Source organism: Streptomyces sp. NPDC104761 (assembly GCF_055583445.1).
In genome coordinates this window covers 60,287-110,154 of the sequence record NZ_JBVJNZ010000023.1, presented here as the reverse complement: position 1 = coordinate 110,154, position 49,868 = coordinate 60,287, and the positions used below count along the sequence as shown (strand labels likewise).

At 72.8% G+C, this 49,868-nt stretch carries 38 protein-coding genes; 20 read left to right on the top strand and 18 right to left on the bottom strand.

Annotated elements, in window-relative coordinates:
* Positions 1 to 403 precede the first annotated feature (403 nt).
* Together ACZ63F_RS39715 and ptsP are read left to right on the top strand one after the other, a co-directional pair.
* Positions 404 to 853 (top strand): PTS sugar transporter subunit IIA, encoded by a 450-nt coding sequence (locus ACZ63F_RS39715; protein WP_469718618.1) that lies wholly within the window; start codon positions 404 to 406, stop codon positions 851 to 853.
* A 116-nt stretch (positions 854 to 969) separates the two neighbouring features.
* Complete coding sequence (gene ptsP, locus ACZ63F_RS39710) at positions 970 to 2,640, top strand: phosphoenolpyruvate--protein phosphotransferase (protein ID WP_469718616.1); 1,671 nt, start codon at positions 970 to 972, stop codon at positions 2,638 to 2,640.
* Between the two features lie 116 nt (positions 2,641 to 2,756).
* On the opposite strand, the gene ACZ63F_RS39705 is transcribed toward ptsP, so the two are convergent.
* Both ACZ63F_RS39705 and ACZ63F_RS39700 read right to left on the bottom strand, forming a co-directional pair.
* Positions 2,757 to 3,650: a hypothetical protein gene (locus tag ACZ63F_RS39705; protein ID WP_469718615.1), complete on the bottom strand. Its 894-nt coding sequence runs from the start codon at positions 3,648 to 3,650 to the stop codon at positions 2,757 to 2,759.
* A gap of 88 nt (positions 3,651 to 3,738) precedes the next feature.
* Entirely contained in the window at positions 3,739 to 5,715 is a 1,977-nt protein-coding gene (locus tag ACZ63F_RS39700; RefSeq protein WP_469718614.1) for an acetoacetate--CoA ligase, read from the bottom strand.
* 214 nt (positions 5,716 to 5,929) lie between these two features.
* Between ACZ63F_RS39700 and ACZ63F_RS39695 the strand changes: the two genes are divergently transcribed.
* Entirely contained in the window at positions 5,930 to 8,290 is a 2,361-nt protein-coding gene (locus tag ACZ63F_RS39695; protein ID WP_469718612.1) for a glycoside hydrolase family 31 protein, read from the top strand.
* A 10-nt stretch (positions 8,291 to 8,300) separates the two neighbouring features.
* Here the strand turns inward: ACZ63F_RS39695 and ACZ63F_RS39690 are convergent, their stop codons facing one another.
* Positions 8,301 to 8,834, bottom strand: a complete 534-nt coding sequence (locus ACZ63F_RS39690) for an NUDIX domain-containing protein (protein ID WP_362585090.1) — start codon at positions 8,832 to 8,834, stop codon at positions 8,301 to 8,303.
* 206 nt (positions 8,835 to 9,040) lie between these two features.
* Here ACZ63F_RS39690 and ACZ63F_RS39685 point away from each other — a divergent pair, with 206 nt between their 5' ends.
* From ACZ63F_RS39685 to glpK, 5 genes are all read left to right on the top strand, one after another.
* The gene (locus ACZ63F_RS39685; protein ID WP_469718611.1) at positions 9,041 to 9,487 is read left to right on the top strand and encodes a Zn-ribbon domain-containing OB-fold protein; all 447 of its coding nucleotides are present in this window, start codon (positions 9,041 to 9,043) and stop codon (positions 9,485 to 9,487) included.
* Positions 9,484 to 10,674 carry a lipid-transfer protein gene (locus ACZ63F_RS39680; RefSeq protein WP_469718609.1) on the top strand — a complete coding sequence of 397 codons (1,191 nt, stop codon included), beginning with the start codon at positions 9,484 to 9,486 and terminating at the stop codon, positions 10,672 to 10,674. The genes ACZ63F_RS39685 and ACZ63F_RS39680 overlap by 4 nt, the downstream gene beginning before the upstream one ends.
* A 111-nt stretch (positions 10,675 to 10,785) precedes the next feature.
* Positions 10,786 to 12,426 (top strand): EAL domain-containing protein, encoded by a 1,641-nt coding sequence (locus tag ACZ63F_RS39675; RefSeq protein ID WP_469718607.1) that lies wholly within the window; start codon positions 10,786 to 10,788, stop codon positions 12,424 to 12,426.
* A gap of 306 nt (positions 12,427 to 12,732) precedes the next feature.
* Entirely contained in the window at positions 12,733 to 13,470 is a 738-nt protein-coding gene (locus ACZ63F_RS39670; RefSeq protein WP_469718606.1) for an MIP/aquaporin family protein, read from the top strand.
* 109 nt (positions 13,471 to 13,579) lie between these two features.
* Positions 13,580 to 15,097: a glycerol kinase GlpK gene (gene glpK, locus ACZ63F_RS39665; protein ID WP_351960416.1), complete on the top strand. Its 1,518-nt coding sequence runs from the start codon at positions 13,580 to 13,582 to the stop codon at positions 15,095 to 15,097.
* 60 nt (positions 15,098 to 15,157) lie between these two features.
* Here the strand turns inward: glpK and ACZ63F_RS39660 are convergent, their stop codons facing one another.
* From ACZ63F_RS39660 to ACZ63F_RS39640, 5 genes are read right to left on the bottom strand one after another with little or no spacing between them, the layout of a single operon-like run.
* The gene (locus ACZ63F_RS39660; RefSeq protein WP_469718604.1) at positions 15,158 to 15,763 is read right to left on the bottom strand and encodes a GTP-binding protein; all 606 of its coding nucleotides are present in this window, start codon (positions 15,761 to 15,763) and stop codon (positions 15,158 to 15,160) included.
* A 37-nt stretch (positions 15,764 to 15,800) separates the two neighbouring features.
* Positions 15,801 to 19,391, bottom strand: coding sequence for a hydantoinase B/oxoprolinase family protein (locus tag ACZ63F_RS39655; RefSeq protein WP_469718602.1), 3,591 nt, complete (start codon positions 19,389 to 19,391; stop codon positions 15,801 to 15,803).
* A gap of 24 nt (positions 19,392 to 19,415) precedes the next feature.
* A complete protein-coding gene (locus ACZ63F_RS39650; RefSeq protein ID WP_351960419.1) occupies positions 19,416 to 19,811 on the bottom strand; it encodes a DUF742 domain-containing protein in 396 nt (131 codons plus the stop codon).
* Between the two features lie 9 nt (positions 19,812 to 19,820).
* On the bottom strand, positions 19,821 to 20,255 hold the full coding sequence (locus ACZ63F_RS39645; protein WP_351960420.1) for a roadblock/LC7 domain-containing protein: 435 nt from the start codon (positions 20,253 to 20,255) through the stop codon (positions 19,821 to 19,823).
* Positions 20,252 to 23,086 carry a sensor histidine kinase gene (locus ACZ63F_RS39640; protein ID WP_469718600.1) on the bottom strand — a complete coding sequence of 945 codons (2,835 nt, stop codon included), beginning with the start codon at positions 23,084 to 23,086 and terminating at the stop codon, positions 20,252 to 20,254. The genes ACZ63F_RS39645 and ACZ63F_RS39640 overlap by 4 nt, the downstream gene beginning before the upstream one ends.
* Before the next feature lie 434 nt (positions 23,087 to 23,520).
* Here ACZ63F_RS39640 and ACZ63F_RS39635 point away from each other — a divergent pair, with 434 nt between their 5' ends.
* Complete coding sequence (locus ACZ63F_RS39635; protein ID WP_469718599.1) at positions 23,521 to 23,991, top strand: hypothetical protein; 471 nt, start codon at positions 23,521 to 23,523, stop codon at positions 23,989 to 23,991.
* A 34-nt stretch (positions 23,992 to 24,025) separates the two neighbouring features.
* Here the strand turns inward: ACZ63F_RS39635 and ACZ63F_RS39630 are convergent, their stop codons facing one another.
* From ACZ63F_RS39630 to ACZ63F_RS39615, 4 genes are all read right to left on the bottom strand, one after another.
* Positions 24,026 to 28,636, bottom strand: a complete 4,611-nt coding sequence (locus tag ACZ63F_RS39630; protein ID WP_469718597.1) for a hypothetical protein — start codon at positions 28,634 to 28,636, stop codon at positions 24,026 to 24,028.
* A 62-nt stretch (positions 28,637 to 28,698) separates the two neighbouring features.
* The gene (locus tag ACZ63F_RS39625; protein ID WP_469718595.1) at positions 28,699 to 29,568 is read right to left on the bottom strand and encodes a hypothetical protein; all 870 of its coding nucleotides are present in this window, start codon (positions 29,566 to 29,568) and stop codon (positions 28,699 to 28,701) included.
* A 106-nt stretch (positions 29,569 to 29,674) separates the two neighbouring features.
* Positions 29,675 to 31,204: a hypothetical protein gene (locus tag ACZ63F_RS39620; protein WP_469718594.1), complete on the bottom strand. Its 1,530-nt coding sequence runs from the start codon at positions 31,202 to 31,204 to the stop codon at positions 29,675 to 29,677.
* A 121-nt stretch (positions 31,205 to 31,325) separates the two neighbouring features.
* Positions 31,326 to 32,021, bottom strand: coding sequence for a GntR family transcriptional regulator (locus ACZ63F_RS39615; RefSeq protein WP_469718592.1), 696 nt, complete (start codon positions 32,019 to 32,021; stop codon positions 31,326 to 31,328).
* A 174-nt stretch (positions 32,022 to 32,195) separates the two neighbouring features.
* On the opposite strand from ACZ63F_RS39615, the gene ACZ63F_RS39610 reads away from it, so the two are divergent.
* From ACZ63F_RS39610 to ACZ63F_RS39590, 5 genes are read left to right on the top strand one after another with little or no spacing between them, the layout of a single operon-like run.
* Positions 32,196 to 33,515, top strand: coding sequence for an MFS transporter (locus tag ACZ63F_RS39610; protein ID WP_469718591.1), 1,320 nt, complete (start codon positions 32,196 to 32,198; stop codon positions 33,513 to 33,515).
* Positions 33,512 to 34,360, top strand: coding sequence for a putative hydro-lyase (locus tag ACZ63F_RS39605; protein ID WP_469718590.1), 849 nt, complete (start codon positions 33,512 to 33,514; stop codon positions 34,358 to 34,360). The genes ACZ63F_RS39610 and ACZ63F_RS39605 overlap by 4 nt, the downstream gene beginning before the upstream one ends.
* A 19-nt stretch (positions 34,361 to 34,379) precedes the next feature.
* Positions 34,380 to 35,138: a LamB/YcsF family protein gene (locus ACZ63F_RS39600; protein WP_469718588.1), complete on the top strand. Its 759-nt coding sequence runs from the start codon at positions 34,380 to 34,382 to the stop codon at positions 35,136 to 35,138.
* Positions 35,135 to 35,881 (top strand): 5-oxoprolinase subunit B family protein, encoded by a 747-nt coding sequence (locus ACZ63F_RS39595; protein WP_469718587.1) that lies wholly within the window; start codon positions 35,135 to 35,137, stop codon positions 35,879 to 35,881. Before ACZ63F_RS39600 ends, ACZ63F_RS39595 begins: the two co-directional genes overlap by 4 nt.
* A complete protein-coding gene (locus tag ACZ63F_RS39590) occupies positions 35,878 to 36,747 on the top strand; it encodes a 5-oxoprolinase subunit C family protein (protein WP_469718586.1) in 870 nt (289 codons plus the stop codon). Before ACZ63F_RS39595 ends, ACZ63F_RS39590 begins: the two co-directional genes overlap by 4 nt.
* Positions 36,748 to 36,877: 130 nt before the next feature.
* On the opposite strand, the gene ACZ63F_RS39585 is transcribed toward ACZ63F_RS39590, so the two are convergent.
* The 5 genes from ACZ63F_RS39585 to ACZ63F_RS39565 form a co-directional block, all read right to left on the bottom strand.
* Positions 36,878 to 37,729: an SGNH/GDSL hydrolase family protein gene (locus ACZ63F_RS39585; protein ID WP_469718585.1), complete on the bottom strand. Its 852-nt coding sequence runs from the start codon at positions 37,727 to 37,729 to the stop codon at positions 36,878 to 36,880.
* Positions 37,726 to 38,955 (bottom strand): glycosyltransferase, encoded by a 1,230-nt coding sequence (locus ACZ63F_RS39580; RefSeq protein ID WP_469718583.1) that lies wholly within the window; start codon positions 38,953 to 38,955, stop codon positions 37,726 to 37,728. The genes ACZ63F_RS39585 and ACZ63F_RS39580 overlap by 4 nt, the downstream gene beginning before the upstream one ends.
* Positions 38,952 to 40,082 carry a glycosyltransferase family 4 protein gene (locus ACZ63F_RS39575; protein WP_469718582.1) on the bottom strand — a complete coding sequence of 377 codons (1,131 nt, stop codon included), beginning with the start codon at positions 40,080 to 40,082 and terminating at the stop codon, positions 38,952 to 38,954. Before ACZ63F_RS39575 ends, ACZ63F_RS39580 begins: the two co-directional genes overlap by 4 nt.
* Positions 40,083 to 40,328: 246 nt before the next feature.
* Positions 40,329 to 41,747 (bottom strand): HEAT repeat domain-containing protein, encoded by a 1,419-nt coding sequence (locus tag ACZ63F_RS39570; RefSeq protein WP_469718580.1) that lies wholly within the window; start codon positions 41,745 to 41,747, stop codon positions 40,329 to 40,331.
* 301 nt (positions 41,748 to 42,048) lie between these two features.
* Positions 42,049 to 42,441 carry an ankyrin repeat domain-containing protein gene (locus tag ACZ63F_RS39565; protein WP_093505523.1) on the bottom strand — a complete coding sequence of 131 codons (393 nt, stop codon included), beginning with the start codon at positions 42,439 to 42,441 and terminating at the stop codon, positions 42,049 to 42,051.
* Between the two features lie 341 nt (positions 42,442 to 42,782).
* On the opposite strand from ACZ63F_RS39565, the gene ACZ63F_RS39560 reads away from it, so the two are divergent.
* Positions 42,783 to 42,977, top strand: coding sequence for a hypothetical protein (locus ACZ63F_RS39560; RefSeq protein WP_093505521.1), 195 nt, complete (start codon positions 42,783 to 42,785; stop codon positions 42,975 to 42,977).
* A 37-nt stretch (positions 42,978 to 43,014) separates the two neighbouring features.
* Positions 43,015 to 44,574, top strand: a complete 1,560-nt coding sequence (locus ACZ63F_RS39555) for a hypothetical protein (RefSeq protein WP_469718578.1) — start codon at positions 43,015 to 43,017, stop codon at positions 44,572 to 44,574.
* A gap of 109 nt (positions 44,575 to 44,683) precedes the next feature.
* Here ACZ63F_RS39555 and ACZ63F_RS39550 read toward each other — a convergent pair whose 3' ends face one another.
* Positions 44,684 to 46,186, bottom strand: coding sequence for an SCO1417 family PLP biosynthesis transcription factor (locus tag ACZ63F_RS39550; RefSeq protein WP_469718577.1), 1,503 nt, complete (start codon positions 46,184 to 46,186; stop codon positions 44,684 to 44,686).
* Between the two features lie 116 nt (positions 46,187 to 46,302).
* Here ACZ63F_RS39550 and yczE point away from each other — a divergent pair, with 116 nt between their 5' ends.
* The 4 genes from yczE (at position 46,303) to ACZ63F_RS39530 (ending at position 49,738) form a co-directional block, all read left to right on the top strand.
* A complete protein-coding gene (yczE, locus tag ACZ63F_RS39545; protein ID WP_469718576.1) occupies positions 46,303 to 46,956 on the top strand; it encodes a membrane protein YczE in 654 nt (217 codons plus the stop codon).
* Entirely contained in the window at positions 46,953 to 47,720 is a 768-nt protein-coding gene (locus tag ACZ63F_RS39540) for a glycerophosphodiester phosphodiesterase (protein ID WP_469718574.1), read from the top strand. The genes yczE and ACZ63F_RS39540 overlap by 4 nt, the downstream gene beginning before the upstream one ends.
* Positions 47,721 to 47,761: 41 nt before the next feature.
* Positions 47,762 to 49,108, top strand: a complete 1,347-nt coding sequence (locus ACZ63F_RS39535) for an MFS transporter (RefSeq protein ID WP_469718572.1) — start codon at positions 47,762 to 47,764, stop codon at positions 49,106 to 49,108.
* A 255-nt stretch (positions 49,109 to 49,363) separates the two neighbouring features.
* Positions 49,364 to 49,738 carry an RNA polymerase-binding protein RbpA gene (locus ACZ63F_RS39530; RefSeq protein WP_010046329.1) on the top strand — a complete coding sequence of 125 codons (375 nt, stop codon included), beginning with the start codon at positions 49,364 to 49,366 and terminating at the stop codon, positions 49,736 to 49,738.
* The last annotated feature ends 130 nt before the right edge of the window (positions 49,739 to 49,868 follow it).

Below are 49,868 nucleotides of genomic sequence, written 5' to 3'. Positions count from 1 at the left end.
GACTTTTGGCACGCTGTTGAGTTCTCAAGGAACGGTCGCTTCCTTTGTACTCACCCTCTCGGGCTTTCCTCCGGGCTTCCCTTCGGTGTTTCCAAACTCTATCAGTGTTTTTCCGGCCCTCTGACCACCCTCCCGCAGGCATGCGGAAGAGGATCCCGAGTTAGGATCTGACAAGTTTGGGTGCTGCCGGGTGGCAGTGCTTTACCGCACCGCTTGGCCCCAGGCAGGAGTACGACTGTACACGGAGCCTCGAAGGCCGCGCAAATCGAATAGGCTGGTGGTCTAGACCACTACCTGGTAGCTTCCATGCGGAACCGCCACTTCATATGACATACGCTGCTGCTCAGCCGTCCGGAACAGGTTGTGACGGCCCGTAAGCAGCTCCACTCCTGGGAGGCTTCCCATGACCACCGTGACGTCCCCGCTCGCCGGACGCGCCATCGGACTGGCCGCAGTGCCGGATCCGGTCTTCGCCGGGGCCATGGTCGGCCCGGGTACTGCCATCGACCCCGCGCGTGAGCCTTCCGAGGTCGTGGCGCCCGTGGACGGAGTCGTCGTCTCCCTCCACCCGCACGCGTTCGTCGTGGTGGACGAGAGCGGCCACGGCGTGCTCACCCATCTCGGTATCGACACCGTGCAGCTCAACGGGCAGGGCTTCGAACTGCTCGTCAACAAGGGCGACACCGTGACCCGCGGCCAGGCCGTGATCCGCTGGAACCCGGCCGAGGTCGAGGCCGCCGGCAAGGCCCCGGTCTGCCCCGTCGTGGCTCTGGAGGCCACCGCCGACTCTCTCTCCGACGTCCGTGAGGACGGTGACGTGAAGTCCGGCGACGCTCTCTTCGCCTGGAACTGACTCGTCCCGGACCGACGACCGGCCCCGCCGCCGTCCCGTCGTAGGACACGGAGCAGGCGGCGATCACGACAACCACCGCGGCGGCGGGACCCGCCGCACTATCGGAGACGGGTGAGATGGAGACAACGCTGCGAGGCGTCGGCGTGAGCCACGGTGTGGCGATCGGCGAGGTTCGGCACATGGGAACGGCGGTTCTGGAGCCGCCTGCCAAGCAGATCCCCGCGGATGAGGCGGAGCGGGAGCAGGGGCGTGCCCGTCAGGCCGTGGATGCGGTGGCGGCCGACCTGGTGGCGCGCGGCAACCTGGCCGGTGGCGAGGCCCAGGCAGTGCTTGAGGCGCAGGCCATGATGGCGCAGGATCCCGAGCTGATGTCCGACGTGGACCGCAGGATCGCTGTCGGCAGCACCGCCGAGCGTGCCGTGTACGACGCGTTCGCCGCGTACCGCGAGCTGCTGGCCGGAGCGGGCGAGTACCTCGCCGGCCGGGTGGCCGACCTGGACGATGTGCGGAATCGTATCGTCGCCCGGCTGCTGGGGGTTCCGATGCCGGGTGTCCCGGACAGCGACGAGCCGTACGTGCTGGTCGCGCGGGATCTGGCGCCGGCGGACACGGCGCTGCTGGACCCGGCTCTGGTGCTGGGTTTCGTGACCGAGGAGGGCGGGCCGACGAGCCACAGCGCGATTCTGGCGCGGGCCCTCGGGGTGCCTGCCGTGGTGGCGCTGCCGGGTGCCGGGGAACTGGCCGAGGGCATCGTGGTCGCCGTCGACGGCAGTAGCGGCGACATCTTCGTGAACCCGAGTGCGGAGCGGAAGGCCGCGCTGACGGCGGCGGCCGCCGAGCGGAAGGCGGCGCTGTCCGCCGCGACCGGCCCTGGCGCGACCGCCGACGGACACAAGGTGCCCTTGCTGGCCAACGTGGGTGGCCCGGCGGACGTGCCGGCCGCGGTGGAGGCCGGTGCCGAGGGTGTCGGTCTGTTCCGTACCGAGTTCCTGTTCCTCGACGACAGCAAGAGCGCTCCTTCCGAGGAGAAGCAGGTCGAGGCCTACCGGCAGGTGCTGGAGGCGTTCCCCGAGGGCCGGGTCGTCGTGCGGGTGCTGGACGCGGGCGCGGACAAGCCGCTGGAGTTCCTGACGCCCGCGGACGAGCCGAACCCGGCGCTGGGCGTACGTGGTCTGCGGACGCTGCTCGACCACCCCGAGGTGCTGCGCACCCAGCTGACGGCGTTGGCGAAGGCGGCCGAAGGGCTGCCCGTCCACCTCGAGGTCATGGCCCCGATGGTGGCGGACCGTGCCGACGCGAAGGCGTTCGCGGACGCCTGCCGGGAGGCGGGACTGCGGGCCAAGTTCGGCGCGATGGTGGAGATTCCGTCGGCCGCGCTGCGGGCGCGCTCGGTCCTCCAGGAGGTCGAGTTCCTGTCGCTGGGAACCAACGACCTGGCCCAGTACACGTTCGCCGCCGACCGTCAGGTCGGTGCGGTGTCGCGACTGCAGGATCCGTGGCAGCCCGCGCTGCTCGATCTGGTCGCGCTCTCGGCGGAGGCGGCGCGGGCCGAGGGCAAGAGCTGTGGCGTGTGCGGTGAGGCAGCGTCGGATCCGTTGCTGGCGTGTGTGCTGACGGGTCTGGGTGTCACCTCCCTCTCCATGGGCGCGGCGTCGATTCCCTATGTCCGGGCGATGCTGGCCAAGTACACGCTGGCCCAGTGCGAGCGGGCCGCGGCGGCCGCGCGCGCCACCGACAGCGCGGACGAGGCCCGTGTGGCGGCTCAGGCGGTGCTGTCCGGCGAGTAGTCGGCCACGGCCGTGATCGGCCGTGTTTCCGGTGTCTTGCCGGATGTTTTTCCGGATGTCTGTCCGGGTGTCTTTCCGGGGGCGCTCCACCTGTGGGTGGGGCGCCCCCGCTGTTTTCAGTGGTGGTGACCGGGGGGCGTCTCCTGGTCGCCGAGGTCGGGCGGCGCGCAGTAGTCGACGTCCGATTCCGGTGAGATGAGGTCTCCGGATTCGACGTCGGTGCAGTAGGCGTCGAAGACCTCGCCGGCGGTGAGGGGCCCGAGCCCGTTGCCGCGCAGCCGCCAGCCGTAGACACGGTCGGGGGCGCCGGCGGCGCTGGTGCGCATGACGAGTCCGCCGGGGCTGTTGGTGGCGAGGCCGAGGGCGAGAACGCTGGTGAATTCGAGGGCTTCGGCCTCGTCGAGGTGGGTGGTGCCGTCGCTGTTCCGGTCGGCGTGAAGGACGGTGACGAGGGTTTCCGGTGGTCCGGAGACGCTGCACACGAGGTGCCGGTTGCCTGGCGGGGCGGTGTCGAGGATGCGGGACAGGAGGTGCGAGGCGCGGGTGAAGGCGGCGCGTCCGACGTCCTCGCCGCAGGTGGGGCAGGGGCCGAGGCGGGCGAGAAGGGTGCTGGCGTACTCCCAGGTGGCCTGCCGTACCGCCTCGTCGACGAGGGCGGGGACAAGGTCGGTGAGGGGACGGCCGTCGTAGGGGACGGTGGGGCCGGTGGCCGCGAGCTGGGCGGTGAAACGGGTGCGGCTGGCCGGGGCGTCGGGGTCGAGGCCGGTGGCGGTGCAGAACTCGGCGTATTCCTCGGGGTCGAACAGGGCGAGTGTGGTGTGGGTGCCCTCTGCGGCGCGGGACCTGAGGAGGGCCTCGATGTGGCGGAGGTAGGTGAGGTGGTCGTCGAAGGTGAAGGTGCGGTAGCGCCGCATGGCGCGGAAGTCGTGCTCGTCGGTCAGCAGGCCGATGGTGCCGGCGATCTCGCGGCGCAGGACGCGTCGCATGGTCCGGTGGTCGGTGCGCGCCATGGTTCCCCCTGGATGTGAATCGATCAATGCTCACTCACAGTAACGGGCACCACTGACAACGGTGGCTGAGCGTGTACGGCGCCGGGCTTCAGGCGCGCTTGCGGGCGAGGTCCTCGAAGTAGGTCAGCAGGTCGAGGTTGTCGATGGAGCCGGGGTTGACGGCCTTTTCCAGGGGTGCGCCCTGGAGCAGGCGCTTGACGGGGACCTCGATGCGCTTTCCGGTGAGGGTGTGCGGGACGCCGGGCACCTCGATGACCTCGTCCGGGACGTGGCGGGGCGAGAGCTGTTCGCGGATGGCCTGCTTGATGCGGCTCAGCAGGGCCTCGTCGAGCACCGCGCCGGGGGCGAGGTGGACGAAGAGGGGCATCCAGTAGCCGCCGTCGGGCTGTTCGACGCCGATGACGAGGGATTCCTTGATCTCGGGGAGGCGCTCGACGACCTCGTAGATGTCGGCGGAGCCCATCCGTACGCCCTGGCGGTTGAGCGTGGAGTCGGAGCGGCCGTGGATGATCACCGTGCCGCGTGAGGTGACGGTGATCCAGTCGCCGTGGCGCCAGACGCGGGGGTAGGTGTCGAAGTAGCTCTCGTGGTAGCGACTGCCGTCGGGGTCGTTCCAGAAGCGGATCGGCATGGAGGGCATGGGGTTGGTGACGACCAGTTCGCCCACTTCGTCGATGACGGGGTGGCCTGCGGGGTCCCAGGCCTGGAGGTCGGTGCCGAGGCCGGGGGCCTGCAGTTCGCCGGTGTGGACGGGGAGGGTGGGCACGGCGCCGGCGAAGCAGGAGCAGACGTCGGTGCCGCCGCTGACCGAGGCGATCCAGAGGTCGGCGCCGCTCGCCGCGAACTCGTCGTGCAGCCAGCGGAAGCCGTCGGGGGGCAGCGGCGAGCCGGTGGTGGCGACGCACTTCACCCGGGAGAGGTCGTGGTCGCGGGCGGGGTGCACGCCGGCCTTGCGGCAGGCCATCACGTAGGCGGCGGAGGTGCCGTAGAGGGTGGCTCCGGTGCGTTCGGCGACGCGCCACTGGGCGCCGGTGTCGGGGTAGCCGGGGCTGCCGTCGTACAGGACGATCGTGGTGCCGGTGAGGAGCCCGGAGACGAGGAAGTTCCACATCATCCAGCCGGTCGAGGTGTACCAGAAGAAACGGTCCTCGGGGCCCAGGTCGCAGTGCAGGCCGAGCTGTTTGAGGTGTTCGACGAGGATGCCGCCCTGGGACTGGACGATGGCCTTGGGCAGGCCGGTGGTGCCGGAGGAGTAGAGCACCCACAGGGGGTGGTCGAACGGGACCTGTTCGAACTCCGGCTCGGTGTCGGCGGCGGTCAGGGCCGACCATTCCAGGGTGCCTTCGGGTGCGGGGGTGCCGAGCAGCGGGATGTGGACGACGGCGCGCAGGGTGGGCAGTTCGCGGCGGAGTTCGGCGACGATCTCGCGTCGGTCGTGTTCCTTGCCGCCGTAGCGGTAGCCGTCGACGGTGAACAGGACGACGGGCTCGACCTGCTGGAAGCGGTCCAGGACGCTGCGGGCGCCGAAGTCGGGGGCGCAGGAGGTCCACACGGCGCCCACGGCGGCGCTGGCGAGGAGGGCGACCACGGCCTGCGGGACGTTCGGGAGGTAGCCGCTGACCCGGTCGCCGGGGCGGACGCCGAGGGCGCGGAGTTCGGCGGCCAGGGAGCCCACCTGGCGGCGCAGCTCCGCCCAGGTGACGGGGCGGGGTTCGTGGGTCTCGTCGACGTACAGGAGGGCGGGTTCGTCCGCGCGGGTGGCGGCGGCGCGCAGGGCGTGCTCGGCGTAGTTCAGCCTCGCGCCGGGGAACCACTCGGCGCCGGGCATGGCGCGGTCGCCGAGCACGCGCGCGTAGGGCGTCGAGAACCGCACGTCGAAGTATTCCGCGACGGCTTTCCAGAAGGTGTCCAGGTGGTCGACGGACCAGCGGTGCAGGGCCGGGTACCCGCCGTCGGCGGGGGCTTGGTGGTGTTCCGCCGCCCAGGACTGGAACCTGGTGATGCGTGCCTGGGCGATCCGCTGCGGATCGGGCTGCCAGAGCGGCTGGGGGTTCGCGGACGACATGGGGCGGCTCCCGGACTTCTGCGCTTTGTGTGCGTGGGACGCGCACGGGCTGGGGTGTGCGCGTGACGCGGCTGACAGGGACGATGCCATGTGATCGACTTCTACACCAGGGTGCGCTCCACATAGTCCGTGTCGTGAAGATGTGGCCCCGGCACGGGTGAACGGCAGTTGAACGGCACCCGCGTGTGGAGTGCTGAGTGGCAGGGTGAGCAGCATGGACGGTCGTGACCTGGTGCGTTCGGTAAGAGTGGTCGGTTCGAGCAAGGCGGCTCAGGGGTTGCGTACCGTACGGGCCGCGTGGCGCAGGAGGCGGATCGATGCCGCCGGGCTGCCCGTGCGGGGGGCGGAGCGGGCCCGGGTGCCGGGCCCGGTGCAGGGCGCGGAGCCGGGGCCGGGCGGCGGTGTGATCCGGTTCAGCCGGTCCGAGCTGCGGATCACGGTCGCGGTGAACGGGGCCGTCTTCTGGGGCTGGGACGGGGCCGGTCCCGAGCCGTCGTACGCGCTCGCGGGGCGCTGTCCGGAGCCGGATCCGCGGGCGGTTCTCGAACCGGACACCGACGGTGGCTGGCGGGTCGTGGCGGAGCGGGTGACGGTCAGTGTCTCGCGGCACGGCGCGGTGGAGGTGTGCACGCCGGGTGGTGTGATGCTGCGGCGGGATCTGCCGCCGCGCTGGTGGGAGCCGGTGGGCGGGGGTGCGGCGCGCTGGGTGCAGCGGTCGGAGGTGGCCGCGGACGCGCGGTTCTTCGGGCTGGGCGGGCGTGCTTCCGGGCCGCGGCTGCGGGACGGCACGTACCGGTTGTGGAACACCGATCCCGGCCGTGCCTTCGGGCCCGGTGACGATCCGCTGTACGTCACGATGCCGGTGCAGCTGGTGGTGGCGGACGCGGGGGCGCATCTGGTGTTCCACGACAGTTCCTGGGACGGCACGGTGACGCTCCGGGAGGGCGAGGAGGGCGCCGGTTCCGGGCACGACCGGACCGGGCGCTGCGAGCTGCGGATGGACGGCGGTCCGCTGCGCTGCTGGGTGATGGCGGGCACCCCCGCGCGCGTGCTGCACACCTGGGCCTCGCTCACGGGAGCGCCCGCGCTGCCGCCGGCGTGGGCGCTGGGCCACCACCACGCGCGCTGGGGTTTCGGCAGTGAGCAGGAGGTGCGGCGGATCGTCGCCGGTTACCAGGAGCGCGGTCTGCCGCTGGACGCCGTCCATCTGGACATCGACCACTACGACGCCCACCAGGTGTTCACGGTCGATCACGAGCGTTTCCCGAAGCTGCCGACGCTGGCGGAGGAGTTGCGTCGGGACGGGATCCGGCTGGTGTCGATCGTCGACCCGGCGGTGAAGGCCGAGCCCGGCAACACGGTCTACGACAGCGGGACTTCGCTCGACGCCTTCGTCCGTGATCCGTCGGGGCGGACGGTGGAGGGTGTGGTGTGGCCCGGGGAGGCGGTCTTCCCCGACTTCACGGACGCGCGCGTGCGCGCGTGGTGGGGCGGGCTGTACGAGGAGCGGCTCGCGCTGGGGTTCGCCGGGTTCTGGCACGACATGAACGAGCCGACGTCCTTCAGCGCGTTCGGCGAGTCGACACTGCCGCGCTCGGCGCGGCACGCCCTGGAGGGGCGCGGCGGCGACCACCGGGAGGCGCACAACGTCTACGCGCTCTGCATGGCGCGGGCGGCCTACGAGGGTCTGCGCGGGCTCGCGCCCGGGGAGCGGCCGTTCCTGTTCTCCCGCTCGGGCTGGGCCGGTGTGCAGCGCTATGGCGGCACGTGGTCCGGTGACGTCGCCACCGGCTGGCCGGGGCTGCGCGCGTCCCTGTCGCTGGTGCTGGGGCTCGGGTTGTGCGGGGTGCCGTACTCGGGTCCTGACGTGGGCGGTTACGACGGGAGTCCGTCGCCCGAGCTGTTTCTGCGCTGGTTCCAGCTGGGCGCGTATCTGCCGTTGTTCCGCACGCATGCGGGCATCCGGGCGGGGCGCCGGGAGCCGTGGGAGTTCGGGGCCGAGGTGCTGGAGCACGCGCGCGTGGCGCTGCTCGAACGGCGACGTCTGCTGCCGTACTTCATGACGCTGGCGCAGTTGGCCCGGCGGACCGGTGCGCCCTACGTGCGGCCGGTGTGGTGGGGGGCGCCGGAGGACCGGGCGCTGCGTGACTGCGAGGACGCGTTCCTGCTGGGCGACGCCCTGCTGGTGGCTCCGGTGCTGGATCCGGGTGCCGACCGGCGTGCGGTGCAGCTGCCCCGTGGGCGTTGGTACGACACGGTGACGGAGCAGGCGTACGAGGGTCCCGGGCAGGTGCTCGTCGATGCCCCGCTGTCGCGGATCCCGGTGCTGGCGCGCGCGGGTGCCGTCCTGCCCGTGCGGGACGAGGACGGCGGGACGCGGCTTGAGGTGTGGGCGCCTGCCCGGGGGCGGACAGGAGGCGGGCTGTTCGTGCCGGACGCGGGCGACGGCTGGGAGGAGCCGGAGGTGGAGCGTTACGTCGCCCGCTGGGAGGGCCGGCACGTGGTGGTCCGGCGCGACGACGAGAGCGGCGTGAGCAAGCCGTCCTGGCCCGTCCGGGTCAGAGGGCTGGGCTGAGCCGGCGGGCTCAGTAGCGGCCCTCGAACCACGCGCGTACGGCCACGCTGTGCAGCGGGAAGGCGAGTTCTTCGGGGCGGCGCAGCAGGTGCCAGCCCTCGGTCTCGTCGGTCGCACCCGACGGCGGGAGGCCTTCGGCCGGGCGCTCCGGGAGCAGGCCGAACAGCAGCAGGTGCCCGTCGGGTGAGCTCATGGCGTCGACGAGCCGTACGTCGCGGGCGGCCGCGTCGATGCCCGTCTCCTCCTTGAGTTCGCGGACGACGGCGTGCCGCCAGTCCTCGCGGTCGTCGACGTAGCCCCCGGGCAGCGCGGTGCCGCCGCGCGCGGGGGCCACGGTGCGGGTGATGACGACCAGGGCGGTGCCCTTCGTGTCGTAGACGGGCTGGAGGGCGATCGCCACCGGCAGCGGGTTGCGGTAGGCGACGTGGCCGCAGGCCGGGCAAGTGCGGGGCCAGCCGGAGATTCCCTCTCCGTAGGCCGCTCCGCAGCTCGAACAGTGCGAGCCGGGAGCGGAGTTGGCGATTGGGTGCTGATTTTCGGACACGCGCGGACTTTATCCGATCGGGAGTACGACGTCTTACGGTCACTGGAACACCCTCTTCCGGAAGTGAACCGACACGTGGCGGCGCCGGAACCGTAGAAGCACCGGCGGCCGAGGGACGCCCACGCGGCCTGCCCAATCCGGGCCGCCGGTGGCACACTTCTGAGGTCACTTCTGACGTTGCGTCAGATCCATGCCCTGGAGGAGCTTTGTCGCGTACACGCACACCGGCGGTCGACGGCTGGTTCACGGGCGAGGGCGACGGATTCCGGCTGCTGGGAACCCGCTGCGCGGCCTGTGCCTCGGTCTTCTTCCCGCGCGAGGACGCCCACTGCCGCAACCCCGGCTGCGCGGGCGGCGACCTGGAGGAGGTCCGGCTCTCCCGGCGCGGACGGATCTGGTCGTACACCGACAGCAGGTACCGCCCCCCGTCACCCTATGTGAGCGATCCGGAACTTCCGTGGGAGCCGTACGCGTTGATCGCTGTGGAGCTGGAGCCCGAGCGGATCGTGGTGCTGGGGCAGGCGGTTCCCGGGATCACCGTCGCCGATCTGGCGGTGGGCATGGAGGCCGAGATCGTCCCCGGAGTCCTGAGTGAGGACGCTGAGACGACCTGGACGACCTGGCACTGGCGGCCGACGGGGGTGGCGGCATGACGGCGGACGTGGCTGTGCTCGGCGTGGGCATGCACCCGTGGGGCAAGTGGGGCCGGAGCTTCGTCGAGTACGGGACGGCGGCGGCCCGCGCGGCGCTCGCGGACGCCGGACTGGAATGGCGGGACATCGGCTCGGTCGTGGGCGCGGAAACGGTGCGTGGCGGCTATCCCGGCTATGTGGCGGGCGCGACCTTCGCCAGGGCGCTGGGCTGGCAGGGGGCGCGGGTCGCAAGCGTGTACGCGGCGTGCGCGTCCGGGGCCCAGGCGGTCGCCGCGGCGCGGGCACAGATCCTGGCGGGCCTCGCGGACGTGGTGCTCGTGGTGGGCGCGGACGCGGCGCCCAAGGGCTTCTTCCGGCCCGCCGGAGGAGACCGGCCGGACGATCCCGACTGGCTGCGCTTCCGGCTGCTGGGCGCGACGAACCCGACGTACTTCGGTCTTTACGCGCGCCGCAGGATGGCGGTGTTCGGCGACACCCCCGAGGACTTCGCCCTGGTCAAGGTGAAGAACGCGGCCCTGGGGGCGCTCAATCCGTACGCCCGCTACCGCAGGCGGGTGACCGCCGAGGAGGTCGCCGCCTCCCAGGTGGTCGCCGATCCGCTGCGGCTGCTGGACATCTGCGCCACCTCCGACGGCGGGGCCGCGCTGGTGCTGTCCAGCCTGGAGTTCGCGCGCCGGCGCGGGGTGGCACGGCCGGTGCGGATCCGCGCGGTGTCCACGGTCACGCCCCGCTATCCGAGCGCGGTGCTGGACCTGCCGGACATCGCCACGGACTCCGCGTCGGCGGTGGAGCCGCCCCCGGAGGCCTTCCGGGCCTCGATCGCGCGGGCCGCCTACGAGGAGGCGGGCATCGGCCCCGGGGAGCTGTCCCTGGCCGAGGTGTACGACCTGTCCACCGCGCTGGAGTTGCAGTGGTACGAGGATCTCGGGCTGTGCGCGGAAGGGGAGGCGGCGAAGCTGCTGCGCGAGGGCGCCACGGCCCCGGGTGGCCGGATACCGGTCAACGCCAGCGGGGGGCTCGCGTCCTTCGGGGAGGCGGTACCGGCCCAGGCGATCGCCCAGGTGTGCGAGCTCACCTGGCAGTTGCGGGACGCGGCGGGCGACCGGCAGGTGGCGCACGCGCGCGTGGGGATCACGGCCAATCAGGGGCTGTTCGGGCACGGCTCGTCCGTGATAGCGGTGCGCTGACGGGACGGGTGTGACTGAAGAGGCGCATACCCTGCGTGACCACCCTGAAATGGTGCGTGAACGTCTCATGAACTGCCCATGGGCGTACGCCGGTGGCGTCATCATGCTCCCGTGCGCACCTGGACGGATGCTCTCCGTTTCGCCTTCCAGCCAGTGGTCAATCTGACGACCGGCGGGATCGCCGCACTGGAGATCCTCGCCCGCCCCGAGACCGGCGACATCCTCGGCGAAGCCCGCCGGAATCCCGAACTCGACGGCAATCTGGCGGTGTTGGCCCTCCGCGCGGCGGCCCGCAAGGAGACCCTGCTGCCGCTGCACATCAACGCCTTCGCGGCCACCCTCGCCGACCTGGGCGGCATCGGACCGCTGCCCGAGGCCGTCCGCGAGGCCGGGCGGATGCCCTGGGAGGTCACCCTGGACATCGTCCCGCCGTACACGCACGTGCCGCAGCGGGCCCTGCTGGAGGCCGTCGCGGTGCTGCGCGGCCAGGGCTTCCGGATCAGCGCGGACGGCATCGGGGACGGGGACGTGCCGCTGCGGCTGCTCACCGACCTCTCCCCCGACCTGGTCAAGCTCGACGCCTCGCTGCTCGCCCGGCCGGCCGCGGTGCGGGCGATGCGCACCCTGTGCGAGGAACTCGGCGCCCTGGTGGCCGTCGAGGGCGTGGAGACCGAACTCCAGCACGCGGCGGCACTGTCCGCCGGGGCACAGCTGGCGCAGGGTGAGCTGTTCGCGCCACCGGCCCGGATCCCGGTCGCGGAGGTATACGTTCCGCCGTCCTCCCCCGCCGCCGTACCGCCGCCGCGCTCCGGGCCGTCCGTGCGGGAGTTCGTCCGGCCCGCCGCGGTTCTGCCGGTCACCGCGTCCGCGTTGCAGGTACGGGCGCTGCTGACCGGCTCCCCGGACGTCTCCGGCGTGCTCCTGGTGGACCAGACCGGCGCCCCGGTCCGCTCGGTGCACCGCTCCCGCTTCCTGCTGTCGATGTCCGGCCGCTACGGGCACGCCCTGTACGCGGACCGGCCGGCCTTCAAGCTGGGCGACGCCCCGCGCACGGTGGGCATCGACGCGACCGCCTGGGAGGTGCTGGACGTGGTGGCCGTCGGCGGCCCGGACCGGACGTCGGACGATGTGACCGTCGTCGACCGGTTCGGGCGCTGCGTGGGCGTCGTACGCCTCGCCGACCTGGTGCGGGCGCTCGCGGAGACCCGGGTCGAGGAGGCGGCCGGGCTCAACCCGCTGACCCGGCTGCCCGGTTCGGACGCGATCACGGGCGAGGTCGACCGGTGGCTCGCGGACGGCCGGGTCTTCGCGCTGAGCTGGCTGGACATCGACCACTTCAAGCAGGTGAACGACGGCGCCGGGTTCGCCGCGGGCGACGAGCTGATCCGTTCGGTGGGGCGGGCGCTGCAGGAGGCCGCCGTCGGGCACGCGCGCGTGGGGCACATCGGCGGGGACGACTTCCTGGTGCTCGCCGACGAGACCGGGCTGGACCAGGTCGCCGCCCTGCTCGACGCGCCCTGGTCCGCGGGCGGGCGTCCCGTCACGCTGTCCCTGGCCACCGTCGTGTGCGGCCCCGGCAGCGTGGCGGACCACCGGCAGGCTGCCGCTTTCCTGGCACCGCTCAAGAAGGCCGCCAAGGCGCTCCACGGGGCGAGTTGGGTGCTGGGGCGGGCGGGGCTGCCCGGACACGAGATCCGGCGCGGCTCGGACGCGTACCCGGCCCAGGCCGGATGCGCGACGGTGGAGCCGTGACGGGTGCGCTCCGGCGGGTTGCCCGTCATCGTTGCCGTCGGCGACCTTGACGCCCTCCGGGTGCCGGTGAAAACTTCCCGTGTCGGTCGACATCGCCGTACATTCTCGGCGTATTCAGGCACTGCGCCATGGGCCGCTCCTGTCTCGAGGCTCCTTCCCCCATGGGCGATTCGGCCGCTACGGCACGCTCGTCACTGACGCCGGGCGGGGCGCGGGACCTTCCCTGCCTTCGGCTGACGTCGCCAAGGGAACCGTTCCTGCTCAAAGCGCCGGGGTCGATCCCCGGCCAGCGCCCTAGGAGCCGCCATGAGCAACGGAGACATCTTCGTCGGCGAAGTCATCGGCACGGCCATCCTGATCCTGTTCGGCGCCGGTGTCTGCGCCGCGGTCACTCTCAGACACTCCAAGGCCCGGGCCTCGGGGTGGGTGGTGATCGCGTTCGGCTGGGGGTTCGGCGTGCTCGCCGGCGCCTACACGGCCGCCCCGCTCTCCGGCGGGCAGCTGAACCCCGCGGTCACCATCGGCATCGCCGTCGACACCGGGAAGTGGGGCAAGGTCTGGGTCTACCTGCTCGGCCAGCTCGTCGGTGCGATCCTGGGCGCCGTCCTGACGTACCTGGTCTACCTGGCCCAGTTCCAGGCCAACGTGCCCGACGAGGAGGCGGGAGAGGAGCCGACGCCGACCCTGGGAATCTTCTCCACCATCCCGGAGATCCGGAACCCGGTCGCCAACCTGGTCACCGAGATCATCGCGACGATCGCGCTGGTCCTGCCCGTCCTCGCGTTCGGGCTGACCAAGGGGCTCGGCGAGTCCGGCACCACCGTGCTGATCGTCTCGCTGCTCGTCGTCGGCATCGGGCTGTCGCTCGGCGGCCCCACCGGCTACGCCATCAACCCGACGCGCGACCTCGGCCCGCGGCTTGTGCACACCTTCCTGCCGATCCCCAACAAGGGCACCTCGGACTGGGGTTACGCCTGGATACCGGTCGTCGGCCCGCTGATCGGCGGGGCGCTCGCGGGCCTGATCTACAACGCGGCCTTCTGACTCGGCGCGGACGTCCCGGGCCCGCGCGGTCCCCCCGGCCCCACGCGCCCCGGCTCCGCGCGGCCCTCCCACCCACGAAGCCTTCCGACCCAGCGACCAAGGGGTAGCCATGACGGACACCGCCGAGAAGTACGTCGCCGCAATCGACCAGGGCACCACGTCGAGCCGCTGCATCATCTTCGACCACGGCGGCGCGATCGTCGCCGTCGACCAGCGCGAGCACCGCCAGATCTTCCCCAAACCGGGCTGGGTGGAGCACGACGCCACCGAGATCTGGTCCAAGGTGCAGGCCGTGGTGGCCGGGGCGCTCGCGGGCGCGGGGCTGCGCCCGGACCAGCTGAGCGCGCTCGGCATCACCAATCAGCGCGAGACGACCGTGCTGTGGGACCGCGCCACCGGCAAGCCCGTGCACAACGCGATCGTCTGGCAGGACACCCGGACCGCGGCCCTGTGCCGTGAACTCGGCGGCAGCGACGGCCAGGACCGCTTCCGCGAGCAGACCGGTCTGCCCCTGGCCAGCTACTTCTCCGGCCCCAAGGCGGCCTGGCTGCTCGACAACGTGCCCGGACTGCGGGACCGGGCCGAGCGCGGCGAGATCGCCTTCGGGACCATCGACTCCTGGCTCATCTGGAACCTCACCGGCGGCACCGACGGCGGCCGTCACGTCACCGACGTCACCAACGCCGGGCGCACCATGCTGATGAACCTGGAGACCCTCCAGTGGGACCCCGCCATCCTCGCCGCGATGAACGTCCCCGAGGCCGTGCTCCCCGAGATCAGGTCGTCCGCCGAGGTGTACGGCACCGCCGTCGGCCAGCTCGCCGGGGTCCCGGTGGCGTCCGCCCTCGGCGACCAGCAGGCGGCGGTCTTCGGGCAGGCCTGCTACGACGTCGGCACGGCGAAGAACACCTACGGCACGGGGAGCTTCCTGCTGCTCAACACCGGCAACCGGCCGGTGCCGTCCAAGAGCGGGCTGCTGACGACGATGGGATACCGGATCGGCACCGAGGCGCCGGTGTACTGCCTGGAGGGTTCGATCGCCATAACGGGCGCGCTCGTGCAGTGGTTCCGCGACCAGCTCGGCATCATCCGCACCGCCGACGAGATCGAGACACTGGCGGCGAGCGTCGACGACAACGGCGGCGCCTACATCGTGCCCGCCTTCTCCGGTCTGTTCGCGCCCTACTGGCGCTCCGACGCGCGCGGGGTCGTCACCGGGCTGACCCGGTACGTCACCAAGGCGCACCTGGCCCGTGCGGTCCTGGAAGCGACGAGCTGGCAGACGCGGGAGGTCGTGGACGCGATGTACCAGGACTCGGGGGTGCCGATCACCACTCTGAAGGTCGACGGCGGCATGACGAAGAACAACCTCCTGATGCAGCACCAGGCCGACGTCCTCGGGGTACCGGTGATCCGGCCCCGGGTCTCCGAGACGACCTGTCTAGGCGCCGCCTACGCGGCCGGCCTGGCGACCGGCGTGTGGAACGACCTGGACGAACTCAGGTCGCACTGGCAGCAGGACATGGAGTGGACGCCCACGATGACGGCACCGGTACGCGAACGGGAGTACGCGAACTGGCGCAAGGCGGTGGAGAAGAGCTTCGGCTGGCTGGAGGACGGCGAGTAACCACCCCAGGACCACGGCCCGTACCCCGGTCGGCGGGGGTACGGGCCGTGCCGCCGCCGTTCAGGTGGCCACGGTCTGCCGGTGGGCCGCCGCGTACGCCATTGCGTGCCGGACGACGCCGATGAGCACCTCCTTGACCGACTCGCGGTCCCGGGCGTCGCAGAGCACGACCGGCACGTCCGGGTCGAGATCGAGGGCCTTGCGGACGGACTCCACGGGGTAACGCGCCGCGCCCTCGAAGCAGTTGACGCCGACGAGGAAGGGTATGGAACGCCGCTCGAAGTAGTCGACGGCGGCGAAGCAGTCCTCGAGGCGGCGCGTGTCCGCGAGTACGACGGCTCCCAGAGCCCCCTCGGCCAGCTCGTCCCACATGAACCAGAACCGTTCCTGGCCGGGCGTGCCGAACAGGTACAGCACCAGGTCCTCGCGCAGGGTGATGCGGCCGAAGTCCATGGCGACGGTGGTGGTGTGCTTGCCCTCGACGCCGGAGGTGTCGTCGACCGGTCGCCCGGCCTCGGTGAGCAGTTCCTCGGTGCGCAACGGCCGGATCTCGCTGACCGCGCCGACCAGGGTCGTCTTGCCCACGCCGAAGCCGCCGGCCACGAGGATCTTGAGCGTGACGGGCTCGACCGGGGGCTTGCCACGCTCAGATCGCCCGAAGATCATCGTTTTCTTCTCCTGCTTGGTGAAGTCGTTGCTGGGGTCATTGCTGGGTTCGGGTGCCGGGCGACGGGCGTCCGTATCCGCCGCCGCCCGGGGTTTCGACGACGAGCACGTCGTCGGGGCCGACGTCCGCGGTATCGCTGCCGCCGAGTTCGGTGACCGTGCCGTCGGACCGCTCCACCCGGTTGGCACCGAGTGCGCCGGGCTCGCCGCCGGCCATGCCGTACGGCGGCATCCGGCGGTGCTGGGAGAGGGTGGAGACGGTCATGGGTTCGAGGAAGCGGACGCGGCGGACCGCGCCGTCCCCGCCGTGCCATCGCCCCGCGCCGCCGCTGCCCGCCCGGACGGCGAACTCTTCGAGGCGGACGGGCAGCCGCCACTCCAGGACTTCCGGGTCGGTGAGCCGGGAGTTGGTCATGTGGGTCTGTACGACGCTCGCGCCGCTGAAGCCGTCACCGGCTCCGGACCCGGAGGCGACGGTCTCGTAGTACTGGTGGCGTTCGTTGCCGAAGGTGACGTTGTTCATGGTCCCGGAGCCCTCGGCCTGGACGCCGAGCGCCGCGTAGAGCGCGCCGGTGATCGCCTGGGAGGTCTCGACGTTGCCCGCGACGACGGCGGCCGGTGGCTCGGGGGCGAGCATGGAACCGGGCGGGACGACGATGTCGAGCGGGCGCAGGCAGCCGTCGTTGAGCGGGATGTCGTCGGCGACGAGGGTGCGGAAGACGTACAGCACCGCCGCGTTGACGACGGCGAACGGGGCGTTGAAGTTGGTGGTGAGCTGCGCGGAGGTGCCGGTGAAGTCGATGGTCGCGCGCCGGTTGTCGCGGTCCACGCGCACGCGTACCCGGATGACGGCGCCGGAGTCGGTCTCGTAGGCGTAGGCGCCGTCGTCGAGGGCGTCGATCACCCGGCGGACCGCTTCCTCGGCATTGTCCTGGACGTGCCGCATGTAGGCCTGGACGACGTCCAGGCCGAACTCCTCGATCATCCGCCCGACCTCGTCGACGCCCTTGCGGTTGGCGGCGATCTGGGCGCGCAGGTCGGCGAGGTTGGTGGGGATGTTGCGGGAGGGGTGGCGGGCCTCGGCCAGCAGCCGGTGCGTCTCGGTCTCCCGGAACCGGCCGTTCTCGGCGAGCAGCCAGTTGTCGAAGAGGACGCCCTCCTCCTCGATGGTGCGGCTGTTCGCCGGCATCGAGCCCGGCGCGATGCCGCCGATCTCGGCGTGGTGGCCGCGGGAGGCGACGTAGAAGAGGATCCGGTCACCCTCCGTGGCGAAGACCGGAGTGATCACGGTGACGTCGGGCAGGTGGGTGCCGCCGTGGTACGGGTCGTTGACGGCGTAGGTGTCGCCGGGGCGCATCGAGGTGCCGCGGCGGCGGATGACCTCTTTGACGCTGGTGCCCATGGAGCCCAGGTGGACGGGGATGTGCGGGGCGTTGGCCACCAGGTTCCCGTCCGGGTCGAACAGGGCGCAGGAGAAGTCCAGACGCTCCTTGATGTTGACGGACTGGGCCGTCGACTCCAGCCGGGCGCCCATCTGTTCGGCGATCGACATGAAGAGGTTGTTGAAGACCTCCAGCAGAACCGGGTCGGCTTTCGTGTCGAGGTCGGAACTCTGCGTGACCGTCGCGCGTTCCATGACCAGATGCCCGTCGTCGGTCGCCGCGGCCCGCCAGCCGTCGTCGACGACGGTCGTGGCACTGGCCTCGGTGATGATCGCCGGGCCGGTGACGGATTCGCCGGGGGGCAGGTCCTCGCGGCGGTGGAGGGGTACGTCGTGCCAGGCGCCGCCGGTGTGGAGGCGGACGGTCTCCGGGGCGGCGGGAGTGCCCTCGTACGGGGCGAGGGCGGAGAGGTCGGGGGGTCGGGTGATGCCGGTGGCTTCCACGGAGAGGGCTTCGACGACGACCGGGCGGTCGAGCGTGAAGGAGTACGTGGCGCGATGACGTTCTTCGAAGGCGTGTTTCATCGCGTCGGGCTCGGCGAGCTCGACGGTGAGGGTGGTGTCGGTGCCGTCGTAGCGGAGCTGGGCGCGGCGGGTGACTTCGACGCGATCCTCCGGGACGTCCTCCGCGAGGAGCTCGGCGCGGGCCGCGGCCTCCAGGTCGGCGGCGGTCTTGCGGATGCCGGCCATGGCGGCGGCCTCCAAAGGGGCCTCGACGGACTGTTCGCGCATGGCGGTGGTGTCGGCGAGCCCGATGCCGAGTGCGGAGAGGACTCCCGCCATGGGCGGCACCAGCACGGTGCGGATGCCGAGCGAGTCGGCGACCATGCACGCGTGCTGTCCGCCGGCCCCGCCGAAGGTGGTGAGGGCGTAGCGGGTGACGTCGTGGCCCTTCTGGACGGAGATCCGCTTCACGGCGCTCGCGATGTTGGCCACGGCGATGCTCAGGTAGCCCTCGGCGACCTGCTCGGGGGTGCGGTCGTCGCCGGTCCGCTCCCGGATCTCCCGGGCGAGCCCGGTGAAGCGGTCGCGGACCAGGTCGGCGTCGAGCGGCTGGTCCCCGCCCGGCCCGAACACCCGGGGGAAGTGGGCCGGCTGGATCCGGCCGAGCATGACGTTGGCGTCGGTGACGGCCAGTGGGCCGCCGCCCCGGTAGCAGGCGGGGCCGGGGTCGGCGCCGGCCGAGTCCGGGCCGACGCGGTAGCGGGAGCCGTCGAAGTGCAGCACCGAGCCGCCGCCCGCGGCGACGGTGTGGATGTCCAGCATGGGGGCGCGCAGCCGGACGCCCGCGATCTGCGTGGTGAAGACCCGTTCGTAGCCGCCCGCGAAGTGGGAGACGTCGGTGGAGGTGCCGCCCATGTCGAAGCCGATGACCCGGTCGAAGCCGGCGAGCTGCGACATCCGGGCCATGCCGACGATCCCGCCGGCCGGACCGGAGAGCACGGCGTCCTTGCCGCGGAACTGCCGGGCCTCGGCGAGGCCGCCGTTGGACTGCATGAACATCAGCCGTACGCCTTCGAGCTCGTCGGCGACATGGCGGACGTAGCGGCGCAGCACGGGCGAGAGGTAGGCGTCGACGACGGCGGTGTCACCGCGCGGGACGAGCTTCATCAGCGGGCTGACCTCGCTGGACAGCGAGATCTGCGGGAAGCCGGTGCGGGCGGCCAGCTCGCCGATCGCCAGCTCGTGGGCGGGGTACAGGTGACTGTGCATGCAGACGACGGCGACGGCCCGGATCCCGTCGTCGTACGCGCCTTGGAGCGGGCCGGCCAGGGCGTCCAGGTCGGGTGCGCGCAGCACGGTGCCGTCGGCGGCGATCCGCTCGTCGGCCTCGACGACCCGTTCGTACAGGGGTTCCGGCAGGTCGATGCGGCGGGCGAAGATGCGGGGGCGGTTCTGGTAGGCGATGCGCAGGGCGTCGCGGTAGCCGCGGGTGATGACGAGGAGGGTGCGCTCGCCCTTGCGTTCGAGAAGGGCGTTGGTGGCGACGGTGGTGCCCATCCGGACGGCGTCGACGGGGGCACCGGAGCCCTCCAGCAACTCGTGCACGGCGGCCACCGCGGCGTCGGTGTAGCGCCGAGGGTTGTCGGAGAGCAGCTTGTGGGTGAGCAGCCGGCCGTCCGGGCGCCGTGCGACGACGTCCGTGAACGTCCCGCCACGGTCGACCCAGAACTGCCAGCCTGTCACGTCACCACTCCGCTTCCGCGCCCGTCACAGCGCCCGGAGGCCGTTGATCACGTCGCGCAGAATACTCTCGTCCACCAGCTCGGCCGGGGGTACCGGCCGGTTGACGTGGACGAGTTCCCCGTCGACGAGGTCGCCGACGAGGACCCTGACCACTCCGACGGGGAGGTCGAGTTCCGAGGCCAGCTCGGCGACCGACTGCGGTGTGTCACGGCAGAGCTCGACGATGTCCACGTGCTCCGGGGACAGCGTCCGGTCGTCGTCCGCGTCGTCCGCGTGCGGCTCCGTGACGACCACCGCGATCAGGTCGAGCCGGTGCTGGGCCGCACTGGTGGTGCGGCCCCGTGTCATGGCGTACGGACGGACGACCGGTCCGGCCTCGTCGTCGAACCAGTGACTTCTTCCCTGACCGTCTCCGCTCATGTCATCCCACTACCCGCTCTGGGGCAGATCGGTACGTGGGGCGGACCCCAGATGTACGCCGACCCTCTTGACCAGGAGCGTCATCTCGTACGCGACCTGACCGACGTCGGAGTCGGCGTCGGAGAGGACGGCGAGGCAGCTGCCGTCGCCGGCGGCCGTGACGAACAGGAAGGCGTCGTCGAGCTCGACGACGGTCTGCCGGACGCTGCCCGCCTCGAAGTGGCGGCCCACGCCCTTGGCGAGGCTGTGGAAGCCGGAGGCCACGGCGGCCAGGTGCTCGCTGTCCTCTCTGGTGAGGTCCTTGGAGACGCCGGTGGGCAGGCCGTCGCCGGAGAGGACGACGGCCTTGCGGATGCTGGCGACCCGGTCCACGAGGTCGTCCAGCAGCCAGTTCAGCTCGCCCTTGTTCGTCGCCGTGTGGTCGGTCGCCTTCGGATCGGTCATCGACCGTCCCCCTTAGTCGTTCCTCGTGCTGTGCTGTCCCGGGAGCCGTCTCCCTCGGCGTTCTCCGCTCGGCCCCGCTGCCAGCCGCGCTGGAGCGAGCCCATGCGGCTGCGGACCTCGTCGGCGTCGCGCTCGACGGGTTCCGGATCACGCGCGGTGGATGATGCGGGTCCCTCTCGCAGCTGTGGGGCCAGGTTGGCCTGCCGTACCCGCCTGGGCAGCGGCCGGGTGCCGGATGCGGCCTCCGGGGGTGTGCTGCCGGGGAGCGGGACGGAGTCGTCGGTGCCGCTGCCGGGGGCGTCCGCGGAGCGGCGGGTGCGCCGGGGCAGGACGGGGGGCCCGGCGGGTTCGTCCGGGCCCCCGGCCCGGGGCGCCGTGCGCTCCTCGCCGCGGTCGGCCGGGCCGACGGCGCGGTGCGAGGACGGGTCGGTGCGGCGGCGGGAGGGCAGCGGGGCGAGTCCGCCCGGTTCGGGGCGGCCCTGGTCTGCCGCGGTGCGCTCGTCCGGGCCGACGCGGCGGGGGCGCTGCTCGGTGACCGGCTTGCCGTGCGAGCTGACCAGCTTGGGCGTCCGCCGTAGGGGCAGCGGCACGGGGCCGTCGGGGTGCTCGTCGCCGAAGCGGTCGGCGGTCTCGCGGGACGGGTGGTGGAGTTCGGTCACGGCGGGCGTGGGGTCGTCCGCGGCGTCGGCGAGGGAGCGGCGGGGTCGGAACAGGCCGCCGCGCTCGCTGTCGTCGTCGGTGAGGGCGCCCGGGAAGCCGTCCAGTGCGTCGAGGTCGACGGGGCCCTCCAGCTCGACCGGGCCGTCCAGCAGTGCGGCCGGCAGTCCGGGCCGCTGCCCGGGCACCTGGGCCAGGGAGGCGGAGCGGCTCGCTTCGGGTTCGGCCTCCCTGGCCGGGAGGCCGCGGTCGAGACGGAAGCCGACGCCGTTGGTGTCGGGGACGTCGTCGGTGAGCAGTACGTCGGGGATGAAGACGACGGCGGTGGTGCCGCCGTAGGGGGACGGCTGGAGCGAGACGCGGACGTTCTGGCGCTGGGCGAGGCGGCTGACCACGAACAGACCGAGCCGGTCGGTGTCGGAGAGCTCGAACTCGGGTGTCTCGGCGAGCCGCAGGTTGGCGTCCAGGAGCGCCTCGGCCGCCATGCCGAGACCCCGGTCGTGGATCTCCAGGGTGAAACCGTTGGCGACGCGCTCGCCGAGTACCTGCACGGCGGTGTGCGGCGGCGAGAACACCGTCGCGTTCTCCAGGAGTTCGGCCACGAGGTGGGTGAGGTCGGCGACGGCGGGCCCGGTGACGGCGACGCGGGGCAGCCGGCGGACCTCGATGCGTTCGTAGTCCTCGACCTCGGCCACCGCGGCGCGCACCACGTCCATGAGCTGGACGGGCCGGCGCCACTGCCGCGAGGGCGCCGCACCGGAGAGGATGACCAGTCCCTCGGCGTGCCGGCGCATACGGGTGGTGAGGTGGTCGAGGCGGAAGAGGTCGGCGAGTTCGTCGGTGTCCTCGGTCCTGCGTTCCATGGCGTCGAGCAGGGTGAGCTGCTTGTGCAGCAGGACCTGGCTGCGGCGGGCGAGGTTGACGAAGACCTCGGAGACGCCGGCCCGCAGTTCGGCCTGCTTGACGGCGGCCTCCACGGCGGCGCGCTGCAGGGTGTTGAGGGCCTGGCCGACCTCGCCGACCTCGTTCTTGTCGTACTCCAGGCGCGGGACCTCGGTCTCCACGTCGACCTGTTCGCCCGCGGAGAGCCTGCGCATCACGCTCGGCAGCCGGACTCCGGACGCTTCGTGTGCCTCCTGGCCGAGCAGCCGCAGATCGCGGATGAGGCTCCGGCCGACCCGGACCGAGACGACCAGCGAGAACAGCACGGCGACCACACCGAGGACGCCGACGACGGCCGCCTGGACGATCACGGTGACGGAGACGGGCCGGACGCGGTCCTGGAAGCGGTCGCCGACCTGGTCGTCGAGGGTGCGCAGTTCGTCGAGCACCGTTCCCGCGGTGGCGTCCCAGCTCTTGGCGTCGACGTCGTTCGGCACGCCGGACCCGGCGGCGAGGACGGACTTCTCGGCGGCCAGCAGGGGGGCGGTGGTGGCGCTCCTCCAGAAGCGGTCGAAGCGGTCGCGTTCGCCGGACGGCAGCAGCGGGAGGCTGATGTCGTAGAGGAGGGTGCGCTGGGCGATGAGGTCGGATATCTGGCGGGTCTCCTCCCGGGAGACCTTCCCGACCACCAGGGCGGAGCCGAGCAGGGCGTCCTCGCGGGAGACGAGCTCGCGGGCGCGGGTGATGTTGACGAGGGCGCGGGCCTGCTTGTCCATCTCGACGTCGTCGATGCCGTCGAGGGAGCCGAGCAGCGCGTAGCAGGGGTCGACGACGGCGTTGTAGAGCCCGAAGGCCTGCGCACGGTCCACGGTGCCCTGCTCGACGCTGCGGCGCAGGGGGGCGATGCCGTCGAGACCGTCGAGTTCGGCGGTGAGGCGGTCGTTGTCGTCGGCGTCCAGGCCGTCGTGTACGCGCTGTTCCCCGGCGTTCCTGCGGAGCTTGGCCACGGCCTCGTCGGTTGCGGCGCGGGTGCGGTTCAGGGCGCTGAGCGCGTCGGAGGCGCGCGGGTCGGCGAGATAGACCAGGGTCTGCCGCCGTTCCTGCTGGAGTGCGCGGACCGCGTCCTCGGTGGGGTAGCCGAGGTCCTCGACGACCGCCGACACGTGGAACAGGTGGGTGACCTCGCGTCCCGTGAGCACGGCCGCGAATCCCCAGACTGCCGTCAGGGACACCAGCGGCACGAGAAGCAGCGCCACGATCTTCCGGCGGATCGACTTCCCGCGAAAGCGCATGGCCTCCCCCAGCTCGACCCCCGCCGGCCGGGGGTACACGTGTACGTCAACAAACGGCGCGAGCCTACTACCGTCACAGGGATAACTCGAAGAACTGTCCGGACGGTGAACTTCCGCCTGGGTGGTGGGACATGGCGGACAGGCAGGACGAGTTGTCCGGGCATTGCGGGAGATTGCCACCGCGATCGCGTCGACTTCCCGCGAGTGGGGCGGGAACGGCACGAAGGATCAGTTGGCCGGAATTTTTCCCTGGTTCGGGAATCATCGGACGAGTTCGTTCGTCCTTGTAGACGGGTGATGAGTGCGGATTCGGCCACAGGAGCCGCGTCTCTGATCCGGGCGGCGTAAAACAGCGCAAGCCGGGCAGCCAATGGGGAGCCGGGGTCGTCGGACACCGGTGCGAAGGCTTGCCGGCGGTGGGGAGTGACACCTTGATGGGGACGGCTGAGCGGCGCCTGGCGCCCGAGGACGGCGCGGCCACACACTCGACTGTGCGGCAACAGCAGGCGCAGTACCGGACGTTGTGGGTCGAGGAGCCCGCCAAGCGGTACCGGATGCCGGACCCGGTCCGGACGGCGGCGGTGCGGTCGGTGATCATCATCGCTGTCACGCTGCTCCTGGCCATGGTGGCGTTCTTCTGCACGATGGCGGAGTCCTGGCTGGCGTTCCCGATGGTGATCAGCAGCGTGGTGAGCACGGTGGTGGCCACCTGGAGCGCGGTCGACGTCCTGGTGACCCGTCAGGTGTGGAACCAGCGCTACGGCGTTGTGTCGGAACCGAGCAGCACGGCCCGGGCACTTCGCCGCGAGCGGCGCGTGGCCCGGCGGCAGGAGCGGGCCACCGAGCGCGAACAGGAGCGGATACGGCGGCGGGGCGGCCAGGCGGGACAGCTGACGCACCCCTGAGGCCGGCCGCCCGGTGCCGTACGGGGACCGACCGTCAGGCCGACGGTTTCCTGAACATCCGGGTGGCGGTGATCTCGCTGTGGACCGCCTCTCCCGTCTGCGGCTGCTGCGGCAGCCCGGGCCGGAGATGTTCCTCCACGCTGATGTACTTGAGGCCGGCCCTTAGGTCGGCGTCGTTCCGCAACCGGATGACCAGGGGGAACTCGGCCAGCGCCGTGGTGTCGAACAGACCGGTCGTGTAGAGCAGTTGCACGCCCAGCGCGTCCGACACGGCTCGCTGGAGCTCCAGCAGGTACGTCGCGTTGGCGCGCCCGATGGGGTTGTCGAGGAACAGCGTCCCCGCGTGCCGGTGCTTGTCCCGGCCCCGGTCGTTGGAGCGCAGTGCGGCCATCGTGCAGTACAGGGCGATGGCCGCGGTCAGCAGCTGGCCACCGGAGAACACGTCCCCCATCTGCCCCACCGGCACCCGCTCCGCGCGCAGTACCGCGTCCGGCTTGAGGATCTCGACGGCGACGCCCTTCGGCTGCAGGGCGGCCGCGACTCCCCGGAGCAGCAGGGACATTCCGTCCCGGCGCAGATCGGAGTTCTTCTTCACGGCGGCCCGGGTCGCCTCGTCGACGACCTCGCCGAGCCGCTCGGTGAGCGTGGCCTGGTCGGGCTCCTCGAAGCGGATGCGGAGGAACTCCTGCCCGGACCACTCGCCGAGTCCCTCGGGCAGCCGGGAGAGCCGCTGGGCGGAGCGCAGCGTCGCCAGCGCGGACTCGACGAGCCCCCGCAGCCGGTCCACGATCGAGTCCCGGTTCCGCTCCAGCTGGGCCAGTTCGTCGGTCAGCACCCGCAGTCGCGGCGCGAAGGCGTCCGCCCACTTCTGGGCGTGCTCGGGCAGCGCGGAGGCGGGCAGCTCCCGGATCTGCTGGCGTGCGGGGGTCCGCACCGCCTCGTACCGGGTGGCGTTGGCGTGCCGTACGAGGACGTCGCTCGCCTCGCGGACGGCGGACTCGGCGGCTGACAGGTCGCCGGCGCAGCCGCGCAGCGACCTGCGGGCCTCGGCGGCGGACTGCCGGGCCTCCTCCAGGGTGCCGGGGTACGGCTCGGGCTCCTCCTGCTCCTCGTCGGCGGTGTGCTCGCGCAGCAGGTCGCGGAGCATGGCGGCGATCTCCTCGAAGCCGCCCGCCGCGTCCTCGGAGGCGCGGTGCGTGTCCAGCAGCTCGGTGTGCGCCTCCCGGGCCTGGGTCAGCGCCTCGGTGCGTGCGGCCAGTTCGGCCGTCGCCGTGCGCAGCAGTGCCTGGGCGTGCTCCGCGTCGCGCGGCTGGAGTTCCTCGGGCAGTTCGGTGTGCGCGTCGCCGTCCGCGGGGGCGTGCCGCTCGGCCTCGCCGCGGAGCCGCCCGAGCTGCTCGCTCGCGGTGGACATGCGGGTCTCCAGGAGCTGCACCAGTTCCTCCGCGCGGGCGGCGGCGGCCTGCCGGGAGGGCCCGTCGGAGCCGTCGGGCGACTGCAGCAGCTGCTCGGCACGGGTGCGGACCTTGTTGGTCAGCCGCTCCAGTTCCGCGAGCGCGGCGCTCTCGTCGCTCTCCGCACGGGCCTGCTCGGCCCGCAGGTCGGCGCCGACGCCGACCTTCTCGTAGACCTGCGAGGCGGCCCGGTAGGCCTCGCGCAGGGCGGCCAACGGGGAAGAGGAGCTGGGGGCGTCCTCGTCGGCCTCGGGCATGTCGTCGGGGGCGCCGGCGATCTCGGAGCGCTCGGCGCGCAGCGTACGGGCGGTGCGGCGGGCGTCGTCGGCGGCGCGCTGGGCGGCCCGCCGGTCCTCGTCGGCGACGCGGGCACGCTCCAGGCAGGACTGGGCGCGGGCCTCCGACTCGGTGGCCTCGTCGGCGAGTTCACGCAGCCTGACCTGCCAGCCGGCCCGCTCGCGCAGCCGGAACGCGAGGCCGGCGAGCGCGTCGGCCGCGCGCCGGGCCCGCTGCGCGGTCTCCTGCCGTTCGTCGCGCAGCTGTGCGGCCTCGGCGGCGGCCTCCTCGGCCTCCGCCCGCGCGGTCCGGGCCTCGGCCAGCTCGGCCTCGGCCTCCGCCGCGAACACCCGCGCGTCCCGGGCCTCCTGCGCCAGCTCCACGAGCCGTCCGGCCGGGCAGCCGGTGCGCCAGGAGGCGAGCCGCGCGGCCAGCTCGCGGTCCTTGCCGAGCCGGGCGGCGAGGGCACGGATCTCCTCGTCCCGCTCGGTGGCCCGCGCGCGCAGCGCCTGCCGCTCCTCGTCGGCGGCGTGCTCGTCGTGCATGGCCGGGTTCGGCGGTACGAGGAACACGTCACCGGGGGTGGCGTCGGCGGCCGGGGCCGGCGCGAGCAGGGCGGCGGCGGTGCCGACGGCCACGGCGGAGCGCGGCAGCAGGGCCGCCTCGCTGAGCGCCTCGCGGGCGCGGGCGTGTGTGTCGGGGTCGGTGATGACGACGCCGTCGACGAGTTCGGGGCGGGCGGCCAGCACGCGCGCGTGGTCGGCGGGGTCGACGGCCTGGGCGAGGTAGCGCCAGCCGGGCAGGGCCGGGATGCCGTGCTCGCCGAGGAACTCGACGGTGGCCAGCACGTCGGGGCCCGGCGGCAGCAGCCCGCCGTCGCCGAGGGCGCCGAGGATCCGGGAGTCGTCGGCGGCGGCGGTCCGCAGGTCGAACAGCTGCCGCTCGGCGGACCCGACGGCGTCGTCGAGCAGTTCCCGCAACTCGTCCGCGAACCGGTCGAGTTCCTCGGGAACGAGGGCCATGGGGGTGTCGTCGCCGACCTCGTGGCGGGGCCGTGGGATGGCGGTGCGGGAGCCGGTGAGGCCCAGCAGTTCGGTGAGCCGCTCCTCCGCCGCGAGCGTCTCGGCCAGGCGTTTCTCCGCGTCGTACGTCCGCTCGGCCGCGGTCGCCGCGTCCGCGGCACGGGCGGCGGTGAGTTCGGCGCGGGACTCGGCGGAGGCCGCCTCGCGCGCGTGCTCGCCCGCTCGGTGGGAGGCCTCACGGGCGGTGTCCCAGGCGGCCACGGCCGTTTTCTCGGCGTCGCTCGCCGCGAGGGCGGCCCTGGCCGGGTCGGCGTCCGGGGCGCTGTCGTCGAGCCAGCCCGCGCGGACCGCCTCGGCGGTCTCCTGCTCGACCTCGCCGAGCCGCTGCCTGAGGTGATCGGCCTCGCTGCGGGCGCGCTGTGCCTCGGTGGCCGCGGAGGTCGAGTCCCGGTACGCGCTGTCGCTGACCTCCTGGAGTGCGGCGGACCGCTCCTCCTCCTCGTTGGCGAGGGTCTCCGCGCTCTCGGCGGCCGCGTGCAGGGCCCGGACGAGTGCGACGGCGGCCTTGGCGCGGGCGGCGAGGGCGGGGGCCGCGTCCCGCTCGGCCTCCTGGATGGCGGCGGCCACGCGCGCGACGCGGTCGGCGGCCGCACGGTGGCGGAGCACGGCTTCGGCGGCCTGCCAGGCCGAGTGCAGGGTGCGCGCGTCGGCCAGTTCGCGCTTCTGCGCGGCGGCGGATTTCTCGCCGACGGCGAGCGCCAGAGAGGCGTGCCGGTAGGCGAGTTCGGCGGCGATCAGCGCGCTGCGCTCGCGGGCGCCGTCGGAGTGCGTGACGGCGTAGGCGGCGGCCGTGACCCGCTGGGCGAGGTCGGCGGCGCGCATCCGCTCCTGCGCGCCCCGCGCGGACAACCGGCGCGCCAGCGTACGGGTACGGCGTTCGGCGCCCGCGTGGATGTCACGCGCGCGTGACCGTGCCTGCGCGGCCTCCACGATCCGCCCCAGCAGGTCCACCGACCCGGCGGTGAAGTCCCGTTCGGCGATCAGCTCGGCGCGCCGCCCGAGCTTGTTGCCGAAGCCGCCGACCAGGTCGGCGAGTCCGTCGGTGTCCCGGGTGTCGGTCACGGCCCGCAGCAGCAGGTCGGTGAAGTCGGAGTCCTTCTTCACCGCGAAGAGGCCCGCGGCCTCGCCCTCGTCGGCGTTCATCTCGCGCTGGTAGCGGAAGAGTTCGGGGTCGAGACCCAGGTCGCCGAGGTGTTCGATCCAGCGGTCGTGGATCTCCTCCCAGTGCACGTCCAGGTGCGGGTAGGCCTTGCCGGCCTCGGTGATGGCGTCCCGGAAGCCCTTCATGGTGCGCCGCCGGCCCTGGGCCCCGGAGGTGCCCTCCACGGGCTGCCGTACGGCGGTGGACTCGGCGACCGGCAGGTTGTCCAGCGAGAGCCCCGGGCCGGGCCGGAACGAGTACCAGGCCTCGGCGAACTTCCGCGGGTCGTTGGAGACCTGCCGGCCGCGCCATTCGCTCGCCTTGCCGACGACCACGCACTCGCCGGTGAGCGTGTGCTGCCACTCCAGGGCGACGTGCCCGCAGTCGTCGGCGAGCAGGAACTTGCGCAGCACACCCGAGCTCGCGCCACCGAGGGTGTTGCGGTGGCCCGGCAGCATCACCGAGAAGATCAGCTTGAGCAGCACCGACTTGCCGCCGCCGTTCTCCAGGAAGAGCACGCCCGCGGGCGCGGGCCGGCGCGGCGGCCCGACCGGCTCCTCCTCGAAGAACTCCGCCTGGGTGGGGGCGGGGTCGGGCACGGGCTCGCCGACACCGCGCAGGTCCAGCACGGTGTCCGCGTAGCGCGCACCGGCGGGCCCGATGGAGTAGAGGCGGACCCGGGACAGCTCGTACATGGCGGACTCTCGTAAGACGTGGGAAGAGGGTGGTGACGGCTCAGAAGGGCTTCGGGAACGGCTCAGGAGTGGAAGGGCAGGCCCGCGTCGGCGACCAGGTCCAGATCTTCGGTGGCGTCGGCGGGCAACAGGCTGGCCGTACCGTCCGTGACGGGGACGACGCCGAGCTCCAGCAGCTCGGCCATGGCGGCGCTGCCGGCCAGGTCCCGCACCTGGAGCTGGTAGCGGGCCGTCGTGCGGTACGTGCCGCCCTGGTCGTCGCCGGTGCGCTGGAGGAACCCGGAGTCGGTGAGGAAGACGACCGCCTTGGCGATGATGCCGGTGGTGGAACCGGCCAGCCGGCGGGCGTCCTTGGTGGCACCGGTGGCGCTGCGTCTGGCCCAGATCCGCCAGGCGGCCTCCAGGCCGGGCGCGTCGGTGGCCGGGTCGGTGTTCTCCCCCGCCTCCTCGGCCCGCTCCTCCAGCCGCCGGCAGGCCTGCCGGACGAAGGCGTCGACGCCGTTGACGGTGATCCGCCCGATGTAGCCGTCGTCGGCCAGGTCCTCGGGGCGGGGGAACGCCAGCGCGGCGACGGCGAGATGGGCGAGGCCGTGCAGGAAGCGGTCGCTGCCGTCCGCCGACGTACGACGCGCGTAGTCGCCCATGCGAACGGCGAACACCGAGTCCTCGGCGGCCGTGACGGCCATCCCCGCGCGGGGCGACACCTCGAGCACCACCAGCCCCAGCCCGGCGGCGACGGCGTCGGCGAGCCGCGCGAACGGCGGGTCCTCCCGGTAGCGCCGCAGCAGCTCCGTGTACTCCTGATCACGCGCGGGCTGCAGCTTGGGCTGCAGCCCGAAGGCGACGAGCCGAGCGGCATCGGCGGCGTCGGCCGGGGTGACGGCAGCATGAGCCGTCCCGGCAGATGCCTCGGCCTCGACGTACTCGCTCACAACGACGACTCCTCGAACTCACCAACGGGGATGTGCTGGTGCGCCCCTCCAGGGGCGCGGGGAACTGCGCGACCAGCCGCAGACGGCCTGCACCCGGCGTACGACATCACGCGGCCTCGGTCCGATCCGCAGCCATCCCCACCGCATCCAGCAACGCAGTACCGACGATCAGATCCGCACCCCCGAATCCGGGGTCGTCCAGCTCCGTTCCGTCGTCCACCGCGAACAGCAGCTTCTCCTCGCCCTGCCGGTAGGCCGTGCCCACGGCCGGGCTGGCGGCGTGCACCGCGAGCAACGCGACGAGATAGGCCAGATCTTCGCCCCCCACGCGCCGCGCCTCCGCCAGCAGCCCCGACAGCCGCCGGGGCGCGTCGGCCGGCAGGTCCAGCAGCCGCATCGCGTCCGCCAGCTGCTCCTCGCTGAACCGGCTGTCGTCCGGGGTGGCGATGAGGTCCGGCTCCGGCATCTCCGCACCCAGGTGCTCCCGCTCCACCGGCGGCGTCAGCAGTATGTCGACGAGGTCGCCGACCCGCACCGAAACCGGTGTCCGCAGCCCGGTCCCGCGCGCGAAGAACGCCCCCGTGACCCGGCTCGCCTGCTCCACCGGCAGCGGCAGCAACGGCGCGAGGAGGTGTCCGTACAGGTCCGTCCCCGACGTCGTCATGGGCGTCGCGAACGCCTGCCGGTCCTGCTCCGCGCGGAACAGCGGCCCCGCCTCCAGCAGTCGCGACTGCAACTGGGTGTGCCGCCGGATGCAGTCCTTGACGATGTCGACGAGTTCGGCGGCGCGCCGCTTGTTCTCGGGCTCCTCGGTCTCGTCGCGGGCCTTGCGGATGTTGGTGAGGATCGCGTTCTCGTGCCGGTAGCGGTCGGCGACGTGGTCCAGGGCCTCGGCGATCATGTCGGGGACGGCGTTGAGCCAGTCCACCGCGCGGACGTTGCGCCGGGTGGCCTCCAGGGCCCGGCGCAGGCTCTCCGAGTACTGGACGGTCCGGTAGCGGGCCTGCTCCGCGGCGAGCTGGGCGTCGGCCAGCCGGCCGCGGTTGATCAGCACCTCCAGCTTGACCTCGGCGGCGATCTGGGCGCTGGTGACGTCCGTGTCGAGGGCGCCGACGAGGACGTTGACCGCCTCGTCGGTGGTACGGAGGTACACCGTGCCCTCCGGTCCCGGCACCTCCTCGATGAGCTTGAAGTCGTAGTCCCGGCGGACGTACGACCCGTCCGGCGCGAAGGTGCCGTACACCGCGCGGAAGCCGCGGTCGACGCTGCCGACGTTGATCAGGTTCTCCAGGACCCAGCGGGCCACGCGCTCGTGCTCGGCGACGGGGCGGTGCGGGGCCTGCGCGGAGATGCGGGGGATCAGCCGGGCGACGATCTGCTCGTGGTCGGCGCCGGTGTCGAAGTCCATGTTCAGGGTGACCAGGTCGATGGCGGAGAGGGCCACCTCGGCCATGCCGTACACCGAGTACTCGCCGGCCAGGTTCGCCTTGCGCGCGTCGAGGTCGTGCAGCGGCGCCGTGCACGCGAGCGCGCGCAGCCGCCGCGCCAGCCCCTCGTCGGCGGCCGGGCCCGGTGCGGGACGCGGCCCCGCACTGAGCTGGGGCGGCACGCTGTCCGTCGATGCAGGCGAAGTCACGGTGCACAGACTAGGTCAGGGGTCTGACATCGGCCCAAACGACGCGGGTGGCTCCCCCGGTGGGGCCGGGTACTGCAGGGCGGTCGTCAGAGTGCGGGCCGGCGCTTCGGTGCGGGGCGCTTCACGCGGTGCTGTCGACCCGCCTGCGGTAGACCTCCACCACCCGTTCCAGGGAGTCCGTGAGGTATGTCTCCAGCAGGCGCTCGGCGGCACGCCTGTCGCCGCGCCGCAGCGACTCCAGGATCTCCCGGTTGCGGGCCAGGTACGGCTCGTGCAGGGCGTGGGGGTCGTCGACCACGTGGAAGGCGAGGCGGAGTTCCGCGAAGACGCTGCGCATCAGCTCGTCGGTGCGTTCGCTGCCGGCGAGGGCGACGAGTTCCCGGTGGAAGTGGATATTGGCCGTACCCACCGCTTTCCAGTCATCCGCGGTGGCCGCCGACTGCCCCTCGGTGACCGCCGCCGACAGGCTCTCCAGGGCGTACGGCGGGTCGCCGAGTCCGCGGACGACGGCGCACTCGACGAGGGCGCGGGTGCGGTAGATGTCCTCGACGTCCTCCACGGTCAGGACCCGGACGAAGACGCCCCGGTTGAGCTCGTGGACCAGCAGGCGTTCGTGGGTGAGCAGCCGGAACGCCTCGCGCAGGGTGTTGCGGGAGACTCCGAGCGCGCCGCCGATGCCGTCCTCGGACAGGCGGGTGCCTGGCGGGAAGTAGCCCTCGGCGATGCGGCTCCTGAGGATGTCGGAGACCCGTTCCGCGGTGCTGGTCCGCCCGAGGAGGGCGCGGTCGTCGGCCAGTCCCGCCAGCTGCTCTGCCATGCCCGGAATTCAACCGCAGACACCAGAACGAAACAACGTGGGTATTGAAGGATCGTTGAACGATCCCCTACGGTGCTCATCACGCTCACCTTCGTACGGCCGTCGAAGCGGCCGTCGGCACGGCCCCGCACCGCTCAGTCCACGCACCCTCCGTCCCTCATCTGCGAGGTGCCCATGAGCACGACCCCTCCACCGCAGGCCCTGCCCTCCGACGCACACCCGGGCAGGGGTGAACGCACCGCCGAGGACGGCGCGTTCGGCTGGCTGCGCGCCCTCGGTCCGCACGGCCGGCGTGCGTTCGCCGGCGCTTTCGGCGGATATGCCCTGGATTCGTACGACTACTTCACCCTGCCGCTGAGCATGGTCGCGCTCGCGGCGTACTTCGGCCTGGACAGCGGCCAGACCGGCCTGTTCACCACCGTCACCCTGGTGGTCTCCGCGGTCGGCGGCGCCGCGGCAGGCGTGGTCGCGGACCGGGTCGGCCGGGTCCGCGCGCTGATGATCACGGTGATCACCTACGCGGTCTTCACGGTGGCCTGCGGCTTCGCGCCCAACTACGAGACCCTGCTGGTGTTCCGCGCGCTCCAGGGCCTCGGCTTCGGCGGCGAGTGGGCGGTCGGCGCGATCCTGGTCGCCGAGTACGCGAGTGCCCGCCACCGCGGCCGTACGCTCGGCGCCGTCCAGAGTTCCTGGGCCGTCGGCTGGGCGCTCGCCGCGATCGTGTACACGCTGGTCTTCTCGTTCGCCGGCGACGACCTGGCCTGGCGGGTGATGTTCTGGACCGGCGCGCTGCCCGCGCTCCTCGTGCTGTGGCTGCGCCGCCGGGTGCACGACGCCCCGCAGGCGGTCGCGGTACGCGAACAGAGCCCCCGGCGCGGCTCGTTCGCCGCCATCTTCCGGCCGGGCACGGCCGACGCGCCCGGACTGCTGCGCACCACGGTCTTCGCGGGCCTGCTGTCCACGGGTGTGCAGGGCGGCTACTACACGCTGGCCACCTGGATCCCGACCTACCTCAAGACCGAGCGCGGTCTGTCGGTCGTCGGCACCGGCGGCTATCTGACCTTCCTGATCTCGGGAGCCTTCCTCGGCTACCTGACCGGCGGCTACCTCACCGACCGGCTGGGCCGACGCCGCAACATCTGGCTGTTCGCGGTGGCGTCGGCGGTGTGCGTGCTGGCGTACGCGAACATCCCGGGCGGCGCCAACACGCTGCTCCTGGTGCTCGGTTTCCCGCTCGGCTTCTGCATGTCGGCGATCTTCAGCGGCTTCGGTTCGTACCTGAGCGAGCTGTACCCGACGGCGGTGCGCGGCACCGGGCAGGGCTTCACGTACAACGCGGGCCGCGCGGTGGGCGCGGTCTTCCCGACCCTGGTGGGCTTCCTGGCCGACAGCTGGGGCGTGGGCGGCGCACTGGTCTTCGGCGCGGCCGGCTACGCACTCGCCGCCGTGGCCCTGTTCGGACTTCCGGAGACACGCGGGAAGGAACTGGCGTGAAGCGCACGGAGGAGCTCCTTGCCGCCCGGACCGCGCAGGACCTGCCCGTCGCCCTCGTCGACGAGCACGCGCACGCGTGGAGCCCGAGAAGTGCCCGAGCCCGTTTCCGGGAAGGTCTCACGGGCCCCACGGCCGGGGTCGCGGCCGGACACACGCAGGCCAACCTGATCTCGGTGCCGGCCGACTGGGCGTACGACATGCTGCTGTTCTGCCAGCGCAACCCGAAGCCCTGTCCGGTGCTCGACGTCACCGACGCCGGTGCGACCGGCACCGAACTCGCCCAGGGCGCGGACCTGCGCACCGACCTGCCGCGCTACCGGGTGTGGCGGGACGGGGAGTTGGTGGACGAGCCGACGGACGTGCGCGCGTACTGGCGTGACAACCTGGTGTCGTTCCTGCTCGGGTGCAGCTTCACGTTCGAGTGGGCCCTGGCCGGGGCCGGAGTGCCGATCCGCCACGTCGAGCAGGGCCGGAACGTGCCCATGTACGTGACCAGCCGGCCGTGCCGTCCGGCGGGGCGGCTGCGCGGGCCGATGGTGGTGTCCATGCGCCCGGTGCCCCCGCGGCATCTGTCGGCGGCGATCCGGGAGAGCAGTCTGCTCCCGGCGGTGCACGGCGGCCCCGTGCACTGCGGCGATCCCGCCGCGCTCGGCATCGCCGACCTCGGCCGGCCCGACTTCGGCGACCCGGTGGAGGCCGAGCCGGACGACATCCCGGTGTTCTGGGCCTGCGGGGTGACCCCGCAGGCGGCGGTGACGGCCTCCCGGCCGCCGTTCGCCATCACCCACGCGCCGGGCCAGATGTTCATCAGCGACGCCCGCGACGAGCAGTACCGCGTGGCATGACAGGAGAGACGGCGCATCCATGACCCCGATCGACCTGAACGCGGACCTCGGCGAGGGCTTCGGCCGCTGGCGGCTCACCGACGACGAGCAACTGCTGTCCGTCGTGACCAGCGCCAACGTGGCCTGCGGCTTCCACGCGGGAGACGCGGCCACCATGCGGCGGGTGTGCGAGCTGGCGGCCGGGCGCGGGGTGACGATCGGCGCCCAGGTGTCCTACCGGGACCTGGCGGGGTTCGGGCGGCGCGCGATGGACGTGCCGCCCGCCGAGCTGGCGGCCGAGGTGGCCTACCAGATCGGCGCCCTCGAGGTCTTCGCCCGGGCCGCCGGCGCGCGCGTGGCGTACGTGAAGCCGCACGGCGCGCTCTACAACCGGGTCGTGCACGACGAGGAGCAGGCCGCCGCGGTGGTCGACGGCGTGCTCCTCGCGGACGCCTCGCTGCCGGTTCTGGGGCTGCCCGGTTCCCGGCTGCTGGCGCTGGCGGGGAAGGCGGGGCTGCCGACGGTCACGGAGGCGTTCGCCGACCGCGCTTACACCGACGAGGGGACGCTCGTCCCGCGCGGGCGCGAGGGCGCGGTGGTGAGCGACCCGGAAGCGGTCGTGGAACGCTCGGTGGAACTGGCGCGCTCCGGCACGGTCGCCGCGCACTCCGGCGCACGCATCGCGGTACGCGCCCGCTCGCTCTGCCTGCACGGCGACACCCCGGGCGCCGTGGAGCTGGCCCGCAGGGTGCGCGAGCGGCTCACGACGGAGGGCTTGACCGTGGCGGCCTTCGCATGAGCCCCGGCACGAGCGCGAGCACCTGCCCGGACGCGAGCACGAGCGCGACCACCAACGCGAACGCGAGCACAGGCGTCAAGAACGCAGGCGCGAGCGAAAGCACAACCCCTCCGCCCGCCGTGCCTCCGACGGTCCACCCGGTCGGCGACGACGCCCTGCTCGTCGAGGTCAGTTCCGTCGGGCAGGCCCAGGCCCTGCACGCCGAGTTGCTGCGCCGCCGCGCGGAGGGCTCGCTCACGGTCCGCGAGATCGTGCCCGCCGCCCGCACCGTTCTGCTCGACGGCCTCGACGACCCGGCCCGCCTGGCCGCCGAACTGGCCACCGCCGTGGTCCCGCCCGCTCCCCCACGCGCGCGTGCGGTGATCGAGCTGCCCGTGCGCTACGACGGCCCGGACCTCGCGGTGGTCGCCGCCCACTGGCGGGTTCCCGCACGGGAGGTCGCCCGCATCCACGCGGGCACCGAGTTCACGGTCGCCTTCTGCGGCTTCGCGCCCGGCTTCGGCTACCTCACCGGGCTGCCCACCCGCTACGACGTGCCGCGCCGGGCCACCCCGCGCACCGCGGTGCCCGCGGGCGCGGTGGCGCTGGCCGGCCCGTACACCGGCGTGTACCCGCGCTCCTCGCCGGGCGGCTGGCAGCTGATCGGGACGACGCAGGCGGTGCTGTGGGACCACGCGCGCGTGCCGGCCGCACTGCTGGCGCCGGGGACGCGGGTTCGGTTCGTGCCGGTGGGGGACGTATGACCGACCGTGCGCTCGTCGTCGTACGGGCCGGTGCGCTGACCACCGTGCAGGACCGCGGGCGGCCCGGACACGCGCATCTGGGGGTACCCCGCTCCGGGGCACTGGACGCGCCCGCCGCGGCGCTGGTGAACCGGCTGGTCGGCAACGCACCGGACGCGGCCGTTCTGGAGACGACGCTCAACGGGTGCGCCGTGCGGCCGCGTTCGGCGGTCGTGGTGGCGGTCGGCGGCGCACCGTGCCCCGTCACGGTGGGCGGGCGTCCGGCGGCCTGGGGTGCGCCGGTCTTCGTTGCGGCCGGGGAGCTGCTGGAGGTGGGAGCGGCCCGCTCCGGCGTACGCAGTTATGTGGCCGTCTCCGGCGGGGTCGCGGTGGAACCGGTGCTCGGCAGCCGGTCCACGGACCTGCTCTCCGGGCTGGGTCCCGCCCCGCTGGCGGACGGCACGGTGCTGCCGCTGGGCACGCCCGTGGGACCGCACGCGCGCGTGGACGTCGTACCGCAGCCGTCCCCGCCGGCGGACCTCGTGCTGCGGGTGACGCTCGGCCCGCGGGCCGGCTGGTTCACGGAGGACGCCGTCCGGGCGTTCACCTCGCGCGCGTACCGCGTGTCGTCGGCGAGCAACCGCATCGGGCTGCGCACGGAAGGGCCCGCCCTGGAGCGGGCCCGTACCGGTGAACTCCCCAGCGAGGGCATGGTTCTCGGCGCCGTGCAGGTGCCGCCGGACGGGCGTCCGGTGGTCTTCCTGGCCGACCATCCGACCACCGGCGGCTATCCGGTGATCGCGGTGGTCCGCGCCGCCGACCTCCCTGCGGCGGCCCAGGCGGTCCCGGGCATCCCGGTCCGCTTCGTGGCCGTACGCCGTCGCTGAACGGCGACGGCCGCGCCACGTGACGGAACCGGCGTAGCACGCAGCTGAACCGGCGCACCGCGCAACCGAACCGACGTAGCACGCAGCTGAAGGCCGCGTCCGGTGTGGCTGAATCACCGCGGTGGCCTCGTCACGCGGCGTCCGCGGGTCGCTCCGGCGGCTGGAGGGCGGCCAGCGCGGCGGAGACCGCGGCGGACGCGCTCAGGTCCAGGCGGGCGCTGGTGCCCCTGCGGCGGTGCCGCATCTCGTCGACGGCCAGCCGCAGCAGCTGGGGCAGCAGGTCCCGGCAGCGCCTGATCACCCAGGCGGTGCCGGCCGTGGCCAGCCAGAGGAGGCTCGCCTTCTTCGTCGGCGGCGGGAACTCGGGCTCGGGGGACGGCGCCGTCCCCGTCGCCATGCCCAGCGGGGCGAGCAGGGCGTGGAAGCGGACGGCGAGCTGGCGGTGCCCGCGCTCGCACGGGTGCAGCCGGTCCGCGCTCCACATCTCGCGGTCGGTGAGCCAGGCGCCCTCCGAGGCGTGGAGGTGGACGGCCCCGTACCGCTCGGACAGGGCGTGCACCACCGCGTTGACGGCACGCCCCCGGCGGGCCAGCGGCCGGGCCAGGGCGCCCGGAAGCCCCCACATCGCACCGGGGTCGGGCAGGCACGCCGTGAGCAGGGTCGCACCCTGCTCGGTCAGGGCCGCGTAGACCTTGTCGAGCCGTTCGGCGACCGCGTGGATGTCGAACGTGCAGCGCAGGGTGTCGTTGACGCCTATGACGACGGCGACGACGTCGGGGCGCAGTTCCAGCGCGACCGGGGTCTGGCGTTCCAGTACGTCGCGCGTCTGCGCCCCGCTGACCGCGAGGTTGGTGAACTCCACCTCCCTCGCGGCGAGCCCGCCGGCCAGCAGCGCGGCCCAGCCCCGCCACCCGTCGCCGGCGGGATCGCCCACGCCCTCGGTCAGCGAGTCGCCGAGCGCCACGAAGCGAACCGTTCTCATGCCACGCCCTCCGGCACGACACGACGGACCGGTGCCGTCGTCTCGCTCGCGTCCCGACTGCCGTCAAGGCTCTCGTCATGACGGGACGGCACCGGCGCGTCGTGCGCGGCAAGGAACGCCTCCACAGCCGTTCCCCAGCCGAAGCACTCCGCACGCGCGCGTGCCGTTTCCCGGCGCTCGGCCGCGGGCCGCTCCAGGAGCGTCTCCACGGCGTCGGCGAACGCCTCGCCGCGGTCGGCGGCGGTGGCGCCGGCCGAACCGATCACCTCGGGCAGCGCGGAGGAGGAGCTGGCGACGACGGGCGTCCCGCAGGCCATGGCCTCCAGGGCGGCCAGCCCGAACGTCTCGGCGGGCCCCGGCGCCAGGGCGACGTCGGCGGACGCCTGCAGCGCGCCCAGGCTGTCCCGGTCGGAGACATGCCCCAGGAAGGTCACCGGCAGTCTGCGCTCCCGCACCCGCTGCTCGAGGCGCTCCCGCAGCGGCCCGTCGCCGGCCACGACCAGGACGACCCGGCGGCCGCGCCGTACCAGTGCCTCGACGGCGTCGATGGCGGTGCCGGGCCGCTTCTCCACGGACAGCCGCGAGCACATGACGAGCAGCGCCTCGTCCTCGCGCGCGTACCGGGCCCGCAGATCGAGGTCGCGCAGCGAGGGGTGGCGGCCCGTGAGGTCGACGCCCAGGGGGGCGCGTACGACGTTGCGCGCACCGATGCGGATGAACTCGCGTTCGGCGAACTCGGTCGTGCACACCACGCGCGCGTACGTGTGCGCGGTGCGGATGTTGAGCGCGTCGGCGGTGCGCCGGGACATGTTCTCGGACATGCCCCAGGTGCGCAGGACCCCGTCGGCGGTCTCGTGGGAGACCATCACGGCGGGGATCCGGGCGCGCCGGGCCCAGCGGCCGGTCCAGCGCAGGGTGGTGCGGTCGGACACCTCGAGGCGGTCCGGGGCGAGGTGCTCCAGGAGGCTCTGGACCCGCTTCTTGTCGACGAGGACGCGGTAGCCGCCGGTGCCGGGCAGCAGCGGGCCGGGCAGCGTGATGACCCGGCCCTGCTCCTCGTACCGGTCCGAGTAGCGCTCGCCCGGCACGATCAGCACCGACTCGTGCCCGGCCGCCACGAAGCCCTTGCCGAGTTCACGCAGGGCGGTGCGCAGGCCGCCGGAGGCGGGGGCGACGAAGTTGGCCAGCCGGACGATGCGCAGCGGGCCCGGCGAGGTGGCGCTCATGCCGCCACCACCGGGCGGCGCGCCGCGAGCACGTCCTCGTAGTGGCCGATCAGCTGGTCGCCGACGGCGGCCCAGGTACGGCCCTCGACCGTGGTCCGCGCGGCGTGGCCGAACGCGGCCCGCATCCCGGCGTCGGCGACGAGGGAGGCCACGGCCTCCCGTACGGCACCGGCGTCGCGGGGCGGGACCAGGAACCCGGTGCGGCCGTGGTCGACCAGGTCGATCGGACCGCCGACAGCGGGCGCGACGACCGGGACACCGCTGGCCATGGCCTCCTGGACGGTCTGGCAGAACGTCTCGAAGGGACCGGTGTGCGCGAAGACGTCGAACGAGGCGAAGATCCGCGCGAGGTCGTCACCGGTGCGGCGGCCGAGGAAGACCGCGCCCGGCAGCGCCTCGGTGAGATGGGCCTGGGCGGGCCCGTCGCCCACGATCACGACCTTGACGCCCTCCAGGCCGCAGACCCCGGCGAGGAGTTCGACCTGCTTCTCCGGGGCGAGGCGGCCGACGTAGCCGACGATGACCTCGCCGTTCGGGGCGATCTCCCGGCGCAGCGCCTCGTCGCGGAACTCGGGACGGAAGCGGACGGTGTCCACGCCGCGCTGCCAGAGCTGGATCCGGGGCACCCCGTGCGCCTCCAGGTCGCTGATGGAGGCGGTGGACGGGGCGAGGGTGCGGTCGGCGGCGCCGTGAACGGACCGGATCCGCCGCCAGGCGGCCGCCTCGCCGGCACCCACGTAGGTGCGGGCGTATCCGGCCAGGTCGGTCTGGTAGACGGCGACGGCCGGGATGCCGAGCCGGGCGGCGGCGGCCATGCCGCGGACGCCGAGGATGAACGGGCTGGCCAGGTGCACCACGTCGGGGCGGTGCTCGATCAGCGCGGTGGCGAGCTTGCGGCTGGGGAGAGCCACGCGGACCTGGGGATAGCCCGGGAGCGGAAGGGAGGGGACGTGGACGACAGGGCACGGCGCGGCGGCCGCGGCGAGCCTGTTTCCGGGGGCGGGGGCCGGAGCGACGACGAGGGGAGCGTGACCGCGATCGACGAGGTGTCGGGCGGTCTGGAGCGCGCAGTGGGCCACGCCGTTCACATCGGGGGGAAAGGATTCGGTCACGATGACGACACGCATACCGGTGTTGTCGCCGTGCTGGACGTGGCCGCGTCAAAGTGGATCTTTCCGACTGTTAAACGTCCCATGAGCGTTGCCCTGCACACCCGAGCGCGCCAACCGGCGTCCATGCCCGGCCGACCCGACGGTCACCGGCCGTTCACCCGGCGGGCAGTCGTCCGCGTTTGGAACGCGTACGGGATCCCCCGTGGTTCCCGTGGTTTTCGTGCTTCCCGTGGAGAAGCAGGTGCCCGATGCAGTGATATGTCACATGGCAGCCGGGTCCGGTCCGATACGGCTGCGCACGGCCGTCTGTACCTCCGCCTCCTCTGCGGGGTCGGCGGCGAGCCGGCGGAGCTGTTCGACGACCCGGGCGTCACCGGTCTCGGCGTGCCGGGCGGCGAGTTCACGGGTGCTCTCCTCGCAGTCCCACAGGCATTCGACGGCGAAACCGGTGGCGAAGGAGGGGTCGGTGGCGGCGAGGGCGCGGGCGGCGCGGCCACGGAGGTGGGACGAGGCGGTCTCGCGGTAGACGTGGCGCAGGACGGGGGCGGCGCAGACGATGCCGAGGCGCCCGGTGCCGTCGACAAGGGTCCACAGCGTCGGCGCGTCCGGGCCTTCGCCGCGTACGGCCTCCCGCAGCGCGGCGAGGACCAGGTCGCTGTCCTTGGTTCCGCCCCGGCAGGCGAGCATCCGGCCGGCGGCGGCGCCGAGGGCGTCCGGCCGGCGGGCCCAGCCGCGTGCGCGGTCGACGGCGGCGACACTGCGCATGCGTTCGAAGGCGTCGACGGCGGCCTCCACGACGGTGACCGTACCGTCGGCGACCGCGGCCTCGATGAGGTTCAACGCGTCCGGGTCGTTGCTGTCGGCGAGGTAGCGCAGGGCGGTACAGCGGGCTCCGTCGGTGCCGTCCTTGGCGGCCTGGAGGATCTCCGGCCGGTCCTCGGGGCCGGCGACGGCGACCAGGCAGCGGGCGGCCGGCACATGGAGGGCCGCGCCTCGCTCGACGCCCTGCTGGGCCCATTCGAAGACGGCCCGCACGCTCCACCCCGGACGGGGCCCGGCAGGTCGCAGCTGCCGCTGCCAGCGGTCGAAGCAGCCGGCCTCCTGCGCGGCACGCACGCGCGTGCCGATGGGTTCGCGGGGGTCCTCGGCCCACAGCCGCCAGGGCCGTGGCTCGAACGCGTCCCGTACGGCGGCGGCCAGCTCGGCCTCGCCCTCGGCGTCCGTGGTGAAACGTGCCAGCACCGGGGCGGCGAGGGCGCGCAGGCCGGCGTCGTCGTCGCGCAGCGCCAGCTCGTCCAGGGCCCAGGCCCAGTTGGAGCCCGTCGCGGCATACCTGCGCAGCAGGTCGAGCGCGTCCCGCCTGCCGTAGGAGGCGAGGTGCCCGAGGACGGCAAGCGCGAGGCCGGTGCGGGACTCCTCGGTGTCGAGGATGTCCTCGGTGTCGAAGAGATGCGCCTCGATGGCGTCCAGCTCGCCGTGCAGGTCGAGGTAGAGCCGGGCGTAGTACAGGGAGCGGTTCTCCACCTGCCAGTCGTGGCGGGGGTCGTGGAGCACGCAGTGGTTCAGCGCCGCGAGCGCCTCGGCGCGCGGGGCGGTGAGCGCGTGCAGTGTGCCGTCGCCTCGGCCCCGCTGAAGCAGGCCGAGCAGCGTGCCGCTGGGCGCTATGACCGGATCGAACATGGGAAACAGCCTCACATCAAGCGTCGACGCAACCGGAGAACACGCACTACCTGGCCGCGTGACACAACGTCGGAGCGCCCGCCGTCTCTTGCTTGCTGTAGACCATTTCTCTCTGCCTCTCGTCAGTGGCCCATGCGGGCCGCATCACGGCCCGCGCGGTGCGGCAACACCTGCCCAGCCATCGCGTCCGTGAATCACGACGTCATGATGACCCGGCACTTCGACCTGCCGCGACCGAAATTTCGGCGGCCCTGTACCGCCTCCCCCGTTTTGTGTGCTTTAGCTGGTCAGAACAGATGGGTCAGGAGGTGCCGAACAGTTCCAGAACCTCCGTCTTGCCGAACATCCGTGCGGTGTCGACGGCCGAGGGAGTGCCCGCCGCCGGATCCGCGCCGGCCTCCACCAGCACCTTGACGACGTCCGTCTCGCCCTTGAAGACCGCTCCGGCGAGTGGCGTCTGGCCCCGGTCGTTGACCCGGTCCGCCTCGGCGCCCCGGGCGAGCAGCTCACGCACCGCCGCGGCATGGCCGTGATAGGCGGCGAGCATCACGAGGGAGTCACCGCGGTCGTTGGTGAGGTTGGCCGGAACGCCCGCGTCGAGGTACGCCACGAGCGCCTCGGTCCGCCCCTGCCGGGCCAGATCGAAGATCTTGGTCGCCAGCTCCACGACCTCGGGGTCGGGGGCTTCGCTCATCGGCCGGACCGCCTCTCCTGTGCACTGCGGGGACTATCGCGGACTGAGGGAGCGTACGGCAACGGGCGGGCCGCGGGGCCGTACGAGTGAATCGCCAGCGTACTGGCTCAGGGTGCACATGACCGGATCTGCCCGAGGTAAAGATCACCGCAACCCCCGCCGAACGATCACTTTCCCGCCCACCGGGCGGCCGACCCGGCCGACACGGACCAGGAATGATCCACCAAAGGGGTGAAATAAGCCGAGTTTCACCCATTTGCACCTTTAATCGTATGGATACCTCCTGTGATCCTGGAAGAACTCATGGTGACTGTCCCCCCTTCGACACCAGGAGATCTCAAATGATCCTCTCCATCTCAGGCGTCATCGTGCTCGGCATCGTCGTCTTCCTCTTCTTCCGCAAGGACGGGCTGAAGCCCTCGCACGCGACGGTCTCGGCGCTCTTCGGCTTCTATCTCTCCAGCACGGCCATCGCACCGAGCATCAAGGCAGGCGGCGAGAGCCTGGCGAGCCTGCTCGGCGGCATCAAGTTCTGACGCCCCGCCCGCCCGTACGCACCGTGAGGAGACAGCAGTGGCCCGGCGCCCTCTCCCCCGCATTCTGAGCAACGGCGGCGCGCAACTCGCCCGGAGCCGGGAGCTGGCCCGGACGGCCGCGGACAGTGCCACCGATGTCCTCCACCCCCTCATCACCGTGACCCGCGGGCTGAGCCGGCTGGCCGCGGCCGGGCGGCGCAGATGGGTGGAGACACCCAAGGACAAGCGCGGGCCGCTCCTGTTCCTCGCGGCCTCGGTCGTCCTGGTCGTGGCGCTGGTGCCGTACGGACCGCTGCTCGCCGTCATCACCCTGATGGCGGCGAGCGCCTGGCAGGGCCGCGACCGCACCCCGCCCCCGCCGGAGGGCCCCGACGAGTCGCAGACCCAGCGGCTCCAGTCCCTGTACGAGGCCCTGGTGCCGTACTTCTCGGCCGCCGAGGACCCGGCGCCGCTGTACACACACGGCGGGGAGTGGGACAAGGCCTTCCTCGCCCACGAGTTCGACGACGCGGGCCGCCTCGGCCAGTTGCTGCTCCGCTACCCCGCGTACTTCCCGGACGGCGAGCCGCAGGCCCGCGCGCGGATCGAGAACCTGCTCACCGCGAAGTCCGGACGGGGCCGCGAATACCACTTCGCGTGGGACGAGGAGGGCAACCGGCTCACGGTGACCGTACTCGCCCCGCTGCCCACCGACATCGCCGCGCAGCGCTTCGTCACCGCGCCGGGCGAGACGGTCCTCGGGTTCACCGACCCCAGCGAGGTCCAGCGCACGCTCCCGCTCGGGTACGGCGACGAGCAGCGTGACGTACCGCCGGTCGTCTGGCGCACCGGCGCCCGCTCCACCGAACCTCACCTGCTGGTCATGGGCCGACCCGGCAGCGGTACCTCGACCCTCCTGCGCTCCGTCGCCCTGCAGGCCCTCCAGTACGGCGACGTCCTCATCGTCGAAGGCGGCGGCACCGGTGAGTACATGTGCCTCGCCGGCCGGGACGGGGTCCTCGCGGTGGAGTGCGGGCTCGCCGGGGCCCTGGCCAGCCTGGAGTGGGCCGCGAACGAGACGGAGCGGCGGCTCATCGCCCTCAGCCGCGCCCGCCAGGCGGGCCACCCGCCGCCGGACGACTGCCGCCGGCCCCTGTGGATCCTCCTCGACCGCCCCAGCGCCTTCGTCCACCTGGCCGCGACGGACGGCCACAAGGACCCGCAGACCCTCCTCGAGGCTCCCCTACGGCACGGCCGCGCGGCCAACGTCACCGTGGTGGTCGCCGAACAGCTCGACAACGCGGACGTGGTGAGCGAGGCGGTACGACAGCACGCGTGCGCGCGGGTCGTGCTGGGACCGGCGCTGCCGGACGAGTTGGCCGCGGCACTGGGGGCGCCGCCGCACACGACGCCGTTGGCTCAGGTGCCGCCGGGGCGGGGGTATGCACGGCTGGGACACGGTCCGGTGCTGCGCCTTCAGGTGCCGGCGACTCCCGATCCGTACGACGACGCGACGAGCGAGGTGGACCGGGAGGCGGTACTGGCCCTGTTGCCGCCGCGGAGTGAGGGCCTGGAGCAGGCGGGGGTGCCGATGGAGGCTGCGGTCGCCGAGAGCTGAGGTGCGGGGTGGGGACGCCCACCGGCGCTTGCCGGGTCCCGCCCCCGGCCGAGCAGCTGCGCCGCCGCCCGCGGCCGAGGAGAAGCGACGGGCGAACGACGACCCGCCGCTACGCCACGAACGTGCGCGGCGCCTCGCCGTTCCCCCCGCTCACCCCCGACTCCACCATCCGCGCCGCCGCCGCCAGCCGTACCGCCGCCTCCTCCGCCACCGCTCCGCCGACGGTGAACGGAAGGCGCACGTAGCCCTCGAAGGCCCCGTCGACCCCGAAGCGCGGTCCGGACGGGACGCGGACGCCCACCCGCTCCCCCGCCTCCGCCAGCCGGGAGCCGGACAGTCCTCCCGCCCGGACCCAGAGGGTCAGCCCGCCCTTCGGCACCTCGAACTCCCAGGTCGGCAGCTCGCGGCGGACCGCCGTCACCAGGGCGTCCCGGTTCTCGCGGGCCTGGGCCCGGCGCAGGTCGACGGCCTGGGCCCAGCCTCCCGTGCTGAACAGCCAGTTCACCGCCAGCTGCTCCAGCACGGGGGTGCCCAGGTCGGCGTAGGCCCGCGCTGCGACCAGGCTGCGGATCACGTCGGGAGCCGCCCGTACCCAGCCGATGCGCATGCCCGCCCAGAACGCCTTGCTGGCGGAGCCCACGGTGATGACGGTGGAGCCCGCCGGGTCGAAGCCGCAGACCGGCCGGGGCATCGCCACGTCGTCGTCGAGCCACAGCTCGCTCATCGTCTCGTCGGCGACCAGCACCGTGCCCGCCGAGCGGGCCGCGTCCACCAGCCGGCGCCGCTGGTCGTCGTCGGCGAGCGCCCCGGTGGGGTTGTGGAAGTCGGCGACCACGTACGCGATCCGGGGCGCCGCCTCCCGCAGCACCTGGCGCCAGCGGTCCAGGTCCCAGCCGCCCAGCCCCTCGGCCATCGCCACCGGCACCAGGCGGGCACCGGCCTCCCGCATCAGCTGGAGGATGTTGGCGTAGGACGGCGACTCGACGGCGATGCGCTCGCCGCGCCCGCCGAAGAGGTGGCAGATCGCGTCGATCGCGCCCATCGCACCGGTCGTGACCATGATCTGCTCGGGCATGGTGGGGATCCCGCGCGCCGTGTAGCGCTCGGCGATCATCGACCGGAGGACGGGGAGCCCGGCCGGGTAGTCGCCGTGGGTGTGGGCGTAGGGCGGAAGTTCCTCCAGTGCGCCCTGGACCGCGCGGGTCAGCCACGGCTCGGGGGCCGGCAGCGCGGCGCAGCCCAGGTCGATCACCGAGCCGAGCGCCTCGGGGGGCAGAGGTTCCAGGCCGCGGGCCGGGAGCGGGTTGCCGGCCGGCACCGCGGTCCAGCTGCCCGCGCCCCGGCGGGACTCCAGGAAGCCCTCCGCGCGCAACGCCTCGTACGCCGCCGCCACCGTCGTACGGCTGACGGACAGAGCGAGGGCCAGTTCGCGTTCGGCGGGCAGCCGGGCGGCGACCGGGACGCGGCCCTCCAGGACCAGCAGCCGGATACCGTCGGCGAGGGCGCGGTAGGCCGGCGGCCGCCGGGTGCCGGGGCCGGCCGGGCGGTCCTGCTGTGAGTTGAGCAGCCGGGCGAGCTGCGCTGGCCCCACCGCAGAGGTCCACTGCGCCATGTGAATCAGTCCACCTTCCCCGAATTGGCCATGGATGGCTTTCCCTTCCAAGCCACAGAGTGACACGAGGCAGTCCACCTTTTCCACCGCCGTCCTTTCCACCAGGGGGGTACCTCTTGTCCACGCAAGGCCGTCTCGGGCGACGGTTCGTCCAGCTCTACGCGGGGCTCACGCTGTACGGCGTCAGTTCCGCGCTGCTCGTCGAGGCGGGGCTCGGCCTGGAGCCCTGGGGCGTGCTGCACCAGGGGCTCGCCGGGCACACCGGGCTGAGCATCGGCACGGTGTCGATCGTCGTCGGGGCCGCCGTGCTGCTCCTGTGGGTCCCGCTGCGCCAGCGGCCGGGCCTCGGCACGGTCTCCAACGTCTTCGTCATCGGCCTCGCCATGAACGCGGCGCTCGCCGTCCTCCCCGGCGCCCACGCGTTCGCCGTGCGGATCGCGCTGATGGCGGCCGGGATCGTGCTCAACGGGGCGGCGACCGGCCTGTACATCGCGGCGAGCTTCGGCCCCGGCCCGCGGGACGGCCTGATGACGGGGCTGCACCGGCGTACCGGCCGCTCGATACGGCTCATCCGTACGGCGATCGAGGTCGCGGTGGTCGTCACCGGGTTCGCGCTCGGCGGGACGGTCGGCGTCGGCACGCTGCTCTACGCGGTGTCCATCGGACCGCTCGCGCAGCTGTTCCTGAAGGTGTTCGCCGTCCCGGCGGCATCCGGCCGCAGCACGGTCGTTGCCACGGGGTCACCCGAGGGCGCGATACTGCGCAAGTGAGCACGCTGACCCGCCACCCGTACCTGGAGCACCCCGGCCCCATCGCCTTCGCCCATCGGGGCGGAGCCGCGGACGGCCTGGAGAACACCGTGACGCAGTTCCGGCGCGCGGTCGAACTCGGCTACCGGTACATCGAGACCGATGTACACGCCACGGCGGACGGCAGGCTCGTCGCCTTCCACGACGACACCCTCGACCGGGTCACCGACGGGGCCGGGCGGATCGCCGACCTGCCGTGGGAGGACGTACGGCAGGCGCGGGTGGCGGGCCGCGAGCCGCTTCCCCTCTTCGAGGAGCTGCTGGAGGAGTTCCCGGACGTCCGCTGGAACGTGGACGCCAAGGCGGAACCGGCCCTGCGGCCGCTCCTCGACCTCATCGAGAGGACGGACTCCTACGACCGGGTCTGCGTCGGGTCGTTCTCGGAGGCGCGGGTGCTGCGGGCGCAGCGGCTGGCCGGGCCGCGCCTGGCCACCTCGTTCGGTACGCGCGGTGTGGTCGGGCTGCGGCTGCGCTCCTGGGGTCTGCCCGCCTCGGTGCGCCGTTCGGCGGTGGCCGCGCAGGTGCCCGAGTCCCAGTCGGGGGTCCCGGTGGTCGACCGGCGCTTCGTGCGCGCCGCCCACGCGCTCGGTCTGCACGTCCACGTCTGGACCATCAACGAACCCGAGCGGATGCACCGGCTCCTGGACCTGGAAGTCGATGGCATCATGACCGATCACATCGACACGTTGCGTGAGGTCATGCAGGAGCGCGGCGTCTGGTTCTGAGGCGCGCGGGCGGTACTGCTGCGGGAGAGGCAAGGGCGCGGGTGGGCACCGAGACCGTGCAGTCGGGGGTCTTCGACGAGGGCACCGAGCTGCGGCGCGAACAGCGCGGCTGGTATTTCTACGACTGGGCGTGCTCGGTCTACTCGACGAGCGTCCTGACCGTGTTCCTCGGTCCGTACCTCACGTCGGTCGCCGACCACGCGGCGGACGCCGACGGCTACGTCCACCCGCTGGGCATCCCCGTCCGGGCGGGCTCCTTCTTCGCCTACTCGGTCTCCCTGTCGGTGATCCTCTCGGTCGTACTCATGCCCCTGGTGGGCAGTGCGGCCGACCGGACCGGCCGCAAGAAGCGGCTGCTGGGCGTGGCCGCGTACTCCGGGGCCGCGGCGACGACGGGCATGTTCTTCCTGGACGGCGACCGCTATCTGCTCGGCGGGCTGCTGCTGATCGTCGCGAACGCCGCCCAGTCCGTCGCCCTGATGCTCTACAACTCCTACCTCCCCCAGATCGCCCCGCCCGAGGAACGCGACACGGTCTCCGCCCGGGGCTGGGCCTTCGGCTACGTGGCCGGCTCGCTGGTGCTGATCGTCAACCTGGTCCTCTACTCCGCGCACGGCTCCTTCGGCCTCTCCGAGACGGAGGCGGTCCGCATCTGCCTGGCCGGGGCGGGGCTTTGGTGGGGCGCCTTCACCCTCGTACCGCTGCGCCGGCTGCGCGACCGGGGCGGCCGTGCGGACGGGGCGACGGCTCCGGGGCTGCGTCAACTCGCGGCGACGGCCCGGGACATGCGCCGCCATCCGCTGACGCTCTCCTTCCTGCTGGCGTACCTCGTCTACAACGACGGCATCCAGACCGTGATCTCCCAGGCGTCCGTCTACGGCTCGCAGGAGCTCGGGCTCGGCCAGTCCACGCTCATCGGCGCGGTCCTGATGGTGCAGGTGCTGGCGGTCGCGGGCGCGCTGACGATGGGGCGGCTGGCCAGGACGTACGGGGCGAAGCGGACGATCCTGGGATCGCTGGTGGCATGGACGGTGACACTGGCGGCCGGGTACTTCCTGCCGGCCGGGGCACCTGTGTGGTTCTTCGCCCTCGCGGCCGGCATCGGTCTCGTCCTCGGCGGCAGCCAGGCCCTGTCCCGCTCCCTGTTCTCCCATCTCGTGCCGCCCGGGAAAGAAGCCGAGTACTTCGCGGCGTACGAGATGAGCGATCGGGGGATGAGCTGGCTGGGACCGTTGTTGTTCGGGATCACCTACCAGCTGACCGGGAGCTACCGCTCGGCGATCATCTCGCTGGTGGCCTTCTTCGTGATCGGGTTCGCGCTGCTCGCGCGGGTGCCGGTGCGGCGGGCGATCGGCGAGGCCGGCAATCCGGTTCCGCAGAAGATTTAGCGTTCAACGCGGAAGGGCGGTAGTGTACGCGTTTGGCCTGCCAGGCGTACCGTTACTGCGCGTCAAAGATGCCGAAACGCTGGGTGACATCTGCTAGCAGATGTGACAAACCGGGCGCCGGTGGGTACAACAAGGGGCGGCTACGACGGCGACGCATGACTCGGAACGGGAATCTTTACCGCCGACCGGACGTTGACCGGATGACGACGACAGCGACACCTGTCCTGTGGGCGACAAGCCCGGGAGGCACGATTCATGAGTGAGCGAGCTCTTCGCGGTACGCGCCTCGTGGTGACCAGCTACGAGACGGACCGCGGTATCGACCTGGCCCCGCGCCAGGCCGTGGAGTACGCATGCGAGAAGGGGCACCGGTTCGAGATGCCCTTCTCGGTCGAGGCGGAGATCCCGCCGGAGTGGGAGTGCAAGGTCTGCGGGGCCCAGGCACTCCTCGTGGACGGCGACGGCCCTGAAGAGAAGAAGGCCAAGCCCGCGCGTACCCACTGGGACATGCTGATGGAGCGGCGCACCCGTGAGGAACTCGAAGAGGTCCTTGAGGAGCGTCTGGCGGTTCTGCGTTCCGGGGCGATGAACATCGCGATTCACCCCAGGGACAGCCGCAAGTCCGCATAGTTCCGTGTAACGGAAGCCGACACAACACCCGAGGGCGCCAGAGCGCAAGGGCACGGGCGAAGCGCCCACGGGGGGGGCGGGAAACGCACCACACCAGGCTAGGATGCTCCCCCACCCGCTCACGCCCACA

Coding starts and splice junctions, on each gene's coding strand:
- ACZ63F_RS39595 (WP_469718587.1), top strand. CDS start 35,135: ATGAGCCCCGGCACGAGCGCGAGCACCTGCCCGGACGCGAGCACGAGC.
- ACZ63F_RS39560 (WP_093505521.1), top strand. CDS start 42,783: ATGATCCTCTCCATCTCAGGCGTCATCGTGCTCGGCATCGTCGTCTTC.
- ACZ63F_RS39705 (WP_469718615.1), bottom strand. CDS start 3,650: ATGGCGCGCACCGACCACCGGACCATGCGACGCGTCCTGCGCCGCGAG.
- ACZ63F_RS39680 (WP_469718609.1), top strand. CDS start 9,484: ATGACGGCGGACGTGGCTGTGCTCGGCGTGGGCATGCACCCGTGGGGC.
- ACZ63F_RS39590 (WP_469718586.1), top strand. CDS start 35,878: ATGACCGACCGTGCGCTCGTCGTCGTACGGGCCGGTGCGCTGACCACC.
- ACZ63F_RS39715 (WP_469718618.1), top strand. CDS start 404: ATGACCACCGTGACGTCCCCGCTCGCCGGACGCGCCATCGGACTGGCC.
- ACZ63F_RS39700 (WP_469718614.1), bottom strand. CDS start 5,715: ATGTCGTCCGCGAACCCCCAGCCGCTCTGGCAGCCCGATCCGCAGCGG.
- ACZ63F_RS39585 (WP_469718585.1), bottom strand. CDS start 37,729: ATGAGAACGGTTCGCTTCGTGGCGCTCGGCGACTCGCTGACCGAGGGC.
- ACZ63F_RS39695 (WP_469718612.1), top strand. CDS start 5,930: ATGGACGGTCGTGACCTGGTGCGTTCGGTAAGAGTGGTCGGTTCGAGC.
- ACZ63F_RS39660 (WP_469718604.1), bottom strand. CDS start 15,763: ATGATCTTCGGGCGATCTGAGCGTGGCAAGCCCCCGGTCGAGCCCGTC.
- ACZ63F_RS39645 (WP_351960420.1), bottom strand. CDS start 20,255: ATGACCGATCCGAAGGCGACCGACCACACGGCGACGAACAAGGGCGAG.
- ACZ63F_RS39670 (WP_469718606.1), top strand. CDS start 12,733: ATGAGCAACGGAGACATCTTCGTCGGCGAAGTCATCGGCACGGCCATC.
- ACZ63F_RS39570 (WP_469718580.1), bottom strand. CDS start 41,747: ATGTTCGATCCGGTCATAGCGCCCAGCGGCACGCTGCTCGGCCTGCTT.
- ACZ63F_RS39615 (WP_469718592.1), bottom strand. CDS start 32,021: ATGGCAGAGCAGCTGGCGGGACTGGCCGACGACCGCGCCCTCCTCGGG.
- ACZ63F_RS39580 (WP_469718583.1), bottom strand. CDS start 38,955: ATGAGCGCCACCTCGCCGGGCCCGCTGCGCATCGTCCGGCTGGCCAAC.
- ACZ63F_RS39610 (WP_469718591.1), top strand. CDS start 32,196: ATGAGCACGACCCCTCCACCGCAGGCCCTGCCCTCCGACGCACACCCG.
- ACZ63F_RS39530 (WP_010046329.1), top strand. CDS start 49,364: ATGAGTGAGCGAGCTCTTCGCGGTACGCGCCTCGTGGTGACCAGCTAC.
- ACZ63F_RS39550 (WP_469718577.1), bottom strand. CDS start 46,186: ATGGCGCAGTGGACCTCTGCGGTGGGGCCAGCGCAGCTCGCCCGGCTG.
- ACZ63F_RS39600 (WP_469718588.1), top strand. CDS start 34,380: ATGACCCCGATCGACCTGAACGCGGACCTCGGCGAGGGCTTCGGCCGC.
- ptsP (WP_469718616.1), top strand. CDS start 970: ATGGAGACAACGCTGCGAGGCGTCGGCGTGAGCCACGGTGTGGCGATC.
- glpK (WP_351960416.1), top strand. CDS start 13,580: ATGACGGACACCGCCGAGAAGTACGTCGCCGCAATCGACCAGGGCACC.
- ACZ63F_RS39635 (WP_469718599.1), top strand. CDS start 23,521: ATGGGGACGGCTGAGCGGCGCCTGGCGCCCGAGGACGGCGCGGCCACA.
- ACZ63F_RS39640 (WP_469718600.1), bottom strand. CDS start 23,086: ATGCGCTTTCGCGGGAAGTCGATCCGCCGGAAGATCGTGGCGCTGCTT.
- ACZ63F_RS39630 (WP_469718597.1), bottom strand. CDS start 28,636: ATGTACGAGCTGTCCCGGGTCCGCCTCTACTCCATCGGGCCCGCCGGT.
- ACZ63F_RS39650 (WP_351960419.1), bottom strand. CDS start 19,811: ATGAGCGGAGACGGTCAGGGAAGAAGTCACTGGTTCGACGACGAGGCC.
- ACZ63F_RS39565 (WP_093505523.1), bottom strand. CDS start 42,441: ATGAGCGAAGCCCCCGACCCCGAGGTCGTGGAGCTGGCGACCAAGATC.
- ACZ63F_RS39575 (WP_469718582.1), bottom strand. CDS start 40,082: ATGCGTGTCGTCATCGTGACCGAATCCTTTCCCCCCGATGTGAACGGC.